This window comes from Deinococcus sp. QL22, from assembly GCF_023370075.1.
In the GTDB taxonomy this organism is placed as follows: Bacteria; Deinococcota; Deinococci; order Deinococcales; family Deinococcaceae; genus Deinococcus.
Window position 1 is genome coordinate 285847 of the sequence record NZ_CP097151.1, and the last position, 56412, is coordinate 342258.

General features: G+C 61.9%; 54 protein-coding genes, 3 pseudogenes and 1 riboswitch (2 of these 58 cut by a window edge). Of the genes and pseudogenes, 32 read left to right on the forward strand and 25 right to left on the reverse strand.

Annotated features, from left to right (window positions below; genetic code table 11):
• Positions 1-637, reverse strand: partial view of an NAD(P)H-dependent oxidoreductase gene (locus tag M1R55_RS20775; RefSeq protein WP_249394878.1) — the 5' portion only. The gene continues 50 nt to the left of window position 1, outside the view; only the first 637 of its 687 coding nucleotides appear in the window; the start codon lies at positions 635-637; its stop codon lies beyond the left edge, outside the window.
• A 466-nt stretch (positions 638-1103) separates the two neighbouring features.
• Here M1R55_RS20775 and M1R55_RS20780 point away from each other — a divergent pair, with 466 nt between their 5' ends.
• From M1R55_RS20780 to M1R55_RS32305, 14 genes are all read left to right on the forward strand, one after another.
• The gene (locus M1R55_RS20780; RefSeq protein ID WP_249394879.1) at positions 1104-2507 is read left to right on the forward strand and encodes an MmgE/PrpD family protein; all 1404 of its coding nucleotides are present in this window, start codon (positions 1104-1106) and stop codon (positions 2505-2507) included.
• Positions 2500-3051 (forward strand): thiamine pyrophosphate-binding protein, encoded by a 552-nt coding sequence (locus M1R55_RS20785; protein ID WP_249394880.1) that lies wholly within the window; start codon positions 2500-2502, stop codon positions 3049-3051. The genes M1R55_RS20780 and M1R55_RS20785 overlap by 8 nt, the downstream gene beginning before the upstream one ends.
• A gap of 134 nt (positions 3052-3185) precedes the next feature.
• The gene (locus M1R55_RS20790; protein WP_371827249.1) at positions 3186-3641 is read left to right on the forward strand and encodes a thiamine pyrophosphate-dependent enzyme; all 456 of its coding nucleotides are present in this window, start codon (positions 3186-3188) and stop codon (positions 3639-3641) included.
• A 7-nt stretch (positions 3642-3648) separates the two neighbouring features.
• Complete coding sequence (locus tag M1R55_RS20795) at positions 3649-4437, forward strand: LamB/YcsF family protein (protein ID WP_249394882.1); 789 nt, start codon at positions 3649-3651, stop codon at positions 4435-4437.
• A complete protein-coding gene (locus M1R55_RS20800; protein WP_249394883.1) occupies positions 4434-5582 on the forward strand; it encodes an acyl-CoA dehydrogenase family protein in 1149 nt (382 codons plus the stop codon). Before M1R55_RS20795 ends, M1R55_RS20800 begins: the two co-directional genes overlap by 4 nt.
• Positions 5583-6722 (forward strand): CaiB/BaiF CoA-transferase family protein, encoded by a 1140-nt coding sequence (locus M1R55_RS20805; RefSeq protein WP_249394884.1) that lies wholly within the window; start codon positions 5583-5585, stop codon positions 6720-6722. It begins immediately after the preceding gene.
• Positions 6719-7642, forward strand: a complete 924-nt coding sequence (locus tag M1R55_RS20810; RefSeq protein ID WP_249394885.1) for a CoA ester lyase — start codon at positions 6719-6721, stop codon at positions 7640-7642. Before M1R55_RS20805 ends, M1R55_RS20810 begins: the two co-directional genes overlap by 4 nt.
• Positions 7639-8142: a MaoC family dehydratase gene (locus M1R55_RS20815; protein ID WP_249394886.1), complete on the forward strand. Its 504-nt coding sequence runs from the start codon at positions 7639-7641 to the stop codon at positions 8140-8142. Before M1R55_RS20810 ends, M1R55_RS20815 begins: the two co-directional genes overlap by 4 nt.
• Positions 8139-9620, forward strand: coding sequence for an aldehyde dehydrogenase (locus M1R55_RS20820; RefSeq protein ID WP_249394887.1), 1482 nt, complete (start codon positions 8139-8141; stop codon positions 9618-9620). The genes M1R55_RS20815 and M1R55_RS20820 overlap by 4 nt, the downstream gene beginning before the upstream one ends.
• Positions 9621-9623: 3 nt before the next feature.
• Positions 9624-9758, forward strand: a complete 135-nt coding sequence (locus M1R55_RS31810; protein WP_256566022.1) for a hypothetical protein — start codon at positions 9624-9626, stop codon at positions 9756-9758.
• An 80-nt stretch (positions 9759-9838) separates the two neighbouring features.
• Positions 9839-9994, forward strand: coding sequence for a hypothetical protein (locus M1R55_RS20825; protein WP_249395324.1), 156 nt, complete (start codon positions 9839-9841; stop codon positions 9992-9994).
• A gap of 51 nt (positions 9995-10045) precedes the next feature.
• The gene (locus tag M1R55_RS20830; RefSeq protein ID WP_249394888.1) at positions 10046-10867 is read left to right on the forward strand and encodes an SDR family NAD(P)-dependent oxidoreductase; all 822 of its coding nucleotides are present in this window, start codon (positions 10046-10048) and stop codon (positions 10865-10867) included.
• The gene (locus tag M1R55_RS20835) at positions 10864-11988 is read left to right on the forward strand and encodes an FAD-binding oxidoreductase (RefSeq protein ID WP_249394889.1); all 1125 of its coding nucleotides are present in this window, start codon (positions 10864-10866) and stop codon (positions 11986-11988) included. The genes M1R55_RS20830 and M1R55_RS20835 overlap by 4 nt, the downstream gene beginning before the upstream one ends.
• Before the next feature lie 129 nt (positions 11989-12117).
• Positions 12118-12390, forward strand: coding sequence for a carbohydrate kinase family protein (locus tag M1R55_RS32305; RefSeq protein ID WP_371827250.1), 273 nt, complete (start codon positions 12118-12120; stop codon positions 12388-12390).
• 253 nt (positions 12391-12643) lie between these two features.
• On the opposite strand, the pseudogene M1R55_RS20840 reads toward M1R55_RS32305, so the two are convergent.
• The 12 genes and pseudogenes from M1R55_RS20840 to M1R55_RS20895 form a co-directional block, all read right to left on the reverse strand.
• Positions 12644-13838 (reverse strand): annotated as a pseudogene (locus M1R55_RS20840) (IS3 family transposase).
• Positions 13839-14000: 162 nt separating this feature from the next.
• Positions 14001-15419, reverse strand: a complete 1419-nt coding sequence (locus tag M1R55_RS20845) for a cobyric acid synthase (protein WP_249394890.1) — start codon at positions 15417-15419, stop codon at positions 14001-14003.
• Entirely contained in the window at positions 15412-16434 is a 1023-nt protein-coding gene (locus M1R55_RS20850; RefSeq protein WP_249394891.1) for a histidinol-phosphate transaminase, read from the reverse strand. The genes M1R55_RS20845 and M1R55_RS20850 overlap by 8 nt, the downstream gene beginning before the upstream one ends.
• Positions 16427-17314: an adenosylcobinamide-phosphate synthase CbiB gene (cbiB, locus tag M1R55_RS20855; RefSeq protein WP_249394892.1), complete on the reverse strand. Its 888-nt coding sequence runs from the start codon at positions 17312-17314 to the stop codon at positions 16427-16429. Before cbiB ends, M1R55_RS20850 begins: the two co-directional genes overlap by 8 nt.
• Entirely contained in the window at positions 17311-18633 is a 1323-nt protein-coding gene (locus tag M1R55_RS20860) for a cobyrinate a,c-diamide synthase (RefSeq protein ID WP_249394893.1), read from the reverse strand. The genes cbiB and M1R55_RS20860 overlap by 4 nt, the downstream gene beginning before the upstream one ends.
• The gene (locus tag M1R55_RS20865) at positions 18630-20333 is read right to left on the reverse strand and encodes a VWA domain-containing protein (protein ID WP_249394894.1); all 1704 of its coding nucleotides are present in this window, start codon (positions 20331-20333) and stop codon (positions 18630-18632) included. The genes M1R55_RS20860 and M1R55_RS20865 overlap by 4 nt, the downstream gene beginning before the upstream one ends.
• On the reverse strand, positions 20330-21118 hold the full coding sequence (locus M1R55_RS20870) for a class I SAM-dependent methyltransferase (protein ID WP_249394895.1): 789 nt from the start codon (positions 21116-21118) through the stop codon (positions 20330-20332). The genes M1R55_RS20865 and M1R55_RS20870 overlap by 4 nt, the downstream gene beginning before the upstream one ends.
• On the reverse strand, positions 21115-25431 hold the full coding sequence (locus tag M1R55_RS20875; protein WP_249394896.1) for a cobaltochelatase subunit CobN: 4317 nt from the start codon (positions 25429-25431) through the stop codon (positions 21115-21117). Before M1R55_RS20875 ends, M1R55_RS20870 begins: the two co-directional genes overlap by 4 nt.
• Positions 25428-26123, reverse strand: a complete 696-nt coding sequence (locus M1R55_RS20880) for a nickel transporter (protein WP_249394897.1) — start codon at positions 26121-26123, stop codon at positions 25428-25430. The genes M1R55_RS20875 and M1R55_RS20880 overlap by 4 nt, the downstream gene beginning before the upstream one ends.
• A 14-nt stretch (positions 26124-26137) precedes the next feature.
• Entirely contained in the window at positions 26138-26752 is a 615-nt protein-coding gene (gene cobO / locus M1R55_RS20885; protein ID WP_256566023.1) for a cob(I)yrinic acid a,c-diamide adenosyltransferase, read from the reverse strand.
• Positions 26749-27621: an ABC transporter substrate-binding protein gene (locus tag M1R55_RS20890; protein WP_249394898.1), complete on the reverse strand. Its 873-nt coding sequence runs from the start codon at positions 27619-27621 to the stop codon at positions 26749-26751. Before M1R55_RS20890 ends, cobO begins: the two co-directional genes overlap by 4 nt.
• Positions 27622-27777: 156 nt before the next feature.
• Positions 27778-27893, reverse strand: a riboswitch (cobalamin riboswitch).
• A 218-nt stretch (positions 27894-28111) separates the two neighbouring features.
• Complete coding sequence (locus M1R55_RS20895) at positions 28112-29095, reverse strand: IS110 family transposase (protein ID WP_249394899.1); 984 nt, start codon at positions 29093-29095, stop codon at positions 28112-28114.
• A gap of 284 nt (positions 29096-29379) precedes the next feature.
• On the opposite strand from M1R55_RS20895, the gene M1R55_RS20900 reads away from it, so the two are divergent.
• On the forward strand, positions 29380-29892 hold the full coding sequence (locus M1R55_RS20900; RefSeq protein ID WP_249394900.1) for a hypothetical protein: 513 nt from the start codon (positions 29380-29382) through the stop codon (positions 29890-29892).
• Between the two features lie 23 nt (positions 29893-29915).
• Here the strand turns inward: M1R55_RS20900 and M1R55_RS20905 are convergent, their stop codons facing one another.
• Positions 29916-30140, reverse strand: a complete 225-nt coding sequence (locus tag M1R55_RS20905) for a hypothetical protein (RefSeq protein ID WP_249394901.1) — start codon at positions 30138-30140, stop codon at positions 29916-29918.
• A 347-nt stretch (positions 30141-30487) separates the two neighbouring features.
• Here M1R55_RS20905 and M1R55_RS20910 point away from each other — a divergent pair, with 347 nt between their 5' ends.
• The 5 genes from M1R55_RS20910 (at position 30488) to rho (ending at position 34567) form a co-directional block, all read left to right on the forward strand.
• On the forward strand, positions 30488-31339 hold the full coding sequence (locus M1R55_RS20910) for a hypothetical protein (RefSeq protein ID WP_249394902.1): 852 nt from the start codon (positions 30488-30490) through the stop codon (positions 31337-31339).
• A gap of 408 nt (positions 31340-31747) precedes the next feature.
• Positions 31748-32275 (forward strand): hypothetical protein, encoded by a 528-nt coding sequence (locus tag M1R55_RS20915; RefSeq protein WP_249394903.1) that lies wholly within the window; start codon positions 31748-31750, stop codon positions 32273-32275.
• A 75-nt stretch (positions 32276-32350) separates the two neighbouring features.
• Entirely contained in the window at positions 32351-32686 is a 336-nt protein-coding gene (locus tag M1R55_RS20920) for a helix-turn-helix transcriptional regulator (RefSeq protein ID WP_371827251.1), read from the forward strand.
• 97 nt (positions 32687-32783) lie between these two features.
• Entirely contained in the window at positions 32784-32939 is a 156-nt protein-coding gene (locus M1R55_RS20925; RefSeq protein ID WP_249394904.1) for a hypothetical protein, read from the forward strand.
• Positions 32940-33286: 347 nt separating this feature from the next.
• Positions 33287-34567 carry a transcription termination factor Rho gene (gene rho, locus M1R55_RS20930; RefSeq protein WP_249395312.1) on the forward strand — a complete coding sequence of 427 codons (1281 nt, stop codon included), beginning with the start codon at positions 33287-33289 and terminating at the stop codon, positions 34565-34567.
• 88 nt (positions 34568-34655) lie between these two features.
• Here rho and M1R55_RS20935 read toward each other — a convergent pair.
• The 6 genes and pseudogenes from M1R55_RS20935 to M1R55_RS20960 all read right to left on the reverse strand — a co-directional run.
• Positions 34656-35419 (reverse strand): annotated as a pseudogene (locus M1R55_RS20935) (transposase); the annotation flags it as partial.
• A 430-nt stretch (positions 35420-35849) separates the two neighbouring features.
• A complete protein-coding gene (locus M1R55_RS20940; protein ID WP_249394905.1) occupies positions 35850-37451 on the reverse strand; it encodes a fucose isomerase in 1602 nt (533 codons plus the stop codon).
• 306 nt (positions 37452-37757) lie between these two features.
• Positions 37758-38723 carry a dihydrodipicolinate synthase family protein gene (locus tag M1R55_RS20945; RefSeq protein WP_249394906.1) on the reverse strand — a complete coding sequence of 322 codons (966 nt, stop codon included), beginning with the start codon at positions 38721-38723 and terminating at the stop codon, positions 37758-37760.
• Positions 38724-38805: 82 nt separating this feature from the next.
• Entirely contained in the window at positions 38806-39672 is an 867-nt protein-coding gene (locus tag M1R55_RS20950) for a carbohydrate ABC transporter permease (protein ID WP_249394907.1), read from the reverse strand.
• A complete protein-coding gene (locus M1R55_RS20955) occupies positions 39669-40580 on the reverse strand; it encodes a carbohydrate ABC transporter permease (protein WP_249394908.1) in 912 nt (303 codons plus the stop codon). The genes M1R55_RS20950 and M1R55_RS20955 overlap by 4 nt, the downstream gene beginning before the upstream one ends.
• Position 40581: 1 nt before the next feature.
• On the reverse strand, positions 40582-41865 hold the full coding sequence (locus M1R55_RS20960; protein ID WP_249394909.1) for a sugar ABC transporter substrate-binding protein: 1284 nt from the start codon (positions 41863-41865) through the stop codon (positions 40582-40584).
• A 291-nt stretch (positions 41866-42156) separates the two neighbouring features.
• Between M1R55_RS20960 and M1R55_RS20965 the strand changes: the two genes are divergently transcribed.
• The 4 genes and pseudogenes from M1R55_RS20965 to M1R55_RS20980 all read left to right on the forward strand — a co-directional run bounded on the left by M1R55_RS20965 (position 42157) and on the right by M1R55_RS20980 (position 46738).
• Positions 42157-42858 carry a FadR/GntR family transcriptional regulator gene (locus M1R55_RS20965; protein ID WP_256566040.1) on the forward strand — a complete coding sequence of 234 codons (702 nt, stop codon included), beginning with the start codon at positions 42157-42159 and terminating at the stop codon, positions 42856-42858.
• 272 nt (positions 42859-43130) lie between these two features.
• Complete coding sequence (locus tag M1R55_RS20970; RefSeq protein ID WP_249394911.1) at positions 43131-45425, forward strand: WG repeat-containing protein; 2295 nt, start codon at positions 43131-43133, stop codon at positions 45423-45425.
• 177 nt (positions 45426-45602) lie between these two features.
• Positions 45603-45761, forward strand: a pseudogene (locus M1R55_RS20975) (IS6 family transposase); the annotation flags it as partial.
• A gap of 113 nt (positions 45762-45874) precedes the next feature.
• Positions 45875-46738 (forward strand): ion transporter, encoded by an 864-nt coding sequence (locus M1R55_RS20980; RefSeq protein ID WP_249394912.1) that lies wholly within the window; start codon positions 45875-45877, stop codon positions 46736-46738.
• A 104-nt stretch (positions 46739-46842) separates the two neighbouring features.
• Here M1R55_RS20980 and M1R55_RS20985 read toward each other — a convergent pair whose 3' ends face one another.
• Positions 46843-47157, reverse strand: coding sequence for a hypothetical protein (locus tag M1R55_RS20985; protein ID WP_249394913.1), 315 nt, complete (start codon positions 47155-47157; stop codon positions 46843-46845).
• Between the two features lie 620 nt (positions 47158-47777).
• Between M1R55_RS20985 and M1R55_RS20990 the strand changes: the two genes are divergently transcribed.
• Entirely contained in the window at positions 47778-48680 is a 903-nt protein-coding gene (locus M1R55_RS20990; protein WP_249394914.1) for an SDR family oxidoreductase, read from the forward strand.
• A 128-nt stretch (positions 48681-48808) separates the two neighbouring features.
• On the opposite strand, the gene M1R55_RS20995 is transcribed toward M1R55_RS20990, so the two are convergent.
• Complete coding sequence (locus M1R55_RS20995; protein WP_249394915.1) at positions 48809-49024, reverse strand: hypothetical protein; 216 nt, start codon at positions 49022-49024, stop codon at positions 48809-48811.
• Positions 49025-49449: 425 nt separating this feature from the next.
• On the opposite strand from M1R55_RS20995, the gene M1R55_RS21000 reads away from it, so the two are divergent.
• Together M1R55_RS21000 and M1R55_RS21005 are read left to right on the forward strand one after the other, a co-directional pair.
• Entirely contained in the window at positions 49450-49899 is a 450-nt protein-coding gene (locus tag M1R55_RS21000) for a hypothetical protein (protein WP_249394916.1), read from the forward strand.
• Between the two features lie 256 nt (positions 49900-50155).
• On the forward strand, positions 50156-50401 hold the full coding sequence (locus M1R55_RS21005; protein WP_249394917.1) for a hypothetical protein: 246 nt from the start codon (positions 50156-50158) through the stop codon (positions 50399-50401).
• A gap of 206 nt (positions 50402-50607) precedes the next feature.
• Here M1R55_RS21005 and M1R55_RS21010 read toward each other — a convergent pair whose 3' ends face one another.
• The gene (locus M1R55_RS21010) at positions 50608-50844 is read right to left on the reverse strand and encodes a hypothetical protein (RefSeq protein ID WP_249394918.1); all 237 of its coding nucleotides are present in this window, start codon (positions 50842-50844) and stop codon (positions 50608-50610) included.
• Between the two features lie 594 nt (positions 50845-51438).
• Between M1R55_RS21010 and M1R55_RS21015 the strand changes: the two genes are divergently transcribed.
• The gene (locus M1R55_RS21015) at positions 51439-51897 is read left to right on the forward strand and encodes a hypothetical protein (protein ID WP_249394919.1); all 459 of its coding nucleotides are present in this window, start codon (positions 51439-51441) and stop codon (positions 51895-51897) included.
• Between the two features lie 146 nt (positions 51898-52043).
• Entirely contained in the window at positions 52044-52382 is a 339-nt protein-coding gene (locus M1R55_RS21020) for a hypothetical protein (protein WP_249391275.1), read from the forward strand.
• A 212-nt stretch (positions 52383-52594) separates the two neighbouring features.
• Here M1R55_RS21020 and M1R55_RS21025 read toward each other — a convergent pair whose 3' ends face one another.
• Positions 52595-52957, reverse strand: coding sequence for a hypothetical protein (locus M1R55_RS21025; RefSeq protein ID WP_249394920.1), 363 nt, complete (start codon positions 52955-52957; stop codon positions 52595-52597).
• A gap of 555 nt (positions 52958-53512) precedes the next feature.
• Here M1R55_RS21025 and M1R55_RS21030 point away from each other — a divergent pair.
• Together M1R55_RS21030 and M1R55_RS21035 are read left to right on the forward strand one after the other, a co-directional pair.
• Positions 53513-53818 carry a hypothetical protein gene (locus M1R55_RS21030; protein ID WP_249391321.1) on the forward strand — a complete coding sequence of 102 codons (306 nt, stop codon included), beginning with the start codon at positions 53513-53515 and terminating at the stop codon, positions 53816-53818.
• Between the two features lie 230 nt (positions 53819-54048).
• On the forward strand, positions 54049-54705 hold the full coding sequence (locus M1R55_RS21035; protein ID WP_249394921.1) for a hypothetical protein: 657 nt from the start codon (positions 54049-54051) through the stop codon (positions 54703-54705).
• Positions 54706-54819: 114 nt separating this feature from the next.
• Here M1R55_RS21035 and M1R55_RS21040 read toward each other — a convergent pair whose 3' ends face one another.
• Positions 54820-55299 carry a hypothetical protein gene (locus tag M1R55_RS21040; RefSeq protein WP_249394922.1) on the reverse strand — a complete coding sequence of 160 codons (480 nt, stop codon included), beginning with the start codon at positions 55297-55299 and terminating at the stop codon, positions 54820-54822.
• 224 nt (positions 55300-55523) lie between these two features.
• Between M1R55_RS21040 and M1R55_RS21045 the strand changes: the two genes are divergently transcribed.
• Positions 55524-56412: the 5' portion of a GGDEF domain-containing protein gene (locus tag M1R55_RS21045; protein WP_249394923.1), read on the forward strand. The gene runs 305 nt beyond the window's last position; only the first 889 of its 1194 coding nucleotides appear in the window; its start codon is at positions 55524-55526; its stop codon lies beyond the right edge, outside the window.

Consider the following 56412-nt stretch of genomic DNA (forward strand, 5'->3'; position numbering starts at 1 on the left):
CCAGAGTTGAGAAGGCCTCGCGAACCTGCACCAACTGCTGCGCCCGCTCTTCAGGGGTCTTGCGCACCGGGCTGAAGCTCATGACCGGCGCGAGGACGTTGTAGCCGACGAAATAGAACATGCCGTGCTGAATGTGAAACAGGATGACGTCCATCTCGCCGTCCCGCGCGCCGTGACCGAACATGTCCTCGGTGCTGCCGGTGGTGAAAAGCAACATCGCCCGTCGGCCCTGGAAGCCACCCGTTTCGAAACGGCCGACACTTCCCCCATAGGCTACGCCCATTGCGAACACGCGGTCTACCCAGCCTTTGAGCAGGGCCGGCAGGGAGAACCACCACATCGGGAAGGAGAAGACCAACAGATCTGCGCGCTGCACCTTCTCGATTTCTGCCGCGACGTCCGGGGCGAACGTGCTGTGATTCACGGCTTTGACCTGTTCAACCTGGGGTTTGAAGTGTCCGACCAGTTCATGCTCAAAATCGTTCCGGCCAAGTTCTGGGTTCCAATCCATCTGGTAGAGGTCACTGATCTCGACCGTATAGCCCTGGGCTTCAAGGGATCTGGCGGCCTCCCACATCTGAGCAGAGCAAAAGGATTCAGCTTCTGGATGGGCATGAACGATCAGTGCATGTGGCATGAATGTCTCTCCTAGGAAGCGAAGGTGAATGCTCTGGATGCGGGGCTGAGGAGAGGCGGCTGAGGGCAGCCCCGAGCGGACACTCTGCCCAGGCAAAGGCGCTCACCTCAGCCCAGAGGTAGGCGCATTATTTCGTTCACCGTGCTGGGTGTCTTGAACAGATCCTGGCTTCAGGCTGCGGAAATCAGCACAGGAACCCATCTCCTGTCTGACCAGACCAAATAGCCGCAGCGATTGAACCCATATTGCGGCACAAATTCTCCTGTTGGTCGGCCCCTGGCTCCCTCACCGTGCAGGTGATGCCGAGTCTCGTGCGATATCCGGACGCACAGAATTCAAATTCACGCGACCAGTGTCTTGCCCACCGCCTGTGCCAATTTCCGCAGGAGATACGGGTGAAACGCTCAAGACACTTCGCCGGAACTGGAGGACAATGAACAGCAATTCAACATTGAAGGAGAACCGAGTGACCCACGCTGGAACCAGTGCCGTCCTCGCCGCATTCATGGCGAGTCCTCCCTTTATTCCGGATTCCGTTCTTGAGGATGCCCGCCGGAGCGTCCTCGACGGGCTCGGCTCTCTGCTCGCCGGTTCGCTGGAACCCCCTGCCCGCATTGTCCAGGACCTCGTACGCGGTCTCGGACAGGCTGACGACGCCACTGTCTTTAGTGCTGGACGGGCCAGTGCCGCGGGAGCCGCCCTTGCCAACGGCGTCGCTACGCACATCCTCGAGCTCGACGACATTCACAAGGGCTCCACCGTTCATGCCGCTGCGCCCATCATCCCTGCCGCCCTTGCCGTGGCCGAACGTGAACATCAGAGCGGCGCCGCTTTTCTGCGGGCCGTCGTGCTGGGTTACGAAGCCGCGCTGCGTATCGGGGAAGCCGTCAACCCCAGCCACTACCGCCACTGGCACCCCACCGGCACAGTCGCCACCTTTGGCGCGGCGGTTGCGGCCGGCACCCTGATGGGCCTTGACGAGCGCCAGATGCTTGACGCGCTGGGTACCGCCGGCACTCAGGCGGCTGGCCTGTGGGAATTCAATGCGAGCGGCGCCATGAGCAAAACCCTGCATCCTGGCAAGGCTGCCATGAACGGCGTGATGGCCGCGGATCTGGCCCGGCGCGGCTTCACCGGCGCACCGACCATCCTGGAGGGGCCACGCGGGTTTTTTGCGGCGACCAGCGCCGTCCATGACGCCGAGCGGGTGACCACCGACCTGGGTGAGCTGTGGAAGGTCAGCGAGAACGGCTACAAACTGTACTCGTGCTGCGGCCACACCCACACGGCCATCGACGCGGCTCTCGCGCTGCGCCAAGCCCACGGGTGGACGGCCGAGTGGGTACTGAACCAGGTTCGTGAGGTGCGCGTCGCCACGTACGGCCCGGGCTGGGAGATCGTGAGTGAACGCAATCCCCACACGCCGTACCAGGCCAAGTTCAGCCTGTCATATGTGGTCAGCGCGGCCTTGCTGGAAGGCGCGGTCGGCCTGACCCAGTTCAGTGAGAACCGTTTTGGCCCTTCCGGAGTGACGGAGGAAATGTTGGCCCGCCTGCTGCCGCGGGTCCAACCAGCCGTCTCTGCGGAGCTGACCGCCATGTACCCGGCGGCCTGGCCTGCCCGTGTGGAAGTGGAATTGATTGACGGTCAGGTGCTGCGAGCCGGGGGTGACTTTCCCCGGGGGAATCAGGAGAACCCCGTCAGCACCGCCGAGCTGGAAGCCAAATTCCGCGCCCTCGTTGAGCCCCGCTTCAGTGAGGCAGTGAGTGAACGGGCGCTGGCGCTGGTCCGTCATATCGAAGCGGTCCCCGACCTCGCGGTGGCCAGCGCGGAACTCAACACCCTCTGCCAAGGAGCGCGACATGAGTGAACCCGTTTCAACTTTTCAGAATCCTGCCGGGACATGGTCCCAGGCGGTCTATGACGTCCTCAAAGCGCAGAACGTCCGGCTGGTGCCGTTTGTGCCGGATGGAGGGCACCGTGGCCTGATTGAGCACTGTCAGGCCGACCCGGACATGCGCGCTGTGACGCTCACCACCGAGGAAGAAGGCGTCGCCCTGGCAGCTGGTGCCTGGGTGGGCGGCGTGCGGTCCGTGCTGCTCATGCAGTCGAGCGGCGTTGGCAACTGCATCAACATGCTCTCGCTCCTCAAGACCTGCCAGATGCCCCTCGTCACCTTGGTCACCATGCGCGGCGAGTGGGGGGAGTTCAACCCCTGGCAAGTCCCCATGGGTCAGGCCACTCCGGACGTACTGCGGGCCATGGGCGTTCTGGTCCAGCGGGTGGATGATCCGGAGCTCCTGCCTGGGGAGGTGGACGCGGCCCTGCGGCTGGCGTACAGCACCTACAGTCCGGTCGCGGTGCTGCTCTCGCAAAAGCTGCTGGGCGCCAAGACGTTTGGGAGGAGCAAATGAACGCGCCCCGACTGGAACGCCGGGCGGTCATGGCGCAGTTGCTCGAGGAGCGCGCAGGCCTGCTGGTCGTCACCGGCCTGGGGGCCACCGCCTGGGACCTTGCCTCCCTGTCCGACAGCCCATACGACTTCCCATTGTGGGGCGCGATGGGCGGCGCAGCCATGTTCGGGCTGGGCCTCGCCCTCGCCCAACCGGACCGACCGGTGGTGGTCTTCACGGGGGACGGTGAAATGCTGATGGGCCTCGGCGCCCTGTCGACCATCGCCACCACGCGGCCTTCCAACCTGAGTGTGGTCGTGCTGGACAACGAACGCTACGGGGAGACTGGCTCCCAGCACACCCACACTGCGGCCGGAGTCGACCTCGCCGCTGTGGCGCGCGCCTGCGGGTTCGAGCGGACCACGACCGTCCGGGAGGCGAGCGGCATTCCGGCCTTGCGGGCCGACCTGCACGCCGGTGGGAATCCCCTCCTGGCTGTGGTGAAAGTGGCCCTCACGGCAGACCCCATGACCCTCCCGCCCCGGGACGGCACCTACCTGAAAAACCGCATGCGGGCCGCGCTGCTGGGCCCAACGGCCATCTACGAGTGAGGGGCAGATGTTCGTCGACCTGAATGCCGACGTGGGCGAAAGCTTTGGAGCGTGGACGCTTGGGCACGACGAGGCGCTTTTCCCCTTCCTGTCTTCTGCCAACGTGGCCTGCGGCGTTCATGCCGGGGATCCCGTTACCATGCACGCCACCCTCAAGCTTGCCCGGCAGTTCAACGTGGGGGTCGGGGCTCACCCCGGCTTCCCCGACCGAGTCGGATTCGGGCGGCGCATTCTGGAGGCGAGCCCCGGGGAAGTGTACGCAGACGTGCTGTACCAAGTGTCTGCCCTGGCTGGCATGGCGGCATCGGTCGGCGTGCCTCTCCGGCACGTGAAGGCGCACGGCGCCCTCTCCACCCGCGCCTGGACCCATGCCCCAACCGCCCAAGCCATTGCTCAAGCCGTCTACGACGTGCATCCCACTCTTCCCCTCTTGGTGCTGCCCACCACCTTGCTGGAGACCGAAGCGCGGAAGTTGAGCGTCCCCGTCGTGTTGGAACTCTTCCCGGAACGGGCGTACCTGCATGACGGGCGCCTGGCCCCGCGGAGCCTGCCAGGCTCCAGCATCCACGACCCGCACGAGGCAGCCTGCCGCGCCGTCACGATGGTGAAGGAAGGGCGGACTCAGACCCTGGACGGCGGCTTCTTCAAGTTTAAGGCAGACACCTTATGCATTCATGGCGACAACCCTAACGCCGTAGAGATCGCCCGCGCCATCCGCGCTGCCTTGGAGGCAGAAGGGATCGAAATTCGGGCCTTTGCCGTTCCCCCCCTGTTCCCCCCTGAGGTATCTGCATGACCCTGACCTATCCTGAACTCCGCGAACCGGTTCGTGATCTCTGCGCCCGCTTCGACACCCAGTACTGGCTGGACGCTGAACGCGCCGGCTATCCCGAAGCGTTCGTCGACGCCCTGACCCAGGCCGGCTGGCTCGCGGCCCTGATTCCCGAGGAGTACGGCGGCGCGGGCCTGGGGTTGACCGAAGCCAGCGTCATCCTTGAGGAAATCAACCGGTCCGGCGCGAATTCCGGTGCCTGCCATGCCCAGATGTACATCATGGGCACCCTGCTGCGCCACGGGTCAGATGAGCAGAAAGCGCAGTACCTGCCACGCATCGCCAGCGGAGAACTGCGCCTCCAGTCCTTCGGGGTGACCGAGCCCACCACAGGTTCCGATACCACCCGGCTCAAGACCACCGCAGTGCGCCGGGGTGACACCTATGTGATCAATGGGCAAAAGGTCTGGACCTCCCGCCTTCAGCATTCCGACCTGTTGTTGCTGCTGGCCCGGACCACGCCCCTGGCAGACGTCCGCAAGAAAACAGAAGGCCTGTCCACCTTCCTGGTGGACCTCAGGACCATTGACCGCAGCCGCATGACCGTGCGGCCCATCCAGAACATGGTGGGACACGAGACCAACGAAGTGTTCTTCGATGACCTGGAAATCCCAGACAGCAGCCTGGTCGGGCAGGAAGGGCAGGGGTTCCGATACGTGCTTGACGGCATGAACGCCGAGCGGATCCTGATCGCGGCGGAGTGCGTGGGGGACGGGTATTGGTTTACCGAGCGCTCCAGCCGCTACGCCGGCGAGCGAGTGGTGTTCGACCGGCCAATCGGGCAGAACCAGGGGGTTCAATTTCCGATTGCCCGCGCTTACGTGAATGTGCGCGCAGCGGACCTGATGCGGTATGAGGCGGCGGCCATGTTCGATGCGGGGCAACCCTGCGGCGCCGAAGCCAACATGGCCAAGCTGCTGGCCGCAGACGCGTCCTGGGAGGCTGCGAACGCCTGTCTCCAGACGCACGGGGGCTTCGGCTTCGCCGCTGAGTACGACATCGAACGCAAGTTTCGCGAAACGCGGCTCTATCAGGTCGCGCCGATCAGCACCAACCTGATCTTGTCGTTTGTCGGCGAGAAGGTGCTGGGTATGCCGAGGTCGTACTAGATGCTGCCCCTGGAAGGTCTGCGGGTGGTCGCGCTGGAGCAGGCGGTCGCCGGGCCGTTCTGCTCGCGCCAGCTGGCGGATCTGGGGGCGGATGTCATCAAGGTGGAGCGCCCCGGCGAAGGAGACCTGGCGCGCGGGTATGACGGTGCACTCGGTGGAGTCTCGGCGTACTTTGCCTGGCTCAACCGTGGCAAGCGCAGCGTGGTGCTGGATCTGAAAAGCCCGGATGGAGCAGCGACCCTGGAAAAATTGCTGGGCGGCGCAGACGTATTTGTCCACAATCTCCTGCCCGGGGCGGTCGAGCGTCTGGGCTTCGGGTGGGAGACGGTCCGCGAGCGCTTTCCACGCCTGATCTGGGTGTCCATCTCTGGCTACGGCTTGTCCGGTCCATACGCACACAAAAAGGCCTACGACATGCTGATCCAGGCCGAAGCGGGGGTGATCGCCCTGACCGGCAGCGTGGAGGAGGCCGCCAAAGTTGGCATCTCTGTGGCGGATATCGCCAGCGGGCTGTACGCCCATTCCAGCATTCTCGCGGCCCTGCTGGTCCGTGGGCGCACCGGGCGGGGGGAGCGCATCGAGATCTCCATGTTTGAGGCCCTGACCGAATGGATGATGCCGCCCATGTACAGCCTGATCGGTCAGGGGCGTGCACCAGGCCGCGCGGGGCTGCGGCACAACATGATCGTGCCTTACGGCGCTTACCGCTGTGCAGACGGCCAGGTCATGTTTGCCGTTCAGAACGAGCGTGAATGGGTGAACTTTTGCGCCGACGTCTTGGAGCGCCCTGACCTGACCGACGATGAACGGTTCGCGACCAATGCCCAGCGACTCGCGCACCGCGTCCCACTGGAAGACACCATCGAAGCGGCCTTCGCGGGCCTGAGCCGGGATGAGGTGAGTGCTCGTCTGGAACAGGCTGGGATTGCCAGTGCCCGAGTCAATAGCGTGCAGGAGGTGGTGAACCACCCGCAGTTGCAGGAGCGTCAGCGCTGGACGCAGGTGCAGACGCCCGTGGGCACCATCCCGGCCCTGCTTCCACCTCACAACCTTGGAAGTGAGCGCCCACGCATGGGCCGTGTCCCTGCCCTGGGGGAGCACACCGCCGAGGTTCTGGCCGAACTGGAGCGCGCGCTATGATTCCCGCGCGACTGGAACGCAGCCAGCTGTACGTTCCTGCTCACCGCTGGCACATGATTGAGAAGGCCGTGACGAGCCCAGCAGATGCGGTGGTTCTGGACCTTGAGGATGCTGTACCGCTGGAGGAGAAGATCAGGGCACGGGCGAACGTCATCCGTGCCCTGACCGGGCTGGAGTTCGGAGGGCGGCTGCGGGTGGTTCGCATGAACGGCCTGGACACCCCCTTCGCCTACCGCGACCTGACCGAGGTGATGGAGGCTGCCGGTGAGAGACTGGATCTTCTCATGCTGCCCAAGGCAAACGCTGCCCGGGACGTGCAGTTCGTCGAGACCTTGCTGACGCAGGTGGAAGCGGCTCAGGGCTCCTCACAGGCCACCGGCGTGGAAGTTCAGATTGAAACGGTTGCTGGTGTTCTGAACGTCCGCGAGATTGCCGCGGCCTCTCCCCGTCTCGAAGCCCTGATCTTCGGGCCGGGCGACTTCGCAGCAAGTGCTCAAATGCCCATCGAACACATCGGAGAACGCGGCGCTTACGACGCTGATTATCCCGGTGACCGCTGGCACCACGCCATGCAGTCGATCGTCCTGGCCGCCCGCGCCCACGGGCTGCGCTGCCTGGATGGCCCGTACGCTCCGCTGGACAACCCGGACGGCCTGGCCCGCATGACCCGAATTGCGCGCGGGCTGGGGTTCGACGGCAAGCAGTGCATCCATCCCAGGCAACTGGACGTGGTGAACGCAGCGTTTTCTCAGACGCCAGAGGAGGTGGCGCACGCTCAGGCGGTGGTTGCGGCGCTGCACGAAGCCGAGGAAACAGGCCGCGGCGCCGTCAGCCTGGAAGGCCGAATGGTAGACGCCGCAAACATCCGCATGGCGCAGGTGACCCTGCACCGTTACGCTCAGGAAAGGAGAACCCTGTGACCACCCCCACCAGCAGCGGTCGCTGCTTCGAGGATTTCGAGCCCGGCCAGGTCATCGAACATCCCCTCGGCCGGACCGTGACCCAGAACGACAACATCTGGTTTACTCTCCTGACCAACAACACCAACCCCATCCACTTCGACGCACATTACGCCGCGCACACAGAGTTCGGGCGGCCCCTGGTCAACAGTGCGTTCACCATCGCGCTCGTCACGGGTCTGTCAGTCTCAGACATGTCGCAAAACGCCGTGAACCTCGGCTGGGACGAAGTGCGCCTCCCACACCCGCTGTTCGAGGGGGACACGGTGTATGCCCGCAGCGAAGTGCTCTCACTGCGTGAGTCCCGCTCGCGGCCCCACCAGGGGGTGCTGACGTTTAAGACCTCCGGGTACAACCAGCACGGCACGGTCATCCTAGAGTTCAAACGCACTGTTCTGGTCTACCGGCGCGGTCAGGTGCCCAGCGTGACCTCGAGGCCCAGCATGAAGGAGACCCCATGACGCTGCCCGAGTACCCGCTGTACATTGGCGGCCAGTTCGTCCCCGCTCAGTCCGGCGCATTGGTCGACACCGTCAATCCCTACACCGGGAAGGCCTGGGCGCGCGTCCCGGAGGCTGGGGCGGAAGATGTGAATACCGCCGTGCGTGCGGCCCGCGCCGCACTGGACGACGGTCCCTGGAGCCGCCTGACCGGAAGGCAACGCTCGAAATTGATTCACGGGCTTGCCCAGATCTTGGAACGTGACGCCGACCTGCTGGGAGAGATCGAGACGCGTGATAACGGCAAGCTGCTGCGGGAGATGCAGGGTCAGTGCCGGATGCTGCCCGAGTGGTACGAATACTACGCGGGAGCAGCCGACAAACTGCATGGTGAGACGATCCCCAGCGACAAACCGAACTATTTTATCTACACCCGCCGCGAGCCGGTCGGCGTGGTGGCCGCGATTGTGCCTTGGAACTCTCCACTGCTGCTGCTCACCTGGAAGTTGGCTCCGCTGCTCGCAGCAGGCTGCACGGTGGTGGTCAAACCGGCCGACCAGACGCCGGTGTCGGCGCTGGAATTCGCCCGGCGGGTGGAGGAGGCCGGGTTTCCACCGGGCGTGTTCAATGTGGTGACCGGCGGCGCGGCTGTGGGCGCGGCCCTGGTGGCCCACCCAGGCGTGGACAAGGTGGCCTTCACGGGCAGCACTGAAGTTGGCATCAAGGTCGGGCAGGCCGCGATGGGGCACCTCGCCAAGGTCAGTCTTGAATTGGGGGGGAAGAGCCCCAACATCGTCTTTGAGGACGCCGACCTGGATGCTGCGGCCAACGGCGTGATCGCGGGGATCTTTGCGGCGGGTGGTCAGACCTGCATCGCCGGATCTCGGTTGCTGGTCCATGACTCCATCCACGATGAGTTGGTTTCCCGTGTGGTTAAACGGGCGCAAACCATCACACTGGGGGATCCGCTTGATCCGGCGACTGAGATGGGCCCAGTGGCCTTCCGGGCGCATCTGGACAACATCCTGCGCCGCTGTGAGGCTGGAAAGCAGGAAGGCGCCACGTTGGTGACGGGTGGACGGCGTGCCTCGGGCGGTGACCTGGACGCCGGGTTCTTTGTGGAGCCAACGATCTTTACGGGTGTTCACAGCCGTATGAGTCTGGCAACTGAGGAGATCTTTGGCCCCGTGCTGTCCGTGCTGACCTTCAGAGATGAGGCCGAAGCGGTGCAACTGGCGAATGACTCCCGCTACGCACTGGCAGCGGGTGTCTGGACCCGGGATGTGCAGCGCGCCCACCGTGCGGCACACGCGATCAAGGCCGGCACCGTCTGGGTCAACGCCTACCGCGCGGTGAGTTACAACGCACCGTTCGGGGGGTTTAAGCACAGCGGCTTCGGCCGGGAGAATTCTCTGGAGGCGGTACACGAATACCTCGACACGAAGACCGTCTGGTTGGAACTGAGCGGCGCCACCCGCGATCCGTTCACGATCGGCTGACCTGTGCGGCGTCTCGAAGGCTTCTACGTCGTGTTCAGTGCTGAGCTGAACCGCAGTGACAATGGCCGCCTGCACGCCCTCCACCGGGTGCTGCGGGACGACCTGATCCTAGGTGTGACGGATCTCTATACCCGGTGAGGAGACCGAATGGGCATCCGGCTTGAGGGGCCAGATGTGCCGGGGGGCAGGTGATCAGTGAAGCCACGCCACACCGCGCGGTGCAGGTCACACCTGCTGGGCAGCCCACCTTGCTGCTCGGTGACCGGGGCCGCATCAGTGGGTACCAGAAGCCTACCGTCATTCACCCACAAGACCTCCCCCTGGCTGCCCAATCAACTTGTTCATTTTCGGCCCTACGTGTCTGGCCAGGCTGAGAGTTGGCCGCGCCGCCGGTTCATACCTGCATGAGGTTTAAGGAGATACATATGACAAACGCTGTTTCTAACCGCTTTGACAACCGTGTGGTACTGGTGACGGGCGCTGCTGGCGGGATCGGCCGCGCTGTGGCGGAGCGTTTTGCCCGTGAAGGCGCCCAGGTGGCTGTGAATGACTTGAGTGAAGACGCGGTGCGAACAGTTGTGGACAGCATCACGGCGGCGGGTGGACGCGCCCTGGCAGTGCCAGCGGATGTCTCGGACGCGGTGCAGGTGGACGCCATGTTCACACTCGTCGAAGCAGCCTTCGGTTACGTGGACGTGCTGTACAACAACGCAGGGCTGATCGACACTAACCGGCATTTTCTGGAGGGTGACGAGAGCTGGTGGGACCGGATCATCCAGGTGAACCTGAAAAGCGTGTTCTTGTGTTCGCACCGGGCCGCCCGGGTTATGGCGCGGCGTCGCAGGGGCGTCATCATCAGCACGTCGTCTGGCGGCGCGACCCGCGCCCACCGTGGGAATGTTGCTTACGACGCCACGAAGGGCGGGATTGAAGCCATGACACGTGCCATGGCCCTGGACTTGGCGCCTTACGGCATCCGGGTCAACGGAGTGGTGCCGGGATTTATCAACACGTACGGCCTAACGGAGGAGCAGCTCCGGGTGCGTGAGAAGACCGTGCCACTGGGGCGTTATGGCGTGGCAGAGGATATGACAGGGGCCGCACTGTTTCTGGCGTCGGATGACGCAGCATATGTGACTGGGCAGTTCGTTTCGGTGGACGGCGGCGTACTGGTGCAGCAGCGCTCAGCGAACGTCGACACCTTTCCTGTGGAGGGCTTTCCTGTGGTCGAGGCTGACCTCACATGACGACCGGCATGAGCTGGGACGTGGCGGTGATCGGGGCAGGCATCATTGGGGCAGCCTGCGCGTGGCGTCTGGCCGAGCGGGGTTTAAAGGTCGTGGTGCTGGAGCAGGGCAGTCCGGCGGGCGGGTCGACCGGCAAGAGCGCGGCGGGTGTCCGTGCCCAGTTCACGTCGGAAACCAATATCCTCCTGTCGAAGCACAGCATTGAGGAGTACGCCAGCATGCCAGAGGCCGGGTACCACCCAGGCGGCTACCTGCTGCTGGTGCCTGAGGCGCAGTGGCCCAGCTATCAACTGGGGGTGGATCTTCAGCACAGGTTAGGCGTGCCGACCGAGCGCCTGACCCCCACAGGAGCTCAGGTGCATGCCGAATTTCTGCCGGATGGGTTGGGAGGATGCACGTATTGCGGCACAGATGGCCACGTGGACGCCCACGGGCTGACGATGGCGTATGTGAACCGCGCCCGGGAGCGTGGTGCACGCTTTCTATTGGACACCAGGGTGACTGGCATTCAGCGGTTCGGCGAGATCTGGCGGCTGACCACGTCAGCGGGAACGGTGCAGGCTCCATTGCTGGTCAATTCGAGTGGAGCCTGGTCGGGGGAGGTGGGCGCGTTGGCAGGTCTGGAAATTCCAGTTCAGCCGGCGCGGCGGATGGTGTTTACTACTGCGCCGCTGAAGTTGCCCCGACCGCTGCCGATGATCTTCGACCTGGAGAGCGGTGTATGGCTGCGCTCAGAGGGGAACCGGATTATCCTGGGGCGTGCGAACCCAGCAGACGTGGGGTGGCGGGAAGGCATGGAGTGGGACTGGCTGGAGCCCACGCTGGAAGCAGCCATGACGCGCTTTCCGTGGCTGGAGATGGCTTCGCTGGATCGGCATGCCAGCTGGTGGGGGTATTACGAAGTGACCCCTGATCATCAGGCCATCGTGGGCCAGATGCCGGGCGTACAGGGGTGGCTGAATGCCTGTGGCTTCTCAGGGCACGGGGTAATGCATGCGGCGGCCATCGCCCGTGTGATCGCGCAGGAGGCTCTGGGGGAGACGCCCTTCATTGACCTCTCACCACTCCGGTACGAACGGTTCAAACGGATGCCGGGGGGCCTGACCGATATTCAAGTCTGAAAACTTTTATCTACCCGTTCGCGCGGAGGTCGCAGGTTGGTTGCCCTACATGCACCATCTTCTGGTGAACGAGGCAGCAGTGTCTGGCCAGCTGACCCTGAAGCGGCAGTGCGGCAGCTGGCTCAGCACATGCCACTCGGGAGCACTGTCGTAGTGACACAGGGAGAGCAAGGTGCTCTGGCCTTACAGAACGGCACGCTGTTGCAGGTGCCAGCCCCGGAAGTTCTAGTCGTGGATCCCGTGGGGGCTGGGGATACCTTCAATGCGGCCTATCTCGATGCCGTGCTTCAGGGACATAACCAACGTTTGTCGCTGACGTTTGGTGTGCAGGGGGCGGCTTCCCATGCAGTGTTTAGCGAGAGGCGCCACGTTCTCCCTGTGGCCTTACGCAACCCTACCTGATTTCAACTCAATTGGGACGAGTTCGCAGGACCAGCCGAGACCAGACGACTCAACCAGAAACGAGCGTTCCAGACGTGGGCTGCAGTCGCAGCAGGGGAGTCTAAGGGTCAGGCTACCCCTGCCCTCAGCTTGCCAGGAGCCGAGTTGAGGCAACACAACCTGTCTGAGCCAAGAAGAGTCGTATTCCGCAGAACATGCCAGCGTCTATGTAGAAGGTCGACGAGCGTTCTATAACGCCCACAGGCTACATTCTTCACTGTCCTCCCAAACGCTCGAACTCGTGTGGTGTCAAGTCGTTCAGGGTTGAGTGCCGTCGGCGTCGATTGTAGAAGACCTCCATGTATTCGAAGATGGCTTGCCGTGCTACAGCTCGGCTGTCGAAAGGAGCTGTTTCCAGCAGTTCCCGTTTCAGGGAACTGAAAAAGCTTTCCAGAACGCTGTTATCCCAACAATTGCCCGTACGACTCATGCGCCCCTGCGCACCCATGCGCGTCAGTTCAGCCTGAAAAATTTTACTGGCGTATGGACTGCCTTAGGTCGCTGTGATGGAGCAGGCCAGGCGGAGGTTTCCTTGTCCCCCCCGCCATTTGCAAGGCTGTGAGGGGCAAGGTGGCTGGCATGTGCGCTTCCATGGCATGACCCACTCCGGCCCGTGAATGCAAGTCGAGTGTCACCGCCAAGGACAACCAGCCCTCTTGGGTGGGAATGAACGTCAGATCAGAGGCCCACACCGTGTTAGCGTGCTGAACGGCAAATTTTCGGTCAAGCACATGGGGACAGACCGCACAGCTCTGTTCGCTATCGGTCGTTCGCACGAATCGTCGCTTTCCCTTGGCCTGCAGACCCCCAGCCCGCCAGGGGCGCAAAATCCGCTTTCGAGAAATTCATTGTCCTTCCGCGCAGATCGGCTTGAAGACGTGGTGCACCGGAGCGCCCTTTGCTGGCCTGATGAAGCTCACGGAGGCGCTGCTCCAGCAGCGCCATGAAGCTGTGCGTGTGGTGACGATGGCCTTCTTTGCCAGCTGTAAAACGCGCTGCTGGACACGTCCAGCACCCGGCATAACATCTTCACCGGGGATGCACTGCGCCATGCGTAGACAAACGCGTATTTCAACGTGGGGTCCCTCTGGCAAAGAAGCGGGCAGGCGTGCTCAAGCGCGTCCGTTCTGCCCAAGACAGGCCGCGGCTTTTTTTTATCTCACGCTCCTGACGCAGGATTTCGTTTTCTTTCCGCAGGCGCTTGAGTTCCCCCTGTTCAGGTGTCAAGCACTGACGACCTTGACCAGGAAACGCTTGATCACCGTTGTGCTGGTCGGCCTTCATCCACGTTCTCAAGGCAGATCATCCAATCCCGAGGTCACGAGCGGTGCCTGCGATGTTCTCGGCCAGTTGGGCGCGAGCCAAGCGTCTCGCTTGAACTCGGCAGTAGATGTTTTGCGCTGGGTCATGGGGTGCCTCCGCGTGAATCGGGGCTGAACTCCATGGGTGCAAAACTGACTCACCTTCAGGACGAGTTCGCTGCGCTGTGGCTGGCTCAATCGGCTTCACCTTCTGTACCCTCTATCTGAGCCGAGTCTCTACTCGAAGTCGTCCATACTTTGGGGGCCAGCCTAGGGTGTTTGGCTTCCGGCCAACCGCTCTATCAGGGGCCAGTCGAGGCTAGACTTCACCCGCGCGGCAACAGCGTCTAAGCGGGCATCTAGACTCTCCAGAGCCGTGGGGGTCGTCAGGCCTGCCCAACCCAGAAAGCGTTCGAGATATGCAGGATCTTCCAGTAAGCCGTGAAGATAGGTGCCGCGCACGTTGCCCTGCCGCCATAACAGTCCAGGCGTAAGCGTCTGTACCTGCGGGCCAGCCTGTGTGCGGCCATGGTGAATCTCGTAGCCGTGGAGGGCCAAGCCCGTTTCGGGGTCAGTGAGGCTGGTTTGCACCGTTACCTTGTCGGCGGCAAAGGTGGTGGTCAGATCCAACAGGCCCAGACCCAGGATCTTGTGACCCGACTCCACCCCAAGTGGATCGTGCAGAGCGCGGCCCAACATCTGAAGTCCCCCACAGATGCCCAGTACGGGCACGCCGCTGTGGGCCAAGCGGGTGACTGCACCGGCCAGCCCAGTGGCCCGCAGCCACGCGAGGTCAGCCGCCGTGCTTTTGCTGCCCGGCAAAATGACCGCCCGCGCTCCTTCCAGTTCGGCAGGTGTGGTGACCCAGCGGGCCAGGTCGCCCAGCAACGCGAACTCATCCAGATTGGAGACGCGGGGCAGACGGGCGATGGCCACAAAGCCCTCTTGAGAGGCATGAGGGCGGCGTGCCTCGGCCCACACTCCATCCTCTTCCGGCAACGGAATATCGAGCATCGGGACGACGCCCACCGTCGGTACGCCTGTCTGGGCTTCCAACCACTCCGGCGCAGGAGACAGGAGCGCCGGGTCTCCCCGGAAGCGGTTGAGGATAAAGCCCCGCAGCAACGCCCGTTCCTCGGGAATCAGGCAGTGCCACGTGCCCAGCAGGTGAGCAAACGCCCCGCCCCGGTCGATATCAGCGGCCACGAGGACAGCGGCCTGAACCTCACGGGCCACGCGCATATTGACGATGTCCGAAGCCCGCAGATTCACCTCGGCGGGACTGCCTGCTCCCTCAATCACCACCACGTCATAGTCAGCCATCAGGCTGTGTAACGCCGCCTGCACATGCGGCCACAAATGCACTTTGCGTTCTCGCCAGGGCAAGGCCGTCATCTCAGGACTGACCTTGCCCAGCAGCACCACCTGCGAACGGGTGTCGGCTTCCGGTTTGAGCAACACAGGGTTCATCCGCACGTCAGGCACCACGCGGGCGGCGCGGGCCTGCACCAATTGGGCACGGCCCATTTCCAGCCCGGCAGGCGTGACCCCGGCGTTGTTACTCATGTTCTGGGCTTTGAAGGGAGCCACCCGGTAGCCCTCATTGCTAAGCGCCCGGCACAGAGCCGCAGCCAAGTAACTCTTGCCCGCATTGCTGGTACAGCCCTGAACCATGATCGCTTTAGCCATGCGTTTCTCCTTTAGTGCACAGAACATGCGGCAACTGCTCTATCAAAACGGCGTTGTCGGCAGCAGTCCTGGTTGAAATTCGCACATAGTCCGGCAAGCCGTAGCTGGTGCAGTCGCGCACCCGCAGGCCGTGGCTGAGCAGTTGAGCCGTCACCGAGGCCGCGTGTCCGGTGTGGAGCAGCACATACGGCGTGCCGTGATGTTCCACCGTGCCGAAAGCGGCCAGTGAAGCCGCCAGCGCCGCAGCGTTCCGGGCCACCTGGGGGAGGGTGTGGGTCAGAAAATCTTGGGCTTCAGGCAGGGCCGCCAGCAACGCTGCCGTCCCTGCGGGCAGGTGCCAAGCGGGAGCAAGGTTGTCCAGTCTGGCGACCACCGCCGGAGCCGCCAGCGCGTATGCGGGCCGCGCCCCCACCAAGCCATGTGCCTTGCCCGGCGACAGCAACCGCACCACGTGGGCATGTCGGGGGGGTTCGGGGGCCAGCGTAAAGGGCGCGTAAGCTTCATCCACGATCAAGAGGGCACCGGTGGCGGCGCACATTTCGGCCAGCTTGTGCAGCGCAGAGGCGCTCAGGGTGCGGCCCGTGGGGTTATGAGGGTGGCCCACGTAGACCAGAGCCGCCGTTGAAGGCAGCCGCTCTGGCCACTGCGGCACAACTTCTACCTGTGCCCGCCCCAGTGCAGCGGCGCGGGCCAGTTCGCCAAAAGGAGCGTACAGGCTCAGCAAGGTGTCCTGCGGCCCAAGAAAGGCCCGTGCCAGGCGGTGCAGCAAGTCGGAGGCTCCTACAGAGAGCGCCACCTGATCGGGCGTCACCCTGTGCCAGGCCGCAAGACGCCCGCGTACCTCGGAGTAACTGGGATCAGGATAGTGCGCGTGGTCGGCACCGCGCACCGCCTGAAGCAGCGCGGGATTGGGGCCGTATGGGTTGGCGTTCACGCTAAAGTCCAGCCCCGTAAACGCCGCCGAGGACGGCCCACCGTGGGGCGCACGGGGAATCAGGGGCGGCAGTTCAGGCACGCTGGCTCCTGGGAAGGCACAGCAGGGCCACTACCGCCAGGATCAGGGTGCGCCGAGCCAGGGCCAACGCACGCGGGAGGTCGCCGGGTTCTGGTGCGCGGCCTTGTGGATTGAGCACATAAACCCCGCGTTTATCGAGGCGCAGGCCAAGCACGCCAGCAAACGCACTCATGGGGTGCCCAGCATTCGGACTGGTCGTGGCACGGCGGTCACGGGCCCAGACCTTCCACCCCTGAGCACCCGCTGGTCCCGCCGAGAGCAGCGTACACACCGCGGTCAGCCGGGCGGGGGCCAGGTTCAGCAGATCGTCCGTGTGGGCGGCGACCTTGCCGGGCCATTCCAGCGCGGGGGTGCGGTAGCCCCACATGGCGTCGGCCGTATTGGTCAGGCGGTACGCGGCGGCCAAGGGCAATCCCCCCACACGGTAGGCGAGCAGGGGAGCCACCACGCTATCTGAGAGATTTTCGGCCAGACTTTCAATGGCTGCCCCAGCCACTTCAGAGGCGCTGAGGGCGGCGGTGTCGCGGCTGACCAGGTGCCAGGCCAGCCGCCGCCGGGCTTCGGGAAGATTGCCCTGACGTAGCGCCACATGCACCTCATCCACTGCCGCAAACAGCGCTCGCCGGGCCAAGAGCGTTTTGAGGACAGCGGCCTGAAGGGGCCAGGGAAACCGCTCTGCGAGGAGGCCCCCGCTCGCGGCCAGCCCAGCTCCCAGAGCCCAACCCGCCGCCCCCTGCGCCAATTGGCCTGCGGGGGAGGAACCGTACCATCGTTTGCGGGCAGACCCCAAATAGTTGCCCATCCAGACCACGGGGTGCCAGCGGGACGGCGGCTCGCCCAAGCTATCCAAGGCCAAAGCCAACAGCAGCGTGCGCCTCATCCGCAGGCCGCCACAAACCGCGCGGCCAGCCCCGGATCAGCCCCCAGATGCAGGTGCAGGTAACTGGCCAAGACGTTGCCGGAGGCGTAGCCCTCGGTGACCCTGCTTCCGTCCCGCGCTGTCCAGGAGTAGGCGGGTTCGGTAGGTGCATGGGCCAGCACCGAATGATGGAATTCATGGCCCCGCAGCGCCGTTCCTGCCGGAGCCAGCACGGTTCCGTGCAGGGCGGTGGCGTCGCGGTAGCCCAGAGTCAGACCCGGCGTCATGCGGGTGCGGTAGGGCACCACCCCACACATCTCGAAGACCTGCCCTGCCCCATCTTCCAAGGTTTCACTGAGGTACATCAAGCCGCCGCACTCTCCGACCACCGGGCGACCTGACGCCGCGAAGGCCCGCACCGCGTCCCGCATGGAACGGTTGGCGCTCAGGGCCGCCGCATGCGCTTCGGGATATCCACCGCCCAGCAGCAGGCCGCCAATGCCCGGTGGCAGCCCGGCGTCATGCAGGGGACTGAACGGCACGAGTTCCGCGCCCGCCAGGCGGAGCTCATCCAGGGCATCCGGGTAGTAGAAATGAAAGGCTTCATCGAGCGCGTAGGCCAGCCGTACACGCGGGTTGTGGGCTGCCGGAACATCTGGCAGGCCCAGAGCTGGTGCTTGTGCAGCGGCCAGCAGTGCGTCCAGCCGCAGATGTCGGGCCGCATCCAACGCCGCCCCCTCATCCCAACTGGTCAGTTCGGCACTCAGCAGCCCCAAATGCCGCGAGGGCAGGTGCAGCGCCTCCGTGCGGGCCACAAACCCCAACACGGGCAGGCCTATCTGCGTCAGCGCCGCTTCACACAGAGCCGCGTGGCCTGCTCCACCCACCCGGTTCAGAATGACCCCAGCCACCCGCAAGCCAGGCCGGAAATCACGGAGACCAGCCGCCACAGCCGCCACGGTACGTGCCATCCCGCCTGCGTCGATCACCAGCACGACCGGCGCGTCCAGCAGCAGCGCCAGTTCGGCTGTGGAATGCTCGTCGCTGAGGGGGTCACGGCCATCGTACAGGCCCATGACCCCTTCCAGAATGCTGAGGTCGGCGCTCTGGGCTGCGCGGGCAAACAATTCGCGTGTGCGCGACTGGCCCAGCAAAAACGAATCGAGATTCCGGGCGGCCAGCCCGGCGGCGCGGCTCAGATGGGTAGGATCAAGGTAATCCGGCCCCAGCTTGAACGGCTGCACCCGCAGGCCGCGTGCCCGGAACGCCAGACACAGCAGCGCGGCCACTGTGGTTTTACCACTGCCCGAATGCGGCGCGGCGATCACCAACCGCTTCACGCGGGCTCCAGGACTTGCAGGGTGGCCCCCAAGATCCGGGCCAGCTGCGCAGCGCGTCCCAAGCGCACTTGCCCGGCTTCGGTGTCCACAACGAGGGCTGCCTTGCCGCGCAGACCCGCCGCCGCCGTCAGCGTGTCTGTCCAGGGGTCGGAAGCTGGGGTCAGCGGCACATTGGCGCGGCCATCGGTAAAGAGCACCAACTCGGCAAGACGCTGGCCCGCCAGCAGGTCGGCGGCCAATTGCAGGGCGTGGGCGAGGGGCGTGCGCCCCCCCGTCGGCGCGGTGCGGATGGCGTCCTCGGCAGCGGCGCGGTCGGTCGTCCAGTCCAGCAACAGGGTGGCTCCAGTGCCCCGGAAGACGATCAGGGCTGCGCGGTCGCGCCGGGTGTGGCCGGTCAGCACGTCCAGCAGCGCGGCCTTCACCGCGCCCATTCGTCCAGACGTGCCCACGCTGCCGCTCGTATCGGCCACGAACAGCACCCGCCGTCCGCCGTCCTCGGGAACGGACGTGTGAATATCTTGGGCCGTAAGTTGGACGCTGCCCCGTCCCAACGCCGAGCGCAGGGTGGCCGGGACATGAAGCTGCGTGGCTTGAGGGTTTGGCACCGCCCGTGTACCGCCGTGCTGGGAACCCGCCTGCTGTTGGGAGCCGCGCAGCGGAGTCTGGTTTAAGGCCAGCGGCGCCGAGATGGCGGTGGGCGCAAAGATGGTGTCCGGGGGACTCGGCTCACCCGGAGGTGGAGAGGCTGGAGGCTGCTGCGCTGAGGTTTCCTTGGCTGAGTTACCTTGGACTGGATTTCCCTGCGCCGGGTCTCCCTGAGTCGGTGGGGACGAGGGTGGCCGACCCACACTTTGCCGGTGAAGCAACGCGAAAGGCGCGACCCGGTGCAGGTCGGCAGCGGTGACATCGCTGCGTTGTTCCAGTGCCGCGCAGGCCCGCGCCGCCCGGTGCAGCACCAGATCGGCACGCAGGCTCCGCACTCCTGCCTCGCTGCTGAGGGTGGTGATGGTTTCGAGCAGCGCGTCGGGCACAGACACGTTTGGGAAACGGTGCCGGGCCGACACGAGCCGCTGCCCCAGCGCCACTTGCGCCTCCTGCCACTGCTGAACAAAGGCTGTGGGGTCGGCCTCGAAAGCCATCCGCCGCCGGATGATCTCGGCGCGTTCGGCGGGCGCGTGCGGGGCCGAGACCTCGACACACAGTCCGAACCGATCCAGAAATTGGGGGCGCAACTGGCCTTCTTCGGGGTTCATGCTGCCCACCAACGCAAACCGGGCGGGTTGTTCGGCACTTAGAGTATCGCGCTGCACCCTGACCACGCCCATTGCCGAGGCATCTAGCAATAGGTCGACCAGATGGTCGGGCAGCAAGTTCACCTCATCGATATACAGGAGGCCGCCGTCAGCCTGCGCCAGCAGCCCAGACTTGAGACGGGCCTCGCCGCGCAGCGCTGCCTCGAGGTCGAGGGTACCGATCACGCGGTCTTCGGTCGCGCCCAACGGCAAATTGACGAACGGTGCAGGCAGGTCTGGCCCGGAGGGAAGCAGCAACGCCAAACCGCGTGCCGCCGTGCTTTTCGCCGCGCCCCGGTCGCCCCGGATCAGCAGGCCGCCCACACTGGGGGCCACCGCCAGCAGCGACAACGCAAAGAGCAGTTCTGGCTGATGGGCCACGGCAGCCAGCGGATAATCGGGGGTCACAGCGACGCCTTCCGCACGTGCAGCACGTGAACGTCGAATGTCCAGTGGTAGAGCCAGCCCTCCGGCACGGCGGTCAGGTGAGGGCGCAGAACCTCCAGCGCCTCCGCGTCTGGGAGCGGAAGACGGGCCTGGGCCAGCAGGGCAGCCGTATGAGGAAAAGTCAGTTCGCGGTTCTCCTGAATTCGGTGGACGTGCGGTTCCTCCCCCAGTGCTTGCAGAGCGCGGCGCAGACTGGAAGCCCTGTGGGGGCGCGGCTGCCCCTCTAGTCGGCGGCGCAGGGTCACGTGGGGACTGCCCAGCCCGTCGTCTTCCAGCAAAAACAAGTCGCGTCGGGCGAGGCGCAGCAAGCCTGTCAGCGCCCCGCGCAGATCGGGCAGATACGCCAGCGACCAGGCGCTCAGCACGGCGTCGTGTGAGGACAGGTCGGAGCCGTGCAAGGCGTCTCCGAGGGCTTGGCAGCACAGGCGGACATGCGCGGGCGGCCCTTTGCCACGCAGCACGGCCAGCATGTCGGGCGAGTGATCCAGCGCCGTCACCTGCTGCACTACATGGGCCAGCGGCAGGGTCAGGCGGCCCGTGCCCGCGCCCACGTCCAGCAGCGAATGTGCGCCGCCCAGCCGCTCCCGCAGCCACGCCACAGTATTCGGGAGCGGCGGCTGGCCCGCGTCGTAGCCAGCGGCTTTTTCACGCCAAAACGCCAGGTCGCGCTCAGGCTGCCACCGTCCCGAGCGCACGGTTCGCACCTGGGTCTCCCACTCGTCAAAAACGTTGGTCTGGAGGGTCATCCGCCCACCCGCGCCTGTTCGCCGCGTTCTTCCAGCAGCCCTTCACTCTCGGCCAACAGGTTTTGCAGCGCCCCTAGTGTGTCGGGCGCGGCTTCCCACAATCCGCGCCCCTCGGCTTCTAACAGGCGCGTGGCGATAGCATTCAGCGCCCAAGGATTGCTGGCCTTCAAGAACGCCTGATTCACAGGATCAAGCGCGTAGGCCTGCGCCACCCCCTCATACATGAAATTGTGGGCAATTTGGGCCGTGGCGTCGAAGCCGAACAGGTAATCCACGGTGGCGGTTTGCTCCAGACCGCCCTTGTAGCCGTGTTGACGAATGCCGCTGAGCCACTTGGGATTGACCACCCGCGAGCGGTACACCCGCAGGGCCTCCTCGCCGAGGTCGCGCACCCGGACACGCTCAGGGTTGGCCGTGTCTCCAAAGTAATGCCTTGGCTGAGCGCCGGACAGACTGCGTACCGAGGCGATCATGCCGCCAAAAAACTGCAAATAGTCGTCGCTGTCAAAAATATCGTGCTCCCGGTTGTCCTGGTTGTGCAGCACCAGTTGCGTGGCCCCAAGGCGAACGCGGAAATCTTCGCGGGCATCGGTGCCCTGCTCGGCGGCTGTGTAGGCGTAACCGCCCCAATTGACAAAGGTTCGGGCAAAATCGGCCTCATTTTGCCAGTTGCCCTCGTGAATCAGGTCGAGAATGCCCGCTCCATACGTGCCCGGCGCACTGCCGAACATGCGGAAGGCCGCCCGCGCCTCCGCTTCCTCGGTGGGCAGATCGGCCAAGCGGCCCCGCAGGTCAGCCAGATAATGCTTGCGGGGAAAGTTCAGCTCTTCCGGCTCGTCGGCGTGCATGGCCTGTGTAAACGCGTCGTCCAGCAGCGTGATGAGATGCGGAAACGCGTCACGGAAAAAGCCGCTGATCCGCACGGTCACGTCAATCCGTGGCCGGCCCAACTCTCCGAGTGGAATCAGGGACACGCCCTCTAAGCGGCGGCTCTGTGGATGCCACACGGGCCGCGTGCCCAAGAGAGCCAGAATTTCGGCCACATCGTCGCCCTGGGTACGCATATTGCTGGTGCCCCACACGCTGATGGCTACGTGTTCCGGGTACTGACCCGCTTCCTTCTGGTGACGCTCCAACACCTCGTGCGCGAGGTTACTGCCCACTGTCCACGCCGCCTGCGAGGGCAGCGCCCGTGGATCGACAGCGTAAAAGTTGCGCCCTGTAGGCAGAATGTGCGCTTGCCCGCGTGAGGGCGCGCCGCTCGGCCCAGCAGGAACGAACCGGCCTGCCAGCCCGGCGATCAGGTGCGTGATTTCGTCGCTGGTGGCCTCCAGGTTGGGCTTGAGACGCTGGCAGGCATAGGCGAGCGTGTGCGGCAAGGTGCCGGTGTCGCTGCGTCCCCCCAGCGTCAGGGCAAGCACCTCGGAGATGCTGGCAGGATCGAAGTGCCGCTCCGAGAGCAGTTGATAGAGGTGCAACGCCAATTCGTCCAGCAGTTCTAGGGCGTCGGCGTGGGTTTGTACCGGACGGCCCGCCAGTCCACTCAGGTCGGCGCGGATGTCCAGCCGAGCACCAGGCCGGTCAAGAAGCTCCGGGAGATTCAGGCCCAGCACTCCAGCCAGCCCATCCAACAGGCCCGGCACGCCGATGTTGGCCAGCCGGGTCAGGGCGCGTAGCATCTCGGGCATGGCTTCACCCTGCGGGGCCTGACCCAGTGTGTGCAGGCCGCCCCGAATCTGCGCCGCGCCCAGTTCGCACAGGTAGCCGTCAATGTCTTCCAGCAGATGCGCCACGTCTGCCCCGTTCATCTCACTCAGCGTGACGGGCAAGCCCTCTTCCGTAAAGGTCTCATCCCAATCATGTACGTGGTCGCCGTGATCGCGCCGCAACATGGCCCCCAAATCGGTGCCCAAATCTGCCTGCTGTACCAGCGCCCAAATCTGGCCCTGAAGCAGCGGCAGCTTGCTGGGATCAAGGAGTTCGAGTTGGTAATACTCATCGACCAATGCCGCCAACTCGGCCAGTGGGCCGTAGGTGTCCGCCCTCGTCAGCGGCGGCGGCAGGTGATCCAAAATGGTGGCGTGGGCGCGGCGTTTGGCCTGCGTGCCCTCACCAGGGTCGTTGATGACAAAGGGATAGAACAGCGGGAGGTCGCCCAGCAAGCTGTCGGGAAAACAGTTGGCGCTCAGGCCCACGCCCTTGCCGGGCAGCCATTCCAGCGTGCCGTGCTTGCCCACATGCACCAAGGCGTCTGCCCCAAACCCGCCCAGCTCGGCAGGTTCACGCAGCCAGCGGTACAGCGCCGCGTAGTGGTGGGTGGGCGGCAAATCGGGGGTGTGATAGATGGCGTCGGGATCCATGCCGTACCCACGCGGCGGTTGCAGGGCCACGAACACCTTTCCGAAGGTCATGCCTGCCAGGCACAGTGCGCCGTTATGGACGTAGGCCACGCCGGGCGGCGGCCCCCACTGCGCCGTCATGCGCTGGCGCTGCTGGTCAGGCCATTCGGCAAACCAGCGGGCGTACTGCGCCGCCGGAATGTGCGCCGCCGCCTGCGCCAGTTGCTCCAGCGTCATCACGGTCTGGTCGTAGTTGCTGCGCTCGATCAGCCCGTGTATGAGGGCGTCGGAGGTTTCAGGAAGGTGGCCCACATCGTAGCCTTCGTCCTTTAGGGCACGCAGCATGTGCAGCAGCGACGCGGCCGAATCCAGACCCACCGCGTTGCCCACCTGCGACGCCTTGGCCGCCGAGTTCGTGAAGATGAACGCCAGCCGCTTGTCCCCGTTGGGTTTGTGTCTCAGCCGGGCCAACCGCACCGCGATTCCGGCCAGGCGTGCGCTGCGCTCCGGGTCGGCCACCAGCCGCCGGGCCCCGCCCGCTTCCTGCTCCTTGAAAGCGAAGGGCACGCCGATAATCCGCCCATCGAATTCTGGCAGAGCCACGTTCATAGCGGTATCGAGGGGGCCTAGACCGCGTGAACTCGTTTCCCAGGGGCCGCGTGCGCCGCCCAAGGTGAGGCCCTGCACGACTGGCAGGCCCAGCCGCAGGAAGGCCGACGCGCCGTCGTCTTCCCGTCCAGTGTGCGTGCGGGCCTCGGCCATCGCAAAACTGAGGGTCGAGACCACGGCGTCCACCTGACCACTCAGCAGAGCAAAGGCGTGTGGGTCGCCCAAAGCGTCAAGGTCTTTGAGGCTGGTGGTAAACACGGGCAGCGCGTCGGCTCCCGCCTCGTCCAGCGCCGCGACCAAGGTATCCACAAAGGCGGTGTTGCCGCTCAGGGCGTGCGCCCGGTAAAACAAGATTCCCACCGCCGGGCGCTGCGGGTCACGGTAACGGTGCCAGTCGGCCAGCGTAGCTCCTTCGGGCAGGTCGGGGTGATAGAGACCGTGCTCGGCCAGGGCGTGCGGCGGCTGTGCGCCGTACCCGGTGAGGCGCAGCGTGTCGGACAAGGAAAGCAGCAGTTCACGGGTGTTCGTCCAGCCGCTGGCCGCCAGGTACGCCAGCGCCGTGTCCAAGGTGTGGAGCGGCGCTGCGCTTAGCCGCGCCAACTCCGGGTCGGGTTCGTTGGTGCCGCTGACCATCAGCAGGTATTGACCGGTCGCGGCGGCATGTTGCCGGAGACGCTCACCGCCGGGCAGCGCACTAAACTTGCCGTGCAGGCGCACCAGCACCACTTCCGCTTGCCCCACGGCACCGGCCAGCATCCCCTCCATCTGCGCCTCACTGCGAATGCTGCCCAGCGCCACACCTGTAACTGGCCCGAAGTCATCCGGCAAGGTTTCTCGGGCGGCCTGAAGATTGAGCAGGTCGGTATCGGCGTGACTCAGAACAGCAAACCCGGCGAGGGGACGGTCTGAAACCTCAGCTCTGTTGAGCTGACCCGCCGTGGGCGCCGAATTGGAGGCGTCCCAGGTGTAATAGTTGAAGGTGTACTCCAACAGGTCGGGCGGTGGCGGGAGGTAGCCGTCCGCCTCCAGCATGGTGCTGATGTACTCGAAGATGGCCCGCACCAGCCAGGGGTCGTTGACTGAGTGAAACCACACGTCGTGCCCGTCGAAGACCAGGTGGGCCACGTTGGAGAGCAGGCACGGTCCCAGACAACCCGACCTGGTGAGGTGCACTTGATTGCGCAGTTTGCGCCGCGTCCACTCTTCTGTGTAGGTCGCGACGGGAGCTTCGGCATAACCCTTGTCTGTGCGCCCACAGCAGCAGCCGTGAAAACAGTAACTCAGGTGTCCACGCCTGCGCACCACATTGATGGTTCGGCCATCGGCCCGCACAATCCGCTGACGCGGCACACTCGGGCGGCTCATGCGGATTGCAGGGGGGCGCGGCCTAGACGGCTCCAGACCCGCAGGGTTATCAAGGCGGCAAAGACCATAAAGCCCAGGGGATTGGCGACGTCGCCCAGGTTCACGCCAGCAAAACCGCTCAGCGCAAAGGTCAGCGACAACACGACGACCATCCACCCCATCACTTGTGAGGCAAGCCGCGCCCGTTGAGGATCGGCCTGCTGACCACGCTGGAGTTGAGACGCAAGCACGCCGTCAACGCCGTCGGTGAGCACCATACCCAGGGTGAACACCAGCCCCAACACCAGCGGCGGCACACTCGTGCTCAGGGACAGCGCCGAGAGCTGCGAGCTGGTTTCCATGCCCACCGCCAGCAGCAGGCCCATTAAAAAAGGACTGGTGGCCAGAAAGCTGCGGCCCGGCGTGAGGTGCCTATGGAGTTGAGCAGATGCGGGGCGCAGCAGCCTCCAGAGATTCAGCGCCGCTACACCCAGAAACAGGTAGGGGGCCAGCCAGCCCAAGCCGAATTCCTCGCCCAGACGTCCGACCATCAGCGCCAAAATGGTGACGACCAGCCCGTGCCCCAGCCCGAACAGTACCCCGTTCCAGCGGCTGGGCCGCAGCCGCGAAAACCCGTCGATGGCTGCCAGATGATCAGCGTCCATTCCGTGCCGCAGACCCAGAACGAACACCAAGGCCAGCGTCGCCAACATGCCTTCCCCTTCCATCAGTACTCGATCCCCTGTTGACCGCCAATCCCGGCCTGATAGGCGTGCTTGACAGGCTGAATCTCGCTGACCGTATCAGCCAGTTCAATCAGCTCGGGCAGCGCGCCCCGTCCGGTAATGACCACATGCAGCCGTGGGTCGCGGGCACGCAACACCGCTTCCACTTCGCTCCAAGGCACCCAGCCGTATTTCAGCGGATAGGTGAATTCATCCAGCACGATCAGGTCATACTCGCCGCTCAGGATGGCTTCCCGCGCCAGAGTCCAGCCGTGGGCCGCCAACTCCGCCGAATTCTCGAGGTCTTTGCTGCGCCATGTCCAGCCGTCCCCCAGCCCCTGATAGGGAATCTCCAGCTGATCGAGGGTGCGGTGTTCTCCAAACTTGGCCGTGTCGTGCTTGAGGAACTGAAACATCTTGGTGTTCAGGCCCCGGCCGTGGGCCCGCATCATCAGGCCCAGAGCGGCAGTGGTCTTGCCTTTGCCTTTCCCGGTATTCACGATGAGGAGTCCACGCCGCCCTTTGCTGATGCCCCCGCGTTTCTTGTAGTTGTCGCGCTGCTCGGTCAGTTCGCGCATGGCTTGTGCACGCCGCTGTTCGGTCGTGGGGTCGGTCATTTCAGCGCCTCGGGGTGTAGAAAGCGGATCAGGGTGCGCAGGGCCAGCGGCAGGCGCGGGCCGGGCCGCGACAGGGCGTCCAGTTCCTCTTTGTTGGGCTGGTAGACCCGGCCCCCCTGCACCGCCGTCAGGCTCAGCCAGCCGGGCCGGGTGCGGGCGTCACTCAGGGCTGGGCCGATGATGACTCGCGGGTTGCTCCTGACGATCAGTTCGGGGTCGAGCTTGGGAAAGTCACCCAGGGAGGCGGGCACGATGGTGCGCCCGCCCGCCTTTGAGATGAGGGCGCCGATGAACGAATTTGGCCCCACCGAATACGGCGAGGGATCGATTTCGTAATAGGTGCTGAGTTTGGGCAAGGTCAGTACCGTCTGCTGAAGGGCGTTCAGCTCCGTCCGCATGGACGTCACAAGGCGGGTCGCGCCGTTCTCACGGTTGGTCAGTTTACCCAGCACCGCAATTTTTTCAAAGACCTCGTTGTAGGTCTGGGCGGTGCCGCCGTATACAGTCAGGCCTGCTTGCGCCAGTTTCTCGGTCAGCCGTGATCCGGCAGATTCGTCGGCCAGCACAAGGTCGGGCTTGAGTGCCACGATGGCTTCAAGATCAGGTTGGTAGGCGCTGCCCACTTTCGGCAGGCTGCTCACGACAGGGGCGGGATAGCTGCTGAAGCGGTCGACCGCCACCAGCTTGTCGCCTGCTCCAATAGCCACCAGCGTTTCGGTATGAGAGGGCAGCATGGAAATGATCCGCTTCGGCTCGGCCTTCAGGGTGATGGTGCGGCCCAGGTCGTCTGTGACCGTCAGCGGGTAACGGGTGGCAGACGCGGAACTCAGTAGGGCAACAACAGGGATACAGAACAGAACACAGCGCATGACGACTCCAACGGGCAAAGGCGAAAACAGCTGGAAGTGGGCCAGCCTGAACAGCCCACTCCGGCCGGGGCCGGAGTGGGCTGTATCTGGGCCGGAACAGGACCATGACAAACCTCGACTCGTTGGTGGCCCTCTAATGGCGAGAGGTGCCCACCAGTAACAGTGGGCCTCCCTGAGAGGCATTCGGGCTGACAGACCAAGTCTGATTACCGTTGCGCGACAGCGCCGGAATTGCACCGGACTTCCCCTACCTCAGGTTGCTGGAGCCTAACAGAAAATGCGGAGGGCAGGATCAACCAGTGAGCGTGAGACGGACTCCGCTTCATTCCGTCACAACCTTAAACCCCACCACTTGCAGCTCCAGTTCGCGTAGCCCGTCCTCTTTCTGACTCGCTCCGCTCGGATTGAATTCTAAAATCCTAGATAGGGTGTCGCGGATGGGTTGTCAAGTCTTTGGCGGGGCAGTTGTCGGTGTTGGGCCAGCTCCGTCTTAAGCACGACAAAAATCATCTTGGTAGGGTTGCCCGGATTTCACCACCGCCAATCCGGTGGTTAATAATTTACGTCCCAGCGCGACTAACGCTACTTTGGCTGGCTTGCCGGTGTCCCGTAAATGGCGATAGTAGGTTCGCATTCGGCTGTGTGATTTTGACGCTCCCAAGGCCGAGAGATACGCGATCCGTCGTAGGCGGGCGTTGCCGGTCTTTGAAATCCGTCCTTGACCACGTTTGGATCCCGATTGGTGGGGAGAGGGCGCCATCCCTGAAGCAGCTGAACGTTCTCGCCCTGTTTCGAGCTGGGCAAATCCCACTGTTTCTGCCAAGATCGTTGCTGCAGACACAAAGGCAAACCCCGGCACACTTAGCAGCAACTTCAGTTGCTGCGACAACCGTTCATCAGCCTCGATCAGCGCACGCATCGCGGCCTCAATCTCTCCGACCTGCTGAACCATGAGGTCTAACCGCTGCTGGGTGAGCTTCACGACGATCTCCGAAGCATGATGGGCGTCTTGTAACGCTTGAAGGTGGTTCTGCTCCTGAGTCCGGCGCACGACAACGGCTTCCCGTTCCCGAGTGAGCTGCTTGAGGTCACTCAAGGCGGGGCTGGGCGGCGTCCAGCCGCTCGGATGCATGACGACCCCATATCGCGCGATCAGCTCCGCGTCCATCGCGTCGGTTTTCCCCCGGCGCAATACGGAACGGGCAAAATACTTGATCTGCGCGGGGTTCACCACACTCACGACACTACCGAGCGATTGAAAGTGGTGTGCGCAGCGCTCCCAATACACATTGGTGGCCTCCATCACCACGTGAAGCTGTGCAGGTTCAGCCCACTTGCGAACCCAGTCGCTCAACTGTTGAAGTCCGGCAGGTGTGTTGGCCAAGGGGCCACGCTGACCGAGCGAAGTTCCGGCGGCGTCCTGCAGTTGAACGAACAGCTCTCGTTTCCCAACATCAATGCCAAGCACCAACATGCTGCACCTCCTGAGATGGGCGAAGCGTGTCAGGCACAGTCTTTCTCGGCACTGTTCTTGTGGTGCAGGCTCTTCGGCCTCGGATAGGGTTCAGCGTTGCAGAGAAAGAGCCCAGGTCGGCCAGATCTAGGACGCGGCCTTGGAAGGCTGGAAAAAAGCACTGGCTTGTTGACCTGGGATAGACCTGACCATCCGGAGTATGACGGATCTGGCCCAACACACAAAAAAGAGCAGGATTCAATCCGAATCCCTATGGCTCACCCCACAGCCCGTATGCTCGGCGAATGCTCCTTCACTTCCAGAACGTCATTGCAGCAGCCTTACCTTCGGAGAACACGCTTGGGGCGCGCTTGGCTACCCTAGACGCCCGCGATTGGGCGGGAGTCGCCGAGCATTTCAGTGCCCTGCTGCCTGAATTTGGCGCCGTGATCGCGCTCCCCAGCGCCACGCACCTGGCCCCTGTGCTGGGACAGGCCCGCGGCGTCCCGGTGCTCCAAGCCACACTTGAAGCATCCAGCGGCTGCTGGACACTGCTGGGCCCTGTTCAAGCCGTCACGGACAACGTGGTCGTGATCTCCGAACAGTTGACGGACGGTGTGGCCGAACTGGAAGTGCTCTTGCTGGCCGCCGTTCAGCACCTCACTGTGACCGCGGTGGTGGTGGGTGTCGAGCGCTCCCCAGCGGGCGGCCGCACCCGGTTGGAACTGCAGGGGGTGACCGTGTGGTCGGCGGTGCAACTGGCCCAGACCCCCAAGGGCTGGGTACTCGAGCGCCGCCGTCTCTCAGCTGAGCGGTAGGGGAAACCCCAAGCCAGGCGGACTCAGGCGGCGTTCACGCGGGTCTGAATCAACATCAATTTGCTGTTGAGTTCATTGAGTTCGATCCGGAGGGTGCGTTGGCTTTGCTTGTTGCCCTGCCAGAGGGCGGCGCTCAGCCGGGCCTCGGTGAGCGCGATCTGCCGCTGCAGTTCCGCCTGAACCTCATGAAGCTGAGGGCGGGTCAGCGGTAAGCCTTCGAGCCACAAGCGCCAGTCACTTTCTCTCATGGCGTGGGAGAGTGAAGCACAGGACACGGGCGAGGGCAGGGGTTCATGGCTCAGCGTAGCGGGACGGGCCTGACGGAACTCTTGCACCCTGCCGTGGAGCGCGAACACCCCAAGGCATGCCCCCATCCTTAGTACTCCAGTTGCAGTGAAGAGCGTTAGCGTGAGGAATGTCGGGCTACCACACTCTGCCTCAACCCCGTCAAGGGTCGGCTGGCTTGGAGTGGAGCAAACCCCCTGGGACAGCCTTAACTTGGCTTTCGGCAGGCGGAAGGCAGGGGTGGCCTGATTCTTAGTCTACTTTCGTTGCGATCGGCCTCCTTGAAGCGTGTCCTGGTTTAGGTTGAGGCATGAAACGTTTCCTCCTGCCTCTTTTATTGACCGCAGCCTCGGCATGGGCCAGTTCGAGCCCCCTGTTTTCGCCTGTCCTTGTCCAGCTTCCGGGAGATCGCCGGGCAGAACTGCTGGGGGCCTGGACCGGCAGTGCCTGGCTCAGCCCGGTGAAGACCGCGCCCCGAATTCGGGGCGGCGAAACCTACCGGCCCCTGTCGCTGTCCGGCCTTGCCACCCGAGTCCAGGGCGGGCGCGCCGAGTCACGTGGTGCGCCCGGTGATCCGTGTGATACCGCGTTTGCTGTGCCGTTCCCGTCCAGCCCCGCACCTGAGACTTTTCGCCTGCTCGTCCCCGGTGCTCTCCAGGGGCGCCCCCGCCCGGTGGTGAGCCTGCCCATCAACAATCCAACCTACCGGGATATCGTCCGGAACGAACTGGCCAGCCGTGGCCTGCTCAATGCCAAGGTGAACCTGCTGGGCATCACGCGCATGGATCTGGACGGGAACGGTACCCAGGAAGTCATCGTGGAAGCCGCGCACTTTACCGACCGGCACGATCTCTTTCCCCCCCCCGTAGGCGTGCCGGGCGACTATAGCCTGCTCCTGCTGCGGCAGGTGGTGAATGGCCGGGTGGTGACCACGCCTGTGGGAGTACACCTGGCGCCCCAACCCCGCTGGGATCCGAGCTCGGATACACCCATGCCCCTGGCAACCCTGTACCGTCTTGCGGGAGTTGCCGACCTCAACGGTGACGGGCGCATGGAAATCATTACTTTCGGCTCGTACTACGAGGGCTACGCTCTCAACGTCAGTGAGTGGAGCCCCCGCAGTGGCCTCCAATCCCGCCTGCAAGGCGGCTGCGGAGTCTGACTACTAACAAGCGCATCCTGGTTGTACCTTAGTACAGCCCATCCCAGCTCTTGATGGTCTTGACAACGCTTCAATGCGCCACCGTCGTTTGCCGACCCGTGCAAGCTACTTGCCGCCCAGGTCGAGGTTCGACATCAGAAGCGGTTGGAGTGATCTTTCACTTTTCTCCTTGGTGGGCTGAGCGGCACGGTGAATAACAGTCAGACGAGACAAGTCAGGATGAACATTCCAAGTGGTAGGGGCATTTTGCCCCTAAGAACACGAATAACTGACAGGGTCAGTGATGTTGAGCTGACCGAACACGCCCAGCATGGCCCTGTGAAACTCATCCGTTCTTTCTGGGGCTTGGCCCTGTTGTGTTCCTCGGTGGTGTTCTGCTCCGCATAAGCTGTCGGCATTGAAGGCCAAGTGAGCAATGCACCTGCTCTAGCCCGTGCCTTCGGCTCCAAACAGGTGCGGGTGTTGTTGACTGGCTTGGCTCAGGGCCACATCGTCGGCTTGGGGACGCTAACAGCCAATAGCTTTCAAATTCAAATTCCGGATTCGTTCCAGCCACCTGTACAACCCACTCTGTTGTGCCCCGGCGTGCGGAGCGTACCCAGCGAGCCGCGCACCTACACCGCCGAAAGTCTGATGGTGTATCAGGCGGAGCGCAACCTTGCTGCGCTGCTGATTCAGGCCGACCACCCCACCGAGCCCACCCGGCGCAGCCAGTGGATGTACAGCGACCGCGCCGCCTCAATTGCCGGGCGCTGCACCGGCCTGAACACAAGTTACAACCTCACCCTCCGCAAAGGCTGGAATGCCGTAATGACGGTCAGCGAGCCGGGCAATTTCGTGATCCGTAATGCCACGCCAGGGCTGCCGTACTGGTTACAGGGCGCGCCCATTGCTGGAGCACGGCAGGTGTTCCCCACCGTATTTGACGGCAAGTAACGCAGGCTGCACGCTCTCCATTGACCCCGCCCCTCAACAAACTAGGGAACAGGTCAGGCTCCTCGCCATCTTTGCATGACTGTACCAAGTGAGGGAAAGAACGGACACCGAACTCAGTGCTCGGAAAAGCTTATCGCGCCGGGCTCAACTCAAAAAGACACGGTGGCAGAGCTGACCATCTACAACCGCCTTTCCGTCCTGCGTGCCGAGCACCATCTTTCCAGACAGGATCTCGCGAATATCCTGGGCGTGAACTACCAGACCATTGGCTCTCTAGAACGCGGCGACTACCACCCCAGCCTCGAAGTGGCCCTGCGCCTGAGTGAACATTTTCAAGTGGCTATCGAAGCCATCTTCTCCCGCTGTCCTTTTCAGCCCCTCTCGCAGACGGTCTACGCCCCGTTCAAGTGACTCAGGCGCTCCCTATGACGACCCACCGCTCTGTCCGCCACGCACCCCTCTTGCCTCGCGCTCAACGCCGTATCTCAACGCGTACCGTGGATTGGGCTTGCTGGTGGTGTTGTTTGCCCTGCACTACTACATCGCCGGTGACGTGGGCTGGTGGCTGCCGACCATAGAACTGGAGCGGACAGCGTTCTTTTGGGGCACCTGGGGGGTGACTCTGCCGACGGCAATCCTCGCGTGGACTGAGCAGGATATCTGACCTGTGATCTGGCCACAGCGCTGGCCAGTGGCTTCAGTCTCACTCTGCCTTGCCGAATCTCTGCTTTGACGTTTATCAAGGCTAGAGGGGGTGGCTCTATTTGGCGGTCGCACTTGCCTGCATCTTGACTCGTCTGCTGCCGACTCTTCCCTACATTTTGTCGGAGGGAAGAGCCAAATTGGTTGCAATTTTGACGATGTCGGCCGAGCTGAATCGGTATAGACTCACGATGTGTCATAAAATTTTATGACAATCTGCATCTCATCGCAGAGTTCCGATTATTGTTCACCCGACTCTTCTCCAAGATGTGGCCAACAAGAACATCCCTACAGGAGTCCCCCATGCTGATGACGTCGCCCCACGACCATGCTCCCCTCCCTTTCCACCAACTCCAGCAGAAGATTCTTCCTGAACTGCACTTGATTGCCGCCCAGAGCGACATTGCTCACTACCGGAAGTTCAATCAGCAGGCTTTGATCCTGGCCATCATGGAGCGGCAAGCGAACCGTGACGGGCAAGTGCTGGCCCGCGGCATCCTGGACATCAGTGCCGATGGCTACGGCTTCCTTCATTCCGATCTGCTCGACCCCGCCTCCCGCAGCGTGCTGGTCACGGCAGGCGTCATCAAACAGTTTCACCTGCGAACCGGCGACGACGTCATCGGCCGCGCCCGCAAACCCCATGAAAACGAGCGTTACGGTTCGCTCATTCAGGTGGAGGCTGTCAACGGTATCGATCCCGAGGCTGCGCACCGGCGTCCCCGCTTCGACGGCCTCACGCCGACCTTCCCCGATGTTCAACTCGTGTTGGAAGAACCTGGTATGGATGACGACTTGAGCTTGCGTGTCGTGGATCTGCTGGTACCGATTGGTCGAGGCCAGCGTGCCCTGATCGTCGCGCCGCCCAAAGCAGGCAAGACCACCCTGCTCAAAAAGATCGCCAACTCCATCACTCGCAACTATCCAGACGTCACCGTGATGGTGCTGTTGGTCGATGAACGCCCCGAAGAAGTCACCGACTTCCGCGAAAGCGTGCAGGGCGCACAGGTGATCGCGTCCACTTTCGACGAATCACCTGAACGGCACCTGCGGGTGGCCGAATTCGTGCATGAACGCGCTCTGCGCATCGTGGAGGAGGGCGGTCACGTCGTCATTTTGCTCGATTCCATCACCCGCCTCGCCCGCGCCAACAACCTCGTGACGCCCTCCACTGGGCGCACCCTCTCAGGGGGGCTGGATTCCAACGCGCTGCACTGGCCCAAGAAATTCCTGGGCGCGGCGCGCAACATCCGTGGAGGCGGCAGCCTGACCATCCTGGCCACGGCCCTGGTCGAAACCGGCAGCCGCATGGACGACGTGATCTTTGAAGAATTCAAAGGCACCGGCAACGCAGAACTGGTGCTCAGCCGCCGCTTGGAAGAACGGCGTATTTTTCCGTCGATCGACATCCTGAAATCGGGCACCCGCCGCGAGGAATTGCTGCTGCAGCCTGAAGTCCTGAAAAAGATGTGGCTGATGCGCAAAGTCATCAGCGACTTGGATCCCACTGACGCGATGGAAATGCTGCTGGGGCGTATAGGCAAGACCCGCAACAATGTCGAGTTTCTGAACGCCATTGTCACTGCTTAGCGCCTTTTTCCGGCGAGAGCGCCGGAGAAAGACTTTTGACGCTCCATTTATTCACCGCGAATAGGGATTGCCAGCCGGGCAATGAGCCGCTGAGATCGTTGAATTTTAAGTTATGCGCCGCAACGTTCAAGGCGACCTTGAGGCGCAAGCTTGCCATCGTTTTGACCCTGTTCCCAGCGCAGATCAGTCCCCACCAGCACAGAAAAAGTCGATTCTATGCTTTTCCGTGGTGCTCCATCTTCTGGCTTCCAGCACGGGTCAACTCGCCGCGGGTTGACCTTCGGCGGGGTCAAACATGTCCCTGACTGATCGCCCTTGTCGCCGGCCTGTTTTGGCCCGTTGTAAGCCGGCTAATCTGTATTCATCTCGCAGAGCACGCTGAAATCGTGCTCGTTCGCAGGACGAATCTCGTATCTGACGATCAATCCGTTCAGCGCACTCCACGCATGCAATTTGAAGCCATACACTGGCCCAGCCGTACTGAAGCCATGACGCGCCCCACGGAATTTGCATCGTGGCGCTCGCTTGAAGGTCGAAATGGGGAGCGGTTCTGAGTCCACAGCACCGAAGTCCAGTGTCTGGATCTTCGGTGGCCAGGTACTTGAGGATTGGGGTCAGTCGAGCGAGCTGGATCCGGGCCTGCAGTTCTGAAGGGAAGGGCGTGAAGTGGTTGAGTTTCAGAAATCGCCACCACCAGCTCAAATAGGGCACCTGCTGGAGCTGTTGAAGCAGCGCGACAGCCAAGAGATCATCGTCCGAGATGTTCTCGTGTGGATGGAGCAGTTTCGGGGGGACGTGAGGCGCCACCCAGCGACTGAGCAGGCTGACAGCGGTGGAAAGCAGTAATAAAATGCGAAAGGGACGGTGTTATGGGCCGTCCCTTTCGCATTTTTTGCTCTACAGGTCCATTCCTATTCGCGGTTATTCGACTTGACAGAAGTCGTCCAACTGCCTGCTCGACTAGTGGTACTCCGTCGACTCTTGAACAAAACGATGTCCAGCACGCAAGCACAGCCACCATCGGAATCGCCCAGAATCACGTGTAGGGCACTTCCTTCCCAGAAGTCAACGGAGTACCACTATGGATGCCAGTAGAAATTGAAGTTGCCTTCAGGTCAAGGCATCACGCTGGGACACGTCCGGCACACGACCTGACCCGATCCCACGACTCGAATTTCCACCTGTATCAATAATTCACACATCCATCAAGGCAACACAATTACTCACAAGGCTCTGGCCGGAGTGTGTCCTGTTTAGGCTGAGGAATCGCTCACGCATTTTCCTACAGCCCGCAGAGGTGAACCTCAACGCCTAGAGCGTCGAAAAGGGTCGCCTTAACGTTCAGGGCGCTCAGGGCTATTTCCCGGCTGGGAGTGTAGGCCACCTGGATGTGGTTGGCCTGATGCTGAGCCATCATCTGATCGCGGCTGACGCCTTCCAGAACTGCGTTCATGATCGGCCACTGGGGAGTGGTGAGCGCCCACCGACGCTGCACCTCTGCTTCCGGCAGTGCCACAGCTTGACCGAGTCCCAGGTCGATGTGCAACCGGCCCCCCTGAACGTAAACCCGCGACCAGACCAAATCACCCGGTCGGCTCTCACCTTTGAGTGTCCCGCCGCCCTGAGCAAAAAACATTGGGGGCTGACGTTCACTCGACGCACCTGCGTACCCACCTGTGAAATGGGAGGCGGGGGCAGCGCCGGAAATCATGAAGACCCAGACGAACCTTCCTTCGTAATCCTCGCCCCACCGCAAGTCATGCAGGGTATTGGAGGGGTCTAGACCCAGAGCAGTCCACACCTGCTGGGTTAGTAGGCCGTCCACGGCCGCTCCCTCGTCGACCTCGTTGAAATGAGGCAGGGCCTGACCGCCGTACAGTACCTCACCAGTTCGCAGATCGTGGACGGGTGGCCGCTCAGGATTGTTCAGCAGCCCTTCAGCCAAGTCACTGGCTGGTGCCAGATCCTTGAGCCCCTGCTGGTACTGGATGCCAATGGCATCGCAGCCAAATTGCGCGGCGATCCGGACGGCCGCCACATACATCTTGAGCTGCCCGAGTGTCTGGGCGCGCGTCAGTTCGGTGGCTGGATCGTTGCCCCAAGCGAAAGTCATCCCGCGTGCCAGCAGCCAGTCAAGTGTCGCCTGCGCGTCTTCATTGGAGACCCGCTGCATTTCAGCGTACAGGGCGGACTGGCTCAAGCGTTCCTTGTACACGCCCAGAGGGTTGAGCAGTTCATCGTCAATAACGGCGTTGTACATGCCCATGCACCCTTCGTCGAAAATACCCAGGATCACCTGCCTCTCCAGGAGGGCTTGGGCCAGGTTGCCTCCCAAGATGCGGTCAGCCGCAGCGACGCCCTGCGCCTCAAAGGGCCGGACATGCGAGCGGTCATGGTTCACCTGACCTGACTCGACCCACGACCGCAGCAAAGAGATGAAAAAATCGTCCTGAAAATTCTCACTCCAGAGCGTGCTGTACGGCACACCCATCTTGGTCAGGCTGCCATTGAGGTTGAGCAGGCCCACCAGGCCAGGCCACTCCCCACTCCAGTTGGCCACCGTCAGAATGGGTCCTCGGTGAGCGCGCAGGCCAGCCAGAACATGGTGACTGTATTGCCATACGGCTTCTGCCACGATCACCGGAGCGTCCTTGGGAATCTGCCTGAACACATTCATGCCCATCCGCTGTGAGGAAATAAAGCCGTGTTGTTCGTGAGGATCCAAGCCATGGGCCCGAGTGACCTGCAGGCCCAGCGCCGCCAGCGCTTGGGTCAGTTGCGTCTCCATCTGAACCTGGGCGGGCCAGCATTGCTGGTTGGCGGCAAGGCGCATGTCGCCGCTGGCGACCAGGTAGGCTTGGGTTAAAGGAAATGCAGTGGTCATAGGTTCTCCAAGGCCAGAGGCCGCAGACAGACTGCGCACGCCTGTGGGGCGAAAAGGCAAGTCAGCAGGAAGCGGGGTCGAGAAGGTGTCCGGTGGCTGGAGCCTGCGTCAGACGGCAGATCAGCGGCTCCACATGGTTGAGCCGCTGATCCCTTGAGGGATCTGTGGAAGCTGTCTCCGCACGGATTCAGTTCCAGCAAACCTGCTGCCTTTAGGGCGAGCTTGGTGGCCGTGGCCGATCGCCCTGGCTCGCTCCAAGGCAAACCTCCGCCTGCACGGTGAACTTCAGTCAGGCGCGGCCACCTCTCACACGGCAGCGTTCTGTGTGGGAAGGCCGACCAGAGGCAGACCGTCTGCGGCCAGGCTCCGGGCAAACGTCTCGAGCTGCTGTGTCAAGCCGCGCTTTTCCTCAGCGCCCAGGTTGGGCAGGGGCTGGCGGGAGCGTCCATTGGCCAGCCCACGCCACTCCACACCGGCCTTCAGGTAATCGATCCGTCCTCCTCCGCGAATGATCCGGCTGAATTCCCGAATGTGCCGCGACAGCGCCTGGGCCCGGTCAATTTGCTGGGCGTCCAGAGCCGCGAAGAAGGCCTGAAAAAGCTCGGGGACTACGCCGCCTGGGCCCGAGACCAAGCCGTCCCCGCCGCTGAGGATAAAGGGGAAGCACAGGTCGTCTGCGCCGGCCAGTACCCTCAGGCCTGGAACCTCCAACAGGGCCAGCAGGCGGTGCATATCCCCGCTGGAATCCTTGATGCCAGCAAAGTTCGGCTCCCGGCCCAGTTCGTCCAGGCTGGCGGCCGACAGGGAATTCCCCGCGCGCTGCGGGATGGTGTAGGCGTAGACCGCCAACTCGGGCAAGATCCGGCAGACCGTCTGGTAGAAGTTCAGCAGCGCCGTTTCCTCGTACCCGTAGTAGAAAGGGGTGACGACCGCCACGGCGGGCACGCCCAGACCCAGGGCGTGGCGGCTCAGCCGCAGCACCTCATCCAGGGTCGCGGCGCCCGTGTGCGCGATGATCTGGGTCACGGCGGTGCCGCTGGCCTGAACCCCCCGCACCACGGCTTCCAGCAGGGCTTCACGCTCTTCTAGGGTGAGCAGGGCGAACTCTCCGGTGGTTCCGCCCGGAAATAGAGCGGGCACGTCCTGCGACGCATAGAAGGTGGCGAGGGCCTGGGCCTGGGCGAGATCCACCGCGCCTTGCGGTGTATAAGGTGTCACGATGGGCACCACCAGGCCGCGCACATGAAACTGAGCAGAAACAGGGTTGGTCATAGATACCTCGGGAACGTGGGAGAAGCGGATTGGGGGGCACGAACTTGCAGCTCAGGAGGGGTTCGCAGAGAGTGGATCCCGCTCAGCCCTTCATGGCCCCGGCAGTCAGGCCCTCCACCAGCTGGCGCTGGAAGAAAATGGTGCCCACGATGACCGGCAGGCACACCAACGTGGCAGCGGCGGCCAGGGGACCCCAGTTGGCCTGCTCAAAGCTCAACATGCCGTAGACCGTCACCGGCAGGGTCTGCGACCCGGGGCCACCCAGGACGGCGGCAAACAGGAAGTTGTTCCAAGACTGAATAAAGGCCAGGATGATTGCGGCCACGATGCCGGGCTTCACCAGTGGCACCGCAATCAGGATGAACGACTGCCAGGGATTGCAGCCGTCCACGGTGGCCGCTTGCTCGAGATCGGTCGGCAGCGCCTCGAAAAACCCGATCATGATCCAGATGATCAGCGGCAGGGTGATCGTGATATGCAGCAGCGTGATGATGATCAGAGAATCGCCCAGATCCAACCGTTTGGCGATGATGTACCAGGGAATCAGAAAGCTGATGGCCGGCGTGATGCGGGTGATCAGGAAGAGGGTGCCCAGGCCCGAGAGCCGCCAGCGGGCGATGGCATAGGCGGCGGGCAAACCGATGGCCAGGCCGATGGCCGTGGCAGACACGCCGACCACCAGACTGTTCCAGGTGTACTGCAAAAACGGCATCCGGCGCATCAGCTGGCTGTACCATTCGGTGGTGGGCTGGGCCGACCAGAACGTTGGGGGGCTGGCGCTGATCTCGACCTGGGTCTGGAACGACATCGAGACCATCCAGTAAAAGACGAACACGATCGGCACGATAAAGACCGCGGAAATCAGCAGAGGCAGCACGTGGGCCGTCAGCGGGTGCGGCCGGGATTTGCGCCGCGGAACAGGGGTAGAGCGGACTTCAGTCACGGTCATGAGCGATCCTCAGCGAGTTTCCGGGCGCGGATCAGCAGCAGGGTAATCCCCAGCACCAATACCAGCAGCGCAATCACCATGCTGGAGGCGTACCCCATGCGGAAGTAATTGAAACTCAGGGTGTAGAGGTACAGGTTGATGGTCTCCGAGCCTGTCCCAGGGCCGCCTTGCGTCATCGCGTAGATGGTGTCGAACAGTTTTAGGGTGTCGATGGCACGGAACAGCAGGGCCACGAACAGGGACGGCATCAGCAGCGGCAGTGTGATCGCCCAGAAGGTCTGCCAGGGGGTGGCCCCGTCGATCATGGCTGCCTCGTAGGGTTCGGAAGGCAACGTGGCCAGGCCAGCCAGGGCGATCAGCATCACGAAGGGGGTCCACTGCCAAGTATCCACCAGAATCAGCGCGGGCAAGACGCTTTTTTCGGCATAGATCCACTGCTGCGCGCTCAGTCCGAGCGACGTCAGAAAGTGGTTCAGCACGCCAGTCTGGGGATTCATCATTGTCACGAAGATCAGCGAGATGGCCACGGGTGTGGCCACCACGGGAAACAGGGCCAGGGTTCGGAACAGGCCACGCCCGAAGAAGTGCTTGTGCATCACCAGGGCCATGGCCACGCCCAGAACCATTTGCAGGCTGACCGAGCACACCGTAATCAGCAAGGTTCGCACCAGGGACTGCAGGGCGCGCTGATCACGCAGCAGCTCAACGTAATTGGCCAGCCCGATAAATTTCGGAGGATTGGGGCTGGTGATGACCCAGTTGGTCATCGACTGGTACAGGGTGTATCCCAGAGGAAAAGCAATGACGATGACTGTCAACAGCAGTGCGGGGAGCACAAACAGCATGGGGACAGTGGGCCAGCGCTTCAGGCGCCGGATGGGTTTGCCAGGCAACGGCGTGGTGGTCATCTCATTGCTTGGCGCTGTTCAGCGCGGTCTGGAAGTCTCGGCTGGCCTGATCGAGCGCAGGTTTGACGGCAGCTCCCTGAATGGCCTGAACGATCGCAATACCGACGGTGTCGCGCATCTCCTGAACCGGGGGTACTTCCGGAAAGGCAGGTTTGGCCACTTTGAGGGCGTCAAAGTAGGTTTTGGCCCAGGGGATAGTGTCCAGCGGCTTATTGCTGGCGGTAGTCCAGCTGGATTGGCGGGGCGAGGTCACGCCGTTTTCCACCAGATTCTTGTCGAAGGCGCGGTTGGTCGCCCACTGCATGAACAAAAAGGCGGCGTCCTTGTTGCCACTGCGCGAGGACATGGCCAGGGCGTTGTAGGTCGCCGGGGCCAGTTTTCCCGGCAACACAGCGTAACCCACCTTCCCGGCGACCTTGGACTTAGTTTTGTCTTCCAGTTGAACCGCGAAGCCGATGCCGTCGTTGAACATGGCCAACTGCTCTTGCTGGAAAAGCCCGAGGACTTCACTCCAGTTGTAGCTGACCACGCTGGGCGGGGCATACTTTTTGAGCATTCCGCTATACCAGTTGAGTGCCTTGACTGCTTGAGCACTGTTGACGGTGGAGTTGCCCTTGCTGTCGACCCATTTGCCGCCGAACGCCTGCAGCGGAAACGCGAAGGCGTAAGCATTGGCATTCTTGAGTCCGCGGGCCGCGTAGCCGTACATCTTGCCAGGAACGTGCAGTTTTGCAGCGGCCGCTTCCAGTTCATCCAGGTTGGTAGGCACCTTCAACCCGGCCTGCGCAAAAAGGTCTTTGCGGTAATAGAGCACCTGCACGTCCGCTTTCCAAGGCAGACCAATAATTCGGCCATCGGCCGTTTTGACCGCAGTGCGCGCCGAGGTGAAAAAATCATCGAAGCGGTAGGAGGGATCAAGCTTGCCTGCCACCATGTACTTGTTGAGAGGTTCGTACCAGCCTGCCTGGGCGAAGCGGGCCTTTTCGACCGTCAGACTGGAGTCGAACACGTCAACCGTTCGGCCGCCGGACGCAAAGTCGATGGCCAGTTTCTGGCGGGCCTGCTGCTCAGGCAAGACGCTCAAGTTGACCTGCATCCCGCTCAGCTTCTCAAACTCGCCCACTCGGTCTTGCAGGATGTCGGACCAGGGGCTTTTTACCACGCTGACGGAGATGGTCTTACCTTGTTGGGCCTTCCAGTTGAAGGTCTGTGCTTGAGCATTGGAGATGGCGCTCAAGCTACACAGCGTTAAAGCAGCAGTCAAAGTCAGGACAGGGCGCAACATATTAGACCTCCAAAACAGAAAGAGACGTAGGCGGCCTATGGGGGTAACCCCAGCCTTAGACCGACACCAGAAGCGGCACTAGATTAAACGTAGTATCTTTATACTGAATCGGAAGCCTTTTGTCAAATCAAAAATTCACATCTTTAGCGCATCAAGCGTGGGTTCAGCCGAGACTATAGGCCTAAGACCATCGGCCAAAAATTAGAATAGGTCATACCTTTCTGGACAAAAGGCCTGTAGATGGCATAAACTAGGAACGTGACCACCAAAAGCCTCAGTCGCCGCCACCTGGTGCAGTCGGAACTGACGCGTCGGATTGTGACCGGACACGTCTTGCCGCTGACACGTCTTCCGAAGGAAACCGAGCTGGCCGAAGAATTTGATGTCAGCCGCGTCGTCATCCGCGAAGCGATGAAAGTCTTGGCAGAAAAGGGACTGGTCGAGATTCAGCAGGGACGAGGAACTACAGTCAATCCAGCCCACTGCTGGAATCCCATGGATCCGCAGGTGCTGATGCATCTTGGCCAAGGTTCATCTTTTTACACGCTCCAAGCTGAGCTTCTCGAAGCGCGCATGGTGTTTGAAATCAAACTGGCCGGCTTGGCCGCCACGCGCATGACCGACCGTGACCTGGGGCACATCGAGTCTTTGCTGCGTACCATGGATCATTATCTGGACGACCCCGAACGGTTTTCTGAGCTCGACGCAGCGTTTCACGTTGCGCTGATCAAGGGGGGGAAGAACACGATTTTGGCCAAGCTGTTGGAACCGGTGCATGAACTGCTTAAGGTCGGCTTCCGGCAAACCATCCTCGAACCTGGGGCGGCGCAGCAGGCCCAAGTGTTCCACTGGGCCATTTACGACGGCCTGAAGCGGCGGGATCCCGTGGCCACGCAAGACGCAATCCAACGACATCTGATCCGCGCTCAAGAAAATCTGCAGGCTCTGGGCGAGTGGCTGAGCACGGCGCCCACAGTGGAGGCTGGCCGATAGCTGCAGAGAGTCAACGGACTCCCAATAGGTTGCCAGAACTCCCCAACCAGCGTTCCCGCTCCCATCAGAAGGAACAATCAGAAGCACGCGTTCCAGATGCGTTGAACAGTCCCGGCAGGGATGGCCTGATTCTCAAGCCAGCTCTAAGTTCCTCCTGTCCTGGGCCAAGTTAAGGCAACACAACGCCGTGTAACCGTTAATGTCATGCCGATGTACTTCAAGCGACAGACAGCGTCCGGACTAACCCGGATCACTCTAGGCTGGCAAACCACATGAAGTGGCTGGTGGGAATGCTGCTGGTGACGGGACAGCTGGCCTCAACAGCGCCAGCTGTTGTGGTACGGACGAAGCTCGTGCCGGTCTGTGTGACTGCGCTCTATCAGGGGTGTGGTCTGGTGGACCGGGAGGGCAACTGGAAGGTCAGGCCCTGGTACAGCGAAATTTATCAGAATGGCGAAGGCTGGACTGTGCGAAGGCATTCGGGGCTTACCGGATGGCTTGACGCCAACGGCAGAGTCGTCATCACGCCACGGTTTGAGTCCATTGCCGCGTTTGTCGGTGGGTTGGCACCCGCCAAGCTGCCCGGCGATGACGCAAAGTACGGTTATATCGACGCCTCGGGCCGCTGGGTCATTCAGCCAAGGTTTGATCAGGCTGAAGAATTGAGTGAGGGCCTTGCAAGTGTGCGGTGGACCGAAGGTGAACGCGAGCGCTCCGGCTACCTGGATCCGCAGGGTCAAATGATTTTCTTGACCCCAGAAGCGACCGATGAACCATTCGTAGATGGACGCACCACTGTGATGAGCCGAACTTCCGATGCTGCCCCGACTATTTGCAAAGGTATTGACCGCAAAGGCCGTGAACTGATCCGGATCACTGGCAAGGACAGCTGCAACGTAACAGTCGTGCCGCGTGGCGGATGGATTCTGGACAGCGACGATACCGCCCGTCTGGTCGACGGCCACCTCAAGACGCTGCTCAAGGTACGAGGCGAGGAGGCGCACATTCACGGTGACCCGGAAGGCCGCCCTACCACCGGCCTGGGTGTCTTCGGTACAGGCGCAGGTGAAGGCCTGATCGACCTACGGACAGGCCGGGTGCTTATTGCGCCGCGCAAAGGGCAATTCTTGGGGTTTCATGGGGAAGGCCGCGTGTCTTATCAGGAGGACAGGAACGGAGAGAAGGTGTACGGGTTTCTGGATTATTCAGGTCGTCCGGTCATCCCGGCGCAGTATGCCAGCTCGGATCAATTTTGGTACGGCCGCGCGGTGGTGACCACGGCCGACGAAGCGCCGGTGGTGCTGAACCTGAAGGGACAGGAACTCGCCAGTTTCAAGGCGCTCCGCCCGGTAAGTATTGACCTTGATCCCTGGAAGGATGATGCCCAGAGCCCGGTGCGCCGCGACGTGGCCCGGGTCATCACCGATGAGAAGGAAGAAGTGTGGACTGACCTTGATGGACGTCCGTTTCTGCAGGTGCGTGGCAGCAAGCGTTGTGCCATTGACGAGGTGTTCAACCGGAAGGGACAGCAGATCTGGCCGACGGATAGTGCCGCCGTCTGCCGGGTCAATGGGGCGGGACTGACAGAACATGACAAGCTGAGCGGGGCAGAGAAAGCTTTACTGGCGCACAAGCATGCATTTGAACGTGAGCGTCTGGATGATGAGGCGCTGCTGCACAAGCAGGGCAAGGTTCCCGTGTTTGAGCGGATGATGCCCCCCGAACAACGGCGAATGGGAATGCTGGTTCGGAACGCCGCTTGGTTGAATGGCCCACGTGAACTCTCACTGGGTCAGGGCGTGCGCCTGTCCCTGCCTGCTGGTCACCGTTACCTGCCGCCGGAGGCTGTGCTGGCGCTGAGACGCAAGCTGAGAGCAGTGGCTTCACCTGCTGCCCCGGAAGCTGCACAAGGAGAGCGTTTTGTGAGCACCGCTTGGGTCCTCGGTCCACATGAGCACTGGCGCACGGAGGTCTCTGTGGTAGGGCGGGGGTATCTGGCTCTGGAAGCAGCGCTGCCAAGCCCGGACGAGTTGCTAAAAACCATGAAGCTCTATAACACCGGAATGTGGGCCGATAGCACCAGCAGTCCAGTTTTCCAGTCCCTGAGCTGGCTGCGCCTTCCTGAGCTTGACAGGGGGCAGGCACGTCTCACATACGGCTTCAGTGACAGACACCTTGAAGCGAGCGGACGTCAGGACACCCTTCATGTGGCGCTGTTCGGGCGCAGTAAAGTGGTGGTTCTCTCTACGGTGTGGCAATCCCCCCCTCAGACACTGCATTTCGAGCTTTTTCAGGCAGACGTTCTGAAACTCAGCAAGCATATTCAGTTCTTACCCGGGCACCGTCACCAGGACTACCAGCAAGGGGACGCTGTAGCCCCTGTGGCTCTAGAGACGCTGATCACTGGCCCCCAGCCAGAAGAACTGTCCAGAGTGGGGGAGAGCATTGGCCGCCTAGAGCAGAAGCGTCAGAACCGGATCAATGGAAGACTGCTCGGGCTGCTGGTGATCCTTGTTGCAGCAGCCTTGGTGTTGACCACGAGGTTCAGTCGCAGCCGCTTGCCGTAGAACGATGTGTCGACAGGCTCTGCACCTCTTGCAAGACGAGTGGCGACTTCAGCCTATAAGCGACCTCGGCTCGACTGTTGGTCGATTTGACGAGCTTCGCAAAGAGTGGCAAGTTCAGCGAACTTGCTGATTGGATGGTTATGTTGCCTTAATCGGTTCGGGGTAGGCTGACCCGCCGTGACCGACCTCAAGCCCTACCGCCACCGATTCCCGATGACGATCATCCTGCACGCTGTGTGGCTTTACCACCGCTTTCCCCTGAGTGACCGAGACGTGCAGCAATTCCTGCACCAACGCGGCATTGAGGTCAGTCATGAAGCCCTCCGAGAATGGTGCTCAGCGCGCTGTGGACATTTTCCTCCCTTCAGCTTGCCCATCGGACATACTTCGCGCACGCTTCGGCGGGAGTCGAGCTCCCCATCAGTTGCGCCGCCCCGTACACTCTGGCAATGACCTCTGAACAGCAGGAGCAGGCCGCCTGGCGGGTGACCCTCGCCAACATCATCTACAACACCGACACCCCTGCCGGACGTTCGTTCGACCTGCTCCTTATCGTCGCCATTGTTTTGAGTGTTCTGGTGGTCATGTTGGAAAGTGTGGTGGGCATTCGGGCAGCGTACGGCCCACTGCTGCGCCGCATCGAATGGATCTTGACCGGACTGTTTACCCTCGAATACATCCTGCGGCTGATCGCGGCACGCCGAGCGTCACACTATGCCCGCAGCTTTTTTGGGGTCGTTGATCTGCTCTCGATTGCTCCGGCCTACCTCATCCTCTTCGTTCCAGGGGCACAAGCCCTGCTGATCGTCCGGGTGCTGCGGCTGCTGCGGCTGTTCCGCATTCTCAAATTGGCCCGTTACCTCTCCGAGGCCAGTGTCCTCACGCAGGCACTGCAAGCCAGCTTGCCCAAAATCACCGTGTTTCTGGCTGTCGTCGTCACGTCGGTGATTGTGATTGGAACCCTGATGTACGTTGTCGAAGGCCCACCCTACGGCTTTACCAGTATCCCCACCAGCATTTACTGGGCGATTGTTACGGTCACCACCGTCGGCTACGGTGACATTGCCCCAAAAACGCCGCTGGGCAAAGGGCTCGCCTCTCTGGCGATGATCTTGGGGTACGCCATTATTGCCGTGCCGACTGGCATCGTCACCGTGGGGCTCTCGCAGGCTCAGGCCCGGCAGCGGGAGCGGGAGCGCGAAGACTGGGTCTGTGGGCGCTGCGGTCTGTCTGGTCATGCCACGGATGCCCGCTATTGCCGCCGGTGCAGTGAAGTTCTCCCCAGCGGCAAGAAGGATGCCGAACGCCCTTAGGGCAGTGGTCAGGAAAGTTGTTGATGTTGACTGAACAGAGAGGGTCTGAGGCATGGTGCGCTGCCCGGCTACCGGGTGCAAGACCTCAATTTGACGCCTAGAAGCTAGAGGAGGGTGTGGCGTGTAAAGCCGCTCGGGCCTTTGGGCGGCAACCCCTTCACCAGTTCCGCCTGAACGAGCGCGTCCACGTCCTCTGTCACTTGTTGCTGGGTCTTCTGTTTCCACTTCAGCGCCACAAAAGGCAACTCGACCCCTGCAAGCGTCGCCGTGTTGAGCTGATAACACTTGACGGTAACGATCACGACATCCGGTTCCTTTGCTGGCCAGCCTTCCACGTACACGGTACAGTCCGCGGGCAGGCGCTCTTCGAGGTCTTGCTTGAGCTGTTGCAGGAGGACAGGGAGTCTTCGGGAGGGCATGTCCAGCAGCTTAAAACCAAATAGCCCACGGCTGTCTGATGGAGTCCGTCAGGAGGGCAGCCGAGGGAGTTGACCAGCCCCACGCAGGGGACGAGGTCTGGCCCTTCACGGGTCAGGCGTCAGGTCACGCAGATGCATACGAGGGTAAAGCATAAACGCCCCCACCCACAGCCGAAGCTGGGGGCGAGTGCTGAGAGCACAACTGATTCCTCGACTGGTGGTGCGTTTCATGCTCTGGGGTCGCCCACACTTGCCTCTAAACTCCCTTCCGCTCCATTGGCCTGCTGTACTTACGCCGAGGCAAGCCATACGGATCTCATCGCTTGAGCGTGCCCCCGTAGTGGGGGATGTTCACTGCCTCTTCTCTGGTCAGCCCGGAGCGCAGGGGCTCAGAACCGGCTCTTGGCAGACTACCTGTTACCAGGGCCGCCACTTGGCCCTGGAATCACGTTTGCCCGCGCCCTCACCCGTGAGCTATCGACCATGAGGACTGAAGACGGACAAGACAGAGAACCCGAGCTAATTTAAAGGCTTAACGCATGGGGTCTAAACGGGGCCTTGAACCCGCTGGCATCTGCCGGCAGATGGGAGCCCATAGCCTCGGGCACAGGAGGCACCACATGACCGATCCAGTGAAAAACCAATACGAAATGCGCGATCCTCGCGAGCAATATCCCAAGCCCCCCTTTCCAGAGCAGCCCCAATCCGCCCCCGGCTTGGCACAAAAGATGACGCCCACACCCGATCACGGTGAGACGAGTTATCAAGGCTTTGGCCGTTTGAAGGGCCGCAAAGCCTTAATCACGGGTGGAGACTCAGGTATTGGCCGGGCCGTGGCAATCGCTTATGCCCGGGAAGGTGCAGATGTTGTCATCAACTACTTGCCTTCTGAAGAAGCTGACGCTCAGGAAGTCATTGAGTTGATTCAGGAAACTGGCCAGAAGGCCGTCGCCATTCCCGGCGACCTCAAAGACGAAGCGTTTTGTCAAGAGTTGATTGAGCGCACCGTGCAGGAACTGGGCGGGCTGGACATTCTGGTGAGCAACGCAGGACGGCAGACCTTTCAAACGTCCATTGCGGACATCACCACAGCCCAGTTTGACGAAACCTTCAAGGCGAACGTTTACGCCTTGTTCTGGCTGACCAAAGCGGCCGTCCCTCATATGAAACCGGGGTCGACCATCATCACTACATCCTCAATCAATGCCCGTCAACCGTCAGAGACGCTGCTGGATTACGCGTCCACCAAGGCAGCCATCGCCGCCTACACGCAGGCCTTGTCGGGTCAGTTGGCCGAGAAAGGTATCCGTGCCAATACGGTGGCTCCTGGTCCCTTCTGGACCGTTTTGCAGCCCAGCGGTGGGCAGAGTCAGGAGAAAGTGAAGGAATTTGGCTCGGATGTCCCGTTGGGTCGCCCGGGTCAACCCGCCGAAATCGCCCCTATCTATGTGCTGCTCGCCTCACAGGAGTCGAGCTACATGACGGGCGGCTTATACCCTGTCACAGGCGGGGAATTGATGTAGTTCAAGGGAGCCGAAGCCCTCAAGAAGCAGGCAGTTAACGAAAATCTAACCCCCACCAATTCGGTGGGGGCTTGTTCTTGGAGGCAGTGATGAAGGGGAGCAGAGTGAGCGCATTGTTGTTTGCCGTCCTACTCGCGCCAATGCACCGCCCAGTCTCCCGTAGGATCGTCGCGCTTGGCCTCGACCCGCCGCCCGTCCGGCAAGGCCCAGACATCCACTTCCTCACCGTGACGTTTCCACCAGTGCCGGGGCCTCACGTGCCTCCCGACTCGTCGCACCGGCTGATCCGCTTCGTTGGGGAGGCCTGTGAGCAGGCCCAGATTGCCTTGAGAAACCAAATTCATCCCTTCAGTGTGGCGTGCCGCTCTCACACGGGTGTCACGCAGCTGGCTGGCAGTGGGGGCAAATTACCCCCATCCCATGCTTAGTTTCCCCGTGCTTGCTGAAGTACCAGCAGCAATGCAATGTCTATGCCTAGAAACATATGGGAGAGTGCAGTGACCCAGCGGCTTGGCAGTTGCTTACGTTGTCGTTTCCATAGTTTGGTCTTCTTGCGCGGCATGGATTCGACAACTTAGCACTGGTGGGAGGGTCGGAGGATTACGCACGGGTCTTGGCTCCACAGGAGGGCAGCTTCGCACGCTCAGCACGGGTGGTGGGTTGTTCGCGGGGTTTGCGTTTTCGTGCATCCTTCATAGGATAGCCCGAGGTGTGCATCCTTCAGGGGGTATGGGCATCACGGGTCACCTCCGGAGGTGTAACGTGAGGCATGAGCGATAACACTCTGGAGAGGCTGAAAAAGCTTGCTGAAGCCAATCAGGAATCTCAGAAGGCTTTCAGCCAACAAGCTTTTAGCCAACAAGCTCCACTAGAAGTTCTAAGCAAGCAGGCTCAGGCTGACAAGTTCCGCAATGAGGCATTTGGGGCTATGGAAGCAGCGTTCGAGGTGGTGGGCAGCCTTGGAGGTCAGGGTGAATTTGACCAAGATCCACACCTCGGCTTGCCTGCGTATAAGCTCATTGCCAACTTGCCTGGGCCCCACGGCATGCGAGTGGCAGTATTCGAAATAGCACTACGCAACGAAAGAGTAGAGATCGAATATCAGTTGTCGAACGGGCTTTCAGACGTACAGAAAGAGATCATTGCTATAATTGACCTCAAAGAAAACTTAGTAAAAGAGAAGATCTTCGACTACTTTGAGAAAATCATGCGCGGGTGAGCACTCCGCCCCGCTGATACCTCGGCACGAGTCCCATGAACGGCTCGCGCTCCAGCAGGTTTAAACGATGCCCCAATTCAGTTGTGGTCAGAGGGCATGCAGTTGCACCCCGCCGGCAGCCAGCCCGCACCTCTGATCAATAATGGGAGTACCCAGCCTTCCTCGTCTTGGCCCATTCAGTTCATTCACCGTTTGGCGTGAGGTGTCAAGTCGCTTTGCCACTGCGTGGTCACCTCCTGGTGATTACGATTGAGGAATGAGAGACCCCTGGTCTGACGACATTCGCCGCCGACTTGAGGCGTTGGCCTGGGCCGGGTGCGAGGTCAGCTACAGTGCTGATCCCAACAGAGACGCCACCGCTCCCTACTCCGTTGAGATCTATTACGAGGGGCAGAGAATTGCTTTTGAACAGGAACAGGACATCAACTCAGCCGCAGCCTTCGCGTATATCAACGCTGTGGCTCAACTGCGTGGGTTAGGCATCGTGGTTTCCGCCGAATAATCACCCCTGCCTGATACTTCGGTACCAGCCCCATAAATGGCTCGCGCTGTAGCCCCAGCTCTGGCAGATACCAGGGCGCGGGGTCGAGTTGCTTCCACTGTTTCGGCGTGACCTCGACTTCTCCGCGTGCCTCTTGCTCCATGAGCCGGCCACGGCATTCATCCGCAGCGGACTGAAGGTGGGCACAGCGAGTGGCGCGGTTTTGCTTAGCCACCCGCGAACTCAGCTGGGATCGGTTTGTCGATCACCTCTACCGTGGTGCGGCCCTCGTGCGCATGCGAGAAGATCAGGTCATCAATGCTGGCGTAGAAGCCTGTGGAGCAGGGCGCAACAACCCAGCGCAGCACCGCAGTCCTATCGCTGAAGATCACGCCCTCGGCAACGATCCCAGTGCCACTGCACCCGCTGACATCCTCAGTTCTGATCAGTTGGAACCGTTGCATGAACATGGAGCCTCCAGGGGCAAGAAAAAGCCCGCCACAGTCGGCGGGTCCTCAGTACCCGGCAGTTTCTGATTTTGGCGTCTGGGTGGGCATCAAAAGAGCAATGAGTTTCAGGGACCCCGTCCCGTCGCGCTCAACGATGCGGGCGAACGTCGAAACGAGCGTACGGAGGCCGAGCGTCACAACGCTCCAAGCCCGCCGACCGTGCGCCTTCACGGCACACGTCTGCAGGACACCCACCAGCACGCACCAGACCTAGGCGAGGGTGAGCAGACACAGCAGGCGCTCCACGTGATCGTGGAGCGTCATATGGGTGTTCTCCAGTTTGAACCCCTTGCTCTTTAGGGCGCGGAACAGACACTCGATCCGGAAGCGTTTCTGTTACCCGCTCAGGATGCGGTTGGCTGAACCGGCGTGACTGGCGATGACCAGTATCTCACCATCCTGCGTCCAGGTCAGTACGACACTCATTGGCAGACCGTAGACCTTGGCCTGGTCGACGAGGATGCCCGTCCTCCCTGGCTGGAAGGTCGTCGATAAAGGTGTCCTGCCGCAGATAGGAAGACCGGCACGAGCCAGACCCTGAATCCACTCTTGGCCGATACATTCCCAGTCGGCCTAGAGAACGGCGATCTCCCGACAGGACAGCAAAGAGAGCGCATCATCCAACAGAACGAGGCGAATCTCGGTGCTGCTGCCCCACGGGGGCAGCAGGGGAATGGCGACACCGCGCCACAGGACGGGGCCAGCACGAGAGCGTTCAGATCAGCTGTGCCGAGCTTCCAGTGGGTGCGGTCGATGATGAATTCTCGTTTCTGGTTGTCCGGCAGGAGGGCGATCGAAGAATCGTTCGATCCGGCGGATCACTGCCGATCGCTGAGCGCTGCCCGGGCAGCGCTCAGCGAGTTCGGCGGGACGAACGTCTTTGGCCTGGATGAGTGCGAGGACGATCAAGGCGAGAACGTCGACTTGGTTTTTCCGATACTCAGGGAAGTGTGCGGTGAAGCAGCGTGCGAGGGATTGGAGAGCGATGGGAGACGCACTCTGTTCTGACGCGTAGGACAAGCATTTTCAAGCCCCCCTAAAACTGTCGGGGACTGAGCGGCGGGTCACTCTCAGTTGTTTGGGATGAAGAAAGCCCACTGAGAAGTCGTCACAGGAATGTCGCCTATTCTGGTCAGATCTCGGGAGGTTGAACTATGACGCTTTTGGAGGAATTCAATGCCAGGTGGGAAATGTCCCTCACTGGCCTTACCGCTGAGGTCTGGCAGAAGATGAAAGCTCTCGGCGTCACAGCCCACTGGATTGATCCCTTGAATAGAGACCCCCGCCTCCTTCAACAGCAAATGAGCTTAATGGGGTGGAATGTCCAGGCCAGCGAGTTCTACACCTTTGCCGTGTACCACAACGATGAAATCTTGGTGGAGTACAGGCGGTACAGCACAGATGAAGCGGCGGTGGTGGTCACGGCCCTCAGTGATGCCGCCACCCAACTGGAAATGTATGGCCTCCAAGTGATTCCAAGCCTCAACTCTTGATGACCAGTTGGACGAGGACCAGGGTATGAAAAAGCCCCGCTTGTAGCAAGGCTGGGTTCGCCGACTTCACCCGGTCGGCCGTATAGATGTATGAAGTTACTGTACAGATTGATTTGTTACGGAACTATTACTCAGTAGTGGATACGGCAGGAATTGAATTTGCAACCATTCAGCCGAAGCTGACAGCTCTCCCGTTGAGGTTGACTTGTGGGCTAATAAGCCAGGCCGCCCCGCTTAAACAAGAACCCCATTTTGGTGAAGACGACCATGACGGTTCGGCCTTCCGCCGTGAACTTGAGCTGCGAGTGTTGATAGGTGTTGGAGGTGCTGACGCAAGTGCCTTCTAAGCTGTACGTTTTTCCCTTCATAAATTGAGGTGCAGGTGCGGGCGTGCGTCCGACGGGCTTGACTTTCCCGTCTGGCGTCAATATCACTTCTGTTTTTAATTTTGAGCCCTCGAATACCTTCACGCGCACACCGAGACAAGGCGAAGGTGCGTCATTGATCGCCAGCAGGCCGTCAAGTTTGTAGGTTGTTGCCCACGACACCGAGCCAAATACGGTGAGGGCCGACACCGCTGCCAGAATCGAAGCAACAGGCCGCCCTCGACAGACCAACCAGCAAAGAATTGTCATTGGCTTAACACTAGCCTTCTTATTCCGACAAATCCCTTACCTTCCAGACCTAAACTTGCCCGCCGTTGGAGGCAATGGAAGGCTTTGCCTCCACATAACGGATCTCCTGACCGAGTTTTGGCGGACGAGTAGAGAACCTGAAACAGGTGATAGCTGAGATCGGCTGTGAAGGCTGGAACCCCAGCATGGTTCAGATAAAGATTAGCCGTTCTGTGCGTTGAGCGAGTGAAGCGTCTGAGCTGATGACTGTCAGAAAATATTGTTGCAGCTCTGCCAAATCGACTTCAGCGAAGGGTGGCTAAAGCTTATCTCCCTCGAAAGATTTGAAAGAATGCATCCCGCTCTTGTAGGAGAAGAGAAAAAAGTAAGGAACGCAAAAACGCCCCGGAGGGCGGTCTGGACGTTTGAATTGAGTCAGGACTTTGAGACTACACATACCTGATGGCCTGACACAATTTATGAGAAAGCGTCCCCGGTAGGGGACACTTTCTGTTTGTGAAGACCGAAAATGCCACCGGGGACGCCCCCCGACTGTACCAAGCGATCCTGCCCCACCTCCACCCCGCCCTGTGGAACGACGTCCGCAACGCCCGTACGCTGGCCTGGATGGTCAGCGGCTTGGTGCTGTCCCAGAGCGTTTCCATTCCCTCCTGGCTGCCGCACATCCACTCCCAGGCCACGGTCGCCCAGAGCACCGAACGTCGCTGCCGACGGTGGCTGGAGAATCCAGCCATCGCCCCTGGCAGTGTGTATGGCCCCCTGATTACCCGAGCCTTGCGGGATTGGGGCCCGCATTCCTGACGCTGGCGCTGGACACCAGCATCCTGTTCGGACGCTTCTGTCTGATCCGGGTGGCCGTCCTCTACCGGGGACGCGCGGTACCGCTCGTCTCCCGTCCTAGAGCATGCCAGTGCTCAGGTCGGCACCGAACAACTCCTGCCTGTCCTCGCCGAGGTCAAAGGCCTGCTGGATTTTCTTGGGCTGCACGATGTTCGACTCCTGGCGGATCGGGGTTTTGCGACACGGCCTTGATGGGCTGGCTCCGCGTCTGCGGATGGCACTTCCGCATCCGCATCAAATCGAGCCTGATTCTGGCCGCTCCAGACGGGCAACGGGTCTGCACCATCGGGGAAATCAAACTCGCAGCGCGCGAAACGCGCTGCTTCCACAACGTCACGATCACCGGACACCGATTTGGGCCGGTGCATGTGGCTCTGGGCCGTCCCACGGACGGCCCAGAGCAGTGGCAGGTGGTGAGCGATGAACCCACCAGTCGTGCAACGTTTGCTGAGTACGGCGAGCGCTTCCAAATAGAGGAAGGATTCTTGGATGATAAGAGTGGCCTCTTCGGTCTGGAGGACTCCAAACTGCGTGATGCCGCCAGCCTCGAACGCCTGATCCTGGTGATCTCTGTGGCCACGCTCCTGCTCGTCTCCGAAGGACTCCAGCTCGTGCAGCAGGGTGTGCGCAGAACCATTGATCCCCATTGGAACCGCGCCCTGAGCTATTTGAAACTTGGTTTACGCGGCGTCCACTTCGCGCTGAGCCGGGGGCAGGCAGTACTCAACCGCCTGACGCTCCAAGGAGGCGCCGATCCGGCGCCTCCCGGACGTCGCAAGAAATCGCATGTCAGTTCTGTGGACGCTTTAGAAGGCGGCTGGGTGCTCAGATTTCGCTCTCCCTCATAAATTGTGTCAGGCCGTCAGCTACACATACAGTAGCGTCAACCCCGGAATTCTGCACCATCTACCCCCACCGTCAAGCGGCACGCCCGCGTGTACTCCTGTAAATGGCTGTGCGGATCACTGAGGCGGGCGGCGAGCGACAGGACGGCCACGGCCATACGCGGCGCTGCGGGGACGCGGACTGGCCCACCCACCACGCGGATCCATCAGACTCACGGGCGTCGGTTTGTTGCGGCTGTAGCGTTCGAGGAATCCACCCAACACCACCAGATCGGGTATGCCACTCACTTGCATTGGAGTGATGTGCGCCACTGCTTCCCCCTCGCGCACCTCTCCCATCGGCGTGATGAGCGCGGTCTTCTGATCCGGCAGGAATTCTCCCAGCGTGCTGATGGGATCCAGCCCACCCCTGCTATAAGGCAAAGTGGGGCGCAAGATCACCGGCACGCGCACGCGCCACAGTCTCAAGGCCTGATGCCACGCCTCGGCATACTGGCGGGCGGCCTGCTGCTGGGTGCGCTCGGCCAAGAAGCGGTCAATCTCAGGGCGTTCACCCTGTACCCGGAAGGCGCGGGCGCGTTTGGTTGAGTTCGTCAAGTGCGCCTCCTGTAGGCGGGAAAGGGTCACTACAGGTTCAACTGCCTAAGAAGCGCAGCCCTGATTAAAGTCCGGCTGGGCAGGCCACCGCCATGCGCCATCAGCGCTTCCTCTCGTGCAGGTTGTAGGGTCACCTTGTCAATAACACAAATAAGGATTTAGCAACACCCCCTCTGATTCACTACATTGAGAGTGAGCGTCACCCTGAGCAGTGGAGGCTGGACATGAGCAGTCACCCAAGTGAATGGACCACGATGGCAGTTTTGGCTGCCCTTACTTGGGGCGTCACCGTCCTGGTGTCGGTCTTCATCATCACCGTCTCGTGGTTGCGGCCCTCGTACCTCGGGTGGCGCGGTTGGGCGCTGGGACAGACTGCTCTGGTACTGGGGGTGCTTGTGGGCACCCTGCGAACTCCGGATACCCTGCTGGCTTCAGTCGTGATCGGCAACACCTTGGTCATGGTCGGATCGACACTGTGCTTGAGAGCCTTTCAGCGTTTCAGTGGGCGGTTCGTCAACCGACAAACTAACCGATGGAGTTGGGCGGTGTGCGCCGCTATCGTGCTTGCACTGATTTTGCTGACCACAGTCTGGGACGACATTTCGCTGCGGTTTCTTCTGGTCTCGGGCTATACCTCCACTGTGTTGCTGATGCTCGTCATCCTCCTCGTTGGGCAAATCCGGCGACACCCAGCGCTGCGAACCGCTTACGGCTTGAATTTGGGGGTATTGCTGGCCGGGGCCTTGCTGACCGTGCCTCGCTCGCAGATGATGATCAGCGCCGACGCACACATGGCCTTTACCCTGAATGTTCCAAACATCCTGTTGCATGCTGGAGCATTGCTGTTGTCGGTGGGTGGAAGTTTCGCTTTTTGGTTGCTGCATGATGACCGCCGCCGCCAGGAGATGCGACGCCTGCACCATGAGTTGTTCCTCCAAGCCACGCTGGATCCCTTGACGATCTTGCTCAACCGGCGGGGACTGTCGCAGGCCTATGAGCTCTGGCAGGATCAGGCCGCCGACGCAGTTGCAGTCCTGTTGCTGCTGGACATCGATGAGTTCAAAGCCATCAATGATCGACATGGACACGTGGAGGGCGACCGCTGTCTGGTGC

Coding starts and splice junctions, on each gene's coding strand:
- M1R55_RS20785 (WP_249394880.1), top strand. CDS start 2,500: ATGAGTGAACCCGTTTCAACTTTTCAGAATCCTGCCGGGACATGGTCC.
- M1R55_RS20795 (WP_249394882.1), top strand. CDS start 3,649: ATGTTCGTCGACCTGAATGCCGACGTGGGCGAAAGCTTTGGAGCGTGG.
- M1R55_RS20800 (WP_249394883.1), top strand. CDS start 4,434: ATGACCCTGACCTATCCTGAACTCCGCGAACCGGTTCGTGATCTCTGC.
- M1R55_RS20805 (WP_249394884.1), top strand. CDS start 5,583: ATGCTGCCCCTGGAAGGTCTGCGGGTGGTCGCGCTGGAGCAGGCGGTC.
- M1R55_RS20810 (WP_249394885.1), top strand. CDS start 6,719: ATGATTCCCGCGCGACTGGAACGCAGCCAGCTGTACGTTCCTGCTCAC.
- M1R55_RS20820 (WP_249394887.1), top strand. CDS start 8,139: ATGACGCTGCCCGAGTACCCGCTGTACATTGGCGGCCAGTTCGTCCCC.
- M1R55_RS20830 (WP_249394888.1), top strand. CDS start 10,046: ATGACAAACGCTGTTTCTAACCGCTTTGACAACCGTGTGGTACTGGTG.
- M1R55_RS20835 (WP_249394889.1), top strand. CDS start 10,864: ATGACGACCGGCATGAGCTGGGACGTGGCGGTGATCGGGGCAGGCATC.
- M1R55_RS32305 (WP_371827250.1), top strand. CDS start 12,118: ATGCCACTCGGGAGCACTGTCGTAGTGACACAGGGAGAGCAAGGTGCT.
- M1R55_RS20845 (WP_249394890.1), bottom strand. CDS start 15,419: ATGGCTAAAGCGATCATGGTTCAGGGCTGTACCAGCAATGCGGGCAAG.
- cbiB (WP_249394892.1), bottom strand. CDS start 17,314: ATGAGGCGCACGCTGCTGTTGGCTTTGGCCTTGGATAGCTTGGGCGAG.
- M1R55_RS20870 (WP_249394895.1), bottom strand. CDS start 21,118: ATGACCCTCCAGACCAACGTTTTTGACGAGTGGGAGACCCAGGTGCGA.
- M1R55_RS20875 (WP_249394896.1), bottom strand. CDS start 25,431: ATGAGCCGCCCGAGTGTGCCGCGTCAGCGGATTGTGCGGGCCGATGGC.
- M1R55_RS20880 (WP_249394897.1), bottom strand. CDS start 26,123: ATGTTGGCGACGCTGGCCTTGGTGTTCGTTCTGGGTCTGCGGCACGGA.
- cobO (WP_256566023.1), bottom strand. CDS start 26,752: ATGACCGACCCCACGACCGAACAGCGGCGTGCACAAGCCATGCGCGAA.
- M1R55_RS20890 (WP_249394898.1), bottom strand. CDS start 27,621: ATGCGCTGTGTTCTGTTCTGTATCCCTGTTGTTGCCCTACTGAGTTCC.
- M1R55_RS20895 (WP_249394899.1), bottom strand. CDS start 29,095: ATGTTGGTGCTTGGCATTGATGTTGGGAAACGAGAGCTGTTCGTTCAA.
- M1R55_RS20900 (WP_249394900.1), top strand. CDS start 29,380: ATGCTCCTTCACTTCCAGAACGTCATTGCAGCAGCCTTACCTTCGGAG.
- M1R55_RS20905 (WP_249394901.1), bottom strand. CDS start 30,140: ATGAGAGAAAGTGACTGGCGCTTGTGGCTCGAAGGCTTACCGCTGACC.
- M1R55_RS20910 (WP_249394902.1), top strand. CDS start 30,488: ATGAAACGTTTCCTCCTGCCTCTTTTATTGACCGCAGCCTCGGCATGG.
- M1R55_RS20920 (WP_371827251.1), top strand. CDS start 32,351: ATGACTGTACCAAGTGAGGGAAAGAACGGACACCGAACTCAGTGCTCG.
- rho (WP_249395312.1), top strand. CDS start 33,287: ATGACGTCGCCCCACGACCATGCTCCCCTCCCTTTCCACCAACTCCAG.
- M1R55_RS20940 (WP_249394905.1), bottom strand. CDS start 37,451: ATGACCACTGCATTTCCTTTAACCCAAGCCTACCTGGTCGCCAGCGGC.
- M1R55_RS20945 (WP_249394906.1), bottom strand. CDS start 38,723: ATGACCAACCCTGTTTCTGCTCAGTTTCATGTGCGCGGCCTGGTGGTG.
- M1R55_RS20950 (WP_249394907.1), bottom strand. CDS start 39,672: ATGACCGTGACTGAAGTCCGCTCTACCCCTGTTCCGCGGCGCAAATCC.
- M1R55_RS20955 (WP_249394908.1), bottom strand. CDS start 40,580: ATGACCACCACGCCGTTGCCTGGCAAACCCATCCGGCGCCTGAAGCGC.
- M1R55_RS20960 (WP_249394909.1), bottom strand. CDS start 41,865: ATGTTGCGCCCTGTCCTGACTTTGACTGCTGCTTTAACGCTGTGTAGC.
- M1R55_RS20970 (WP_249394911.1), top strand. CDS start 43,131: ATGAAGTGGCTGGTGGGAATGCTGCTGGTGACGGGACAGCTGGCCTCA.
- M1R55_RS20980 (WP_249394912.1), top strand. CDS start 45,875: ATGACCTCTGAACAGCAGGAGCAGGCCGCCTGGCGGGTGACCCTCGCC.
- M1R55_RS20985 (WP_249394913.1), bottom strand. CDS start 47,157: ATGCCCTCCCGAAGACTCCCTGTCCTCCTGCAACAGCTCAAGCAAGAC.
- M1R55_RS20990 (WP_249394914.1), top strand. CDS start 47,778: ATGACCGATCCAGTGAAAAACCAATACGAAATGCGCGATCCTCGCGAG.
- M1R55_RS20995 (WP_249394915.1), bottom strand. CDS start 49,024: ATGAATTTGGTTTCTCAAGGCAATCTGGGCCTGCTCACAGGCCTCCCC.
- M1R55_RS21000 (WP_249394916.1), top strand. CDS start 49,450: ATGAGCGATAACACTCTGGAGAGGCTGAAAAAGCTTGCTGAAGCCAAT.
- M1R55_RS21005 (WP_249394917.1), top strand. CDS start 50,156: ATGAGAGACCCCTGGTCTGACGACATTCGCCGCCGACTTGAGGCGTTG.
- M1R55_RS21010 (WP_249394918.1), bottom strand. CDS start 50,844: ATGCAACGGTTCCAACTGATCAGAACTGAGGATGTCAGCGGGTGCAGT.
- M1R55_RS21020 (WP_249391275.1), top strand. CDS start 52,044: ATGACGCTTTTGGAGGAATTCAATGCCAGGTGGGAAATGTCCCTCACT.
- M1R55_RS21035 (WP_249394921.1), top strand. CDS start 54,049: ATGGGCTGGCTCCGCGTCTGCGGATGGCACTTCCGCATCCGCATCAAA.